Raw genomic sequence first — 57,671 nt, 5'->3', positions numbered from 1 at the left:
GCCCGCATGGGCAGCCGCCTCCCCTCGGTTGCGAGCGACCGGCGGGGCGGCCGTCCGCTCGAGGAAGTCCCTCAGGAGGAGGTTGAAGCGGACCGGGTCGCGCACCTGCGGGGCGTGGCCGCTGCCCTCGAACACGACGAGCTCGGCCTGAGGGAGGTCAGCGGCGAGCTCGAGGGTGTTCGCGAGCGGGATGATGCGGTCGTCGTCGCCGTGCACGAAGAGGACGGGCACGGCGACGAGCTCCCAGAGCTCACGCAGCTCCGGCATGCCGCCCTCTACGACGGTGCGGACGAGGACCTCCGGGGTGGTGCCACGGGACCAAGCCAGCGTGTCGTCCTGAGGCTTCGTGGAGTGGGGCTCGAGGTGGACCTGCGCCGCGAACCAGCGGACGAAGTCCTCGATGTCCTCGCGCCAGTGCACCGCGTTGTACTTGTTCCAGCCCTCGCGGTCGGGTGGCTCGGCGAGGAACGGCTCGATCTGGCGCTTGCCCGCGGCGCGCGGGGCCATGGACGGGGCGATGTACACGACCGTCGCCACCCGCTCGGGGTGCAGGCCCGCGAGGTAGGTGGCGGTGCGGGCGCCGGCGGAGAAGCCGACGACGTCGGCCCGCTCGACGCCGCAAGCGTCGATGACCGCCAGGGCATCGTTCGTGTAGTCGCGCGGCCCGTACCCGGTCGCAGGCAGGTCGGAGAGGCCGTTGCCGCGTCCGTCGAAGGTCACGACCCGGTAGCCGCTGCGCGCGAGGAAGGGGACCTGCATCTTCCAGATGCGGCTGTGGACCAGCGACCAGGTGGGGAGGAGCAGCACCGTGCGCTCCGCGCGCTCCGGACCGAAGACCTCGTAGTGGGAGCGCACGCCGTCCACGGGGTTCGTCGCGTACCCGCTCAGCCTGGGTGCGAGGGCCCTCACCGACGCCTCCCGCGCCCGACGCCCGCGTCCTCGTCCTCGTCAGGCTCGGCGCGGGCGCCCTCTCCGGCGCCGGGACGCGTCCCCTCGCCCAGCCTCGCGGCGGCCTCCCGCTCCTCCAGCCAGGCGCCGATGCGCTCCAGTAGGTCGAAGTAGGGCAGGTCGCCTTCCGGCACCCCGATGAGGTGGTGCTGCTCCATCCCGTACCAGAAGGCGCCGAGGGCGATGACGACATCGCGGGGCGGGACCTCCACGCCCAGCGGCGGCAGGTACCGCTCCGCCGCCTCGGCGAGGAGCTCGAACCACGAGGTCGCGCGTCGCCGCGCCGGCTCGGCCAGCCGGTCGTCGCTGTAGCCCTGCGCCTGGAGCTCGTGGTGCACGCGCACGAAGCCGTCGGCGAGGTCCTTCCTGTAGTACTCGACCGCCTGGCGCCACTTGGCAGAGAGCGGGCGGCCGTCGTCGGCGTAGAGCGCGAGCTGCCGCTCCCGCCGCTCCCGCTCGAGCTTCTCGTAGAGCGCGAGCAGCAGGCCCTTCTTGCCGCCGAAGTAGTAGTTGACGAGCGCCAGGTTCGTGCCGGCCTCCTGCGCGACGCTGCGGGCGGTGAGGGCCCCGTAGCCGTCCCGCGCGAGGATCGCGAACGCGGCATCGAGGATCGCCTCGCGCGTCGAGCGCTTCGACTGCTCGCTGGCCGTGCGGACCGGTTCCGCCATCAGGGCTCCTCCGGCGGCGCCCGATCGCCGCCTTCAAACGGGCGTATGAAACGTGCGTATAAGGTAGGCGCCGAGCGCGCGCTTGTCAAGCGGGGGCAGGCACCGCGAGTCGCGAACTTCACCGAGCCAAGGGGACGACCGTACGAGCCTGGGTCAGCCCAAGATCGGAGGAGAGATGCTCTCACCGACCCGGAGACCGCTGCGGCTCGCCGTCCTGGCGCCGCTCCTCGCCGCCTGCGCCGCGCCGACCACGCCGCCCGGCCCGACGCACGACATCACGGTCACTTACTACGCGCCGCCCATCGCGGACGCGCCCGCCGCCTTCGGGGCCGCGGTCACGCTGATCGACCCCAACGCCGTCCTCATCGCGTCCGAGGACGCGTCGCCGAGCGCAGCCCTGATCGAGGGCCGCCCCGGCCTGTTGATCGGGCCCGTCGCCCTCATCGGCGAGGACGGGACGCTGGAGCTCGACCTGCCGCAGGCCGACGAAGAGCTGGAGGCCGTGCTCGTGCCCGCGGCAGAGCTGCTCGAGTTCGTCGTCGCCGACGAGCTCGCCTGCCCGGTGACGGCGTCGGACGAGAGCGTGAAGGTCACGCCGCTGGGGTTCGACGCGATCACCGTCCCCGGCATCTCCCCCCTCACCGGTCACGGCGCCACCTACGGCCTGATCACGACAGAGGAGGTGGAGGACCTCGACGACTCGGCGGCACTCGATCGCCTGTCGTTCTACGGCCTCGTCTACGCCGACGGTCCCGTCGAGGTGACCGCGACCGACGACGGCTGCGTCACCGAGGAGAGCCTTCACGCCGAGCTGAACCTCGAGGCGGGCTGGAACTGGGTGGAGTGGAGACCCGTGTTCGACGAGACCGACACCTTCAGCCACAGGTCCTTGGAGGTCGTCGACGAGCCGCAGGAGCTGAAGCTGACCTACGTGCCCGCCATCTGACGGCTGCCCGCCCGGGCACCGCCCGCGCCCCGCCGGTCACCGGCGCTCCCCCCGCCCTGGCCGCATCGATGCTCGTCTACGCCCCGCCGCTGGTCGTGCCGCTCGCGGCCCAGCCTCATCCGGTAGGGCCGGAGGCCCTCGTCGAGGTGGAGGAGAACGTGTTCGTGGGCCCGCCCGTCGCCATCGACGAGGACGGCGGCCTCCACATCGACTTCGTCGAGGCAGACGAGGTCCTCGAGAGCATCCTCGTCCCCGCGGACCAGCTGCTGCTCGGCACCGACCCGACGCAGTGCCCCGTGGACGTCTCCGACGAGACGGTCGAGGTCACGCCGGTGACCTTCGACTTCATCACGTCCCCCGGCATCGCCGTGCTCACCGCCGACGGCATCTTCCCGGGGCTACTCACCGACCAGGCGCTCCCCGACTTCGACGTGACGACGTTCGCGGAGCACACCGTCTACTGGTTCCTCTACGCCTCCGCGCCGGTCGAGATCAGCGCCACGGACGGGGGCTGCGTCGACGAGGGCGCGACCATCGAAGCCAGCTTCGACGCCGGCTGGAACTGGGTGGCCTGGACCGTGGTCCTCGACGAGACGGACGACGTCTCGCACGTACACGCGACCGACGTCGAGGCCCCCGACCTGGTGAGCCTCACGATGATCCTGCCGAACTGAGGCGCCGGGCGGGCGATCGGACGGCGCCGCTCGACGTGCCTAGCGGCGTGGCCGCCGTCAGGTCGAGTTGCGTCCCGCGCCTCTGACGAGCGCCCTCAGCAGCACGGCGCCGCCGAGCAGGCCCACGCCCACGAGCCACACGCGCGCCTCCACGAAGAACGCCAGGCCGAGGCAGCCGACGAGACCCAGCCACGCCGCGGCGCGCGGGAACGTCCGCGCGGCTGGGGGCAGCGCCAGGGCCGCGAGGTTCGTGACCGCGTAGTAGACGAGCACCGTGAACGCGCTGAACGACCAGGTCGTGCGCACGTCGCCCAGGAGGGCCAGCAGCGCCACCGCCGCGCCCACCGCGACCACCGCCGCAGTGGGCGTCGTCCCGCCGGCGTCGAGGCGGCCGAACGCTCGCGGGGCGTCGCCGCGGCGGCCCATCGCCAGCAGCACGCGCGAGAGGCCGAGGACCAGGTTGAGCGCCACGCCGAGCATCGCCGTCACGGCGCCGACGGCCACGACCCGCGCGACCAAGGGGGAGCCGAAGGAGCGCGCGGCCAGCTCCAGGGGCGCCGCTCGTCCCTCGACCCGCGCCAGGCCGTCGGCCCCGACAGACCCCACGCCCACGAGGCCGACGAGCCCGTAGAGGACCATCACGACGACGAGGGCCGTGACGATGGCCCGCGGGATCGTCCGGCGCGGCTCCACGACCTCCTCGCCGAGCGTCGCGATGCGTCCGTAGCCGGTGAACGCCACGAACATCAGCGCCGAGGCCCTGAGCAGGGCGACGAGCGGCGAGGTGCCTGGCTCCGGGTCGAGGAACGGCACGAGGTTGACGGCGCCGTTCGCCGCGGCCGCGGGCGCGCCCGCCACCACGAAGGCGAGGAGGCTCAGCAGCGTGGCCGAGACGATGGCCACGTTCACGGCGTTCGAGCGCCGGATGCCCGCCAGCACCACGGCCGTGAGCGCTGCCACCGCCGCCACGGCCAGCGGCACGCTCCAGCCCGCCGGCGCGCCCAGCAGGCCGAGCAGGTAGCCGGCGAACCCCAGCGCCGCCGTCGCGGCCGACGCGCTCTTCGCCAGCAGGAACGTCACGCCCGCCAGGAAGCCGAGCCACGGGCGTAGGTACCTGTAGCCGTACTCGTAGGTGCCGCCGGAGACGGGGTGGTCGGCGGCGAGCTGGGCGCTCGAGAGGCCGTTGCACGAGGCCAGCGCCGCGCCGATGACGATGGCCAGCAGCACCGCGGGCCCGGCCACGCCGGCGGCGACGCCGAGCGAGACGAACACGCCCGTCCCGACGATCGAGCCGAGGCCCAGCAGGACGGCGCCGAAGACGCCCAGCTCGCGGCGCAGGCGCCTCGGCTCGGTACGGGTCTCCTGGGCCACAGCCGAGGGTACGACGTGGCGAGGCGCCGGGCGCGTGGAGCGGCCCGGGCCGCCCACACGCTCCCTATGGCGAGCGGTCCGGCTCGTCCCAGCGCTCCGGACGGTTGCGGACTTTGTTACATCAATATAACATCACAGCGAACAGCAAGCTCGCGACACTGGAGGTGCGCCGATGACGAAGCTCGTCCCAAGGCCCGTCCGCTGGCTGCTGGCGGCACTGGTCTCCGCCGGCGTGGGCGGGGCGTTCGCGCAGGAGCTGACGTACCTGACGCACTGGCCGCCCGAGACGGTGGCGCTGCTCGAGGAGGCGATAGGCCGCTACGAGGCCGAGAACCCCGGCGTGACCATCGAGGTGCGCGCCGTGCCGTTCGGCAACCTCCTGTCGACGCTGCGCTCGCAGGCGGCCAGCCCCAGCGGCCCGACGATCGCCGGCATCTACGAGCTGTGGCTCCCCGAGCTCGTCGCGAACGGCGTGGCCGCGCCCATACCCGAGGAGCTGGCGGCCGACGTCACCGACAACTGGCCAGCCGGGCTGGTCGGCAGCGTCAGCGTCGACGGCACCGTCTACGGCTACCCCAACGAGGTGAACCTCTACGCCCTGAACTACAACACGCGACTCTTCGCGGAGGCCGGGCTGGAGGGACCGCCCACCACCTGGGAGGAGCTCGAGGAGTACGCCGCCGCGCTGACCAAGAAGGACGGGAACGTCACGGTCCAGCAGGGCTTCGGCATCATCAACTCCTGGGACTCGGGCGTCGTGCATCCCTGGCTGTCCCTCGTCTACTCGAACGGCGGGGCGCTCATCCGCGACGGCGAGGCCGTGCTCGACGAGCCCGCCGCCCTGGAGGCCGCGCAGCTCTACGAGCGGCTCATCGCGGCGGGGTACACCGACCCCTCGATGGCCACGGCCAACGCCAGCACCACCGGCCCGTACCTCCAGCACTTCGCCAACGGCCAGACCGCGATGATCATCATGGCCAACTGGTGGCAGAGCGCCCTGCGGGACTCGATGGGAGAGGCGTTCGACGACATCGCCACGGCGCCCATCCCCGTCGGCCCCAACGGCGACGGACCGCATCCCGTCTCCTACGCCTGGCTCACGATCGTGAACGCCAACGCCTCGGAGGAGCAGCGCGCCGCCGCCTGGGACTTCCTCGCCTGGCTGAACGGCCCCGACAGCGGCCAGGACGGCTCGAGCGCGATGGGCGACATACTCATGTCGATGGGCATCCTGCCGAGCCGCACCAGCGACGTCGAGGCTCACCAGGACGCGCTGGCCACGCCCTTCCTCGAGGGCTACGTCTCCCAGCTCGGGAACGCGGTCCCCTTCCCCACCCTGATCGGCGGCGCCGAGGCCACGGTCGCGGTGCAGCAGGCCCTCGAGGCCATGGAGGTCGGACAGCTCACCGCCGAGGAGGCGATGCAGCAGGCCGACAGGGACGTCCAGGCGATCCTCGACCGCTGAGGTGAACTACGCGCCGGCCGGGCACGACCCGCGAGGACCGCGCCCGGCCGGTTGCCGTGTGATGGGGCCGTCATGCTGACGCGAGCGTCGACCGCGACGTGGGCGCTGCTGGCGCCGGGGCTGGGGCTGCTGCTGGCCTTCGTCGTGGCGCCGGTCTTCCTCACGGCGTGGATCAGCCTCAACGAGTGGTCGATGTACACGCCGCTCTCGGGCATGACGTTCGTGGGCCTCGAGAACTTCGCGAGCCTCTTCGGCGACCGCGTCTTCAACGCCGCCCTGCGCAACACGCTCGCCTACGCGGGCCTGTGCCTCGTCCTGATACTGCCGCTGTCGTTCCTGCTCGGCCAGTTCCTCTACCGCGGCCTCACGCGCGGGCGGGCGGCGCTGCGGTCGGTCCTGTTCGTCCCTTACATGATCCCCACGATCGCGGTGGCGATCATCTGGGGCTACCTCTACTCCCCGCTCTACGGTCCCCTCAACCAGGTCCTCGGTGCGTTCGGCGTGCCGCGTCAGGCGTGGCTCGGCTCCGTCGACACCGCGCTCCCCTCGCTGGTCATCTTCAACGTCTGGCAGACGCTTGGCTACTACACGGTCCTCGTCATCGCCGGGCTGACGCAGATCCCCGACGTCTACTACGAGGCGGCCGTGATCGACGGGGCCAACGCACTGCAGCGCACGCTCCACGTCACGCTGCCGCTGTTGAGGCGCACCCTGCTCTTCGTCGTCGTCATCGCGCTCATCAACACGGTGCAGGTGTTCGAGCCCGTCTACGTGCTCACCCAGGGCGGGCCGGCGAACGCCACGAACGTGCTGTCGTTCCAGGTCTACCGCTCGGCGTTCGAGTTCGGGCAGGCGGGCAGGGCCAGCGCGATGGCCTTCGTGCTGTTCCTGGTCCTGGTGGCGGCCGTCGGGGCCGTGATGCGCCTGTTGCGCGGCTCCCCGGAGGAAGGACCGTGACCGCGTCGGCCGCAGGAGGGCGGGTGGCCGGGCGCCGCGTCGCGGCCGCGCTCAGCGTGGCCCTGGCCGTGCTCATCGCCGTCGTCATGCTGTTCCCGCTGTTCTGGATGCTCGCCTCCAGCCTCAAGACGCCGCAGGAGCTCCAGGCGTCCCCGCCGGTCTGGCTGCCGGCGGCGCCGAGCCTCGAGGCCTACGAGGAGGCGTTCAGGGTGGTGGACTACGCGCGGGCCTTCCTGAACAGCCTGCTCATCGCCGGCGGCACGACGCTCGGCATCCTCCTGACCAGCCTGATGGCGGGCTACGTGTTCGCCAAGCACCGCTTCCGCGGGCGGGACTTCCTCTTCAACCTCGTCCTCGCCACGATGTTCCTGCCGCCGATCGTGACGCTCGTGCCCCTGTTCAGGATCGTCGAGTCTCTCGGGCTCGTCGACACCTACCTCGGCGCGATGCTCCCCTACCTCGCTAACGCCTTCGGGATCTTCCTGATGCGCCAGTTCATCGCGGGCATCCCCAACGAGCTGCTGGAGTCGGCCCGCATCGACGGGGCGTCGGAGTGGACGATCCTCTGGCGCGTCGTGGCGCCGCTGCTGGGCCCGGCGATCGCCAGCCTCCTGGTGTTCGCCTTCGTGTTCCACTGGAACTCGTTCCTGTGGCCGCTCACGGTGCTGCAGAGCGAGCGCATGCACACCGTCGTGCTCGCGCTCAACCGGCTCGTGTCGTACACCAGCGCCGTGCGCTTCCAGAACGTGGTCATGGCGGGCGCGGCCGTCGCGATCGTCCCGAGCGTGGTGCTCTTCCTGCTGCTGCAGCGCTTCTTCATCGCCGGCGTGGCGACCACGGGGGTGAAGGGGTGACGCGGCGCCGCCCGCACGCGCACGCGGGGCCGGCGAGCGAGCCGCCGCGGCCGCCGCTCCGGCCACGCTACGTCGGCGTCGACGTGGGCGGGACGAACGTGCGCGTCGCCGTCTGGTCGGGCGCTGACGCCAGCCCCGCGCTCGCGTCCGCCGCCGCGCTGCCCGGCGGCCTCGGCTCCCTCGTCGAGCTCGTCGCCGCGGCGGCAGCGCCCCCGGTGGCGGCCGTCGCGGTCGGGGTGCCCGGCCGGGTCGCCGGCGGCGTCGCCGCCTGGGTCCCGAACGTGCCCTACCTGGAGGGGCGCGACGTCGCCGGCGAGCTGAGCGCGCGGCTTCGCGCCCCGGTGGCGCTCGCGAACGACGGCCACATGGCCCTGCTGGGCGAGGCGCGCTTCGGGGCGGCGCGAGGGGTGAGGGACGCGCTGCTCGTGACCGTCGGGACCGGCATAGGCGGGGCGATCATGCGCTCGGGGCGGCTCGTGCGCGGCGCGAACGGCACGGCGGGCTCGTTCGGTTGGCTCTCCTGCGGGGCGCCGCCCCGGAGCGCGGCGGACGACGCGTCGTCCGCCCGACGGGCCGAAGACGCGGCGACCGCGAGCGCGCCAGCGAAGGCGCCACGCCGCGCCGCCGACGATGCCTCACCCCCGGCCGCCGAGCCGCCGCAGGTCGGCCCGTGGGAGGCGACGGCCTCCGGCCTCGCGCTGGAGAGGCGCGCCTCCCGGCTGAGGCGGCCCGTCGGCGCCCACGAGCTCGAGGCGGCCGCCGCGGCGGGGGACGGCGAGGCCGCGGCGGTCATCGACGGGTTCGTCGCCGAGTTCGGCGCCGGCCTCGCCTCGCTGGCGTCGCTCTTCGACCCTCAGGTCATCGTGGTCAGCGGCGGCGTGGCCGACCTGGTGGCCGAGCTGCTGCCGCGACTCCGCGCGGTCTACGCCGTCACGGCGTCGCCCTCGGTGCGGGACACGCCGGTCCGCGTGGCCGAGCTGGGCCGGGCGGCGGGGGCGTTCGGGGCCGCCGTCTACGCGAAGGAGGGAGACGAGGTGTACCTGCCGTGACGCGTGAGCCCACGGTCGACAGGGCCAGGCCGGAGCCGCTCTACCACCAGCTCGAGACGCTCCTCCGCCGGCAGATCCTCGCCGGCAGGTGGGCGGCCGGCGAGCGCATCCCCACCGAGGAGCAGCTGGTGGAGGCGTACGGCGTGAGCCGGGTGACGGTGAGGCAGGCGCTCCGCAACCTCGTGCTCGACGGCTACCTGGAGCGCGGGCCGGGGCGCGGCACCTTCGTGCGCAAGCCGACCCTCACGGCCGGCGAGCGCGGCCTGACGTCGTTCACGCAGGACATGGGCGCGCTGGGGCTGCGCGCGGGGGCGCGCCTCGTGCAGGGCGGCGTGGTGCCCGCGCCCAGGCCCGTCGCGAGCCGCCTGGGCGTCCCGAACGGCCAGCCGCTCTACCTGCTCAAGCGCCTGCGCACCGGCGACGGCCAGCCCATAGGCGTGCAGACGACCTACCTCGTCGAGGAGCGCTTCCCCGACCTGCTCGCCGTGCTGCCGGAGGACGCCTCGCTCTACGAGACCCTGCGGAGCAGGTACGGCCTGGAGATCGAGGAGGCGCACGAGACGTTCTCGGTCACGGCCATAGGGAGGGCCGACGCGGCCCTGCTCGGCGTCGCGCCCAACGACTGCGGCTTCTACGTCGAGCGCGTGGCCATCGCGGCGGGCGAGGCCTTCGAGTTCACGGCGTCGATCATGCGCGGCGACCGCTACCGCATCCGCTGGGTCCTCAAGGGCGAGGCGGCGGGACCCAAGAGCGCCGAGGCGCGACCGGCTCGCGGGGCGCGGCGCCAGCGCGGCTAAGGAGAGCTATGAGCCAGTTCCTGGAGAGACTCACCGCCATACTGCAGGAGACGGCGCGGTCGCAGGACGCCGCCCTGGACGAGGCCGCGACGCGCATGGCCGAGGCGCTGGCGTCCCGCCACCTCGTCCACCTGTTCGGCAGCGGGCACTCGGTGCTGCCCACGCAGGACGCCTTCCCCCGCTACGGCGGCTACGTCGGGCTCCATCCCCTCACCGACCCGCGCGTGATGTGGCACGACGTCCTCGGCTCCGGCGGCGTCCGCGAGCTGCTGTGGCTCGAGCGGACCGAGGGCTACATCGAGCGCTTCCTCTCCCACGAGCCCATACGCCGCGGCGACGTTCTCGTGGCGATCTCCCACGGCGGACGCAACTCGGCCGCGATCGAGGCGTCGATGTACTGCCGCGAGCGCGGGGTGACGGTCGTGGCGATCACCGCGAAGGCGAACCTCTCGCGGCCGCCTGAGCACAGCTCGGGCAAGCGGCTGGCCGAGGTGGCCGACGTCGTCATCGACACCGGCGTCCCCGTGGAGGACGCCCTCGTGGCGGTGGAGGGCTGGCGCCGCCCCGTGGGCGGGGCGTCGACGATCGTTGCCATGGCCCTCGTCCAGGAGCTCAACGTCAGGGCGGCCCTGAAGCTGGCGGAGAGGGGCATCGAGCTGCCCACGTTCGTGTCGCCGACGGTGCCCGGCGCGTCCCTCGCCTCGAACGACGAGGTGTTCGACGCGCACGAGGACCTCATGCTCGAGGCGCGCCGCGAGGCGCTGGCGGAGCGCCGGCGCGGGAGCTAGCGGTCCCGGGTCGTCCGCAGGGCGCTCGTCGCGCGGGGGGTCCGTCAGGCCAGCCACTCCGCCAGGTGCGCCCTCACGAAGGCGTCGTCGGTGAGGTCGGGGTGCTCGCGGTAGACGCGCTCGATCTCCTGGGCCTGGCCGGGCGAGAGGCCCTCGTCCGGGTCGAGGCACCAGGTGCCCTCGAGCAGTCCCTGGCGCCTCAGCACCTCGTGTACGCCGGCGATCACCCCGGCGAAGCGGTTCGCGGCGTCGAAGACGGCGGCGTTGGCGTCGGTCCAGCGCGCGGCGCGCGCGAGCAGCTCGGCGGGCACGCTGTCCCCCTCGCGCACGCGCTTCACCTCCTCGAGCAGCTCCACGGCCACGCGCGTCCACACGGCCCACTGACCGAGGAGGCCGCCCACGATGCGCTTCTCCACGACGCGTCCGTCGACGACGACGCGGTACGGCGTGAGCAGGTCGACGACGATGTTGTCGTCGTTCCCGGTGTAGAGCGCCACCTCGTGCGCCCGCGACGAGGCCGCCACGGCGCGCACGACGTCCAGCGTCGCGTACCTGTCGAACGGCGCCACCTTGATCGCCACCAGGCCGGGCAGCTCGGCGAGGTCGCGCCAGAACGCGTGCGAGAGGCGCCTACCGCCCACGGCCGTCTGCAGGTAGAAGCCCATGACGGGCAGGACCCGCGACACCTCCTCGGCGTGCCTCACCAGGTCGGCCTCGCTCGAGTGGTCGAGGCCCTTGAGGCTCAGCAGGGCGACGTCGTAGCCGAGGGACGCCGCGAGCTCGGCCTCCCGCAGGGCCTGCTCCCGGGCGCCGAGGACGCCGGCGACCTTCACGAACGGCCTGCCACGCACCGCCTCGTCCGCGGTCGCGGCGGCGAGGCGCAGCACCGGCTCGAGGAGCCCCGCGTCCCGTATCGCGAACTGGGTCGTGTGCACCCCCACGGCCACGCCGCCCGCGCCCGCCGCGGCGTAGTAGCGCGTCAGCGCCCGCTGCCTCCTCTCGTCGAGCCGCCTCGCGGCGTCCAGCGCCAGCGGGTGGGCCGGGATGACCGTGCCCTCCCTCAGCAGCGCGGCCTTGCCGTCGCTCAACGCCATCAGAACTCGCCCGTCCGCACCTGGAACTTCGTGGGCTTGCCGAGGGTCTCGCCGTCCCCGGCGACCCAGTCGGCCACCCAGTCGACCATCGTGTTCAGCGCGACGCGCGGGTAGCCGAACAGCGCGTGGGCCCGCGAGGCGTCGTTGAGGAGCGCGCTGCCCTGCTCCTCGCCGGCGAACACGGGCTCCCTGCCCAGGCGCTCGCCCAGGCGCAGGGCGAGCCGGCGCACCGAGGCGGTCTCGGGCCCGGTGACGTTGATGACCCGCGGCGGCGAGTCGCAGTGCAGCAGCGCGCGCAGGGCGACCTCGTTGGCGTCGCCCTGCCAGATCACGTTCACGTGGCCCATCGAGACGTCCACCGGCCGACCGTCGCGCACGGCCAGCGCGATGTCCACGAGCACGCCGTAGCGCATCTCGACGGCGTAGTTCAGCCTCAGCAGCGCGACCTGGGTGCCGTGCTGCAGCGAGAAGTGGTGGAACAGGCGCTCGCGCCCGAGGACCGACCAGGCGTACTCGCCCACCGGTCCTACGGGGTCGTCCTCGGTGGGCGCGCCGGAGGTCAGCGGGGTCAGCGGGTAGACGTTGCCGCTCGAGAACGCCACGATGCGCGCGTCCCTGAAGCGCTCGGCCACGCGGCCGGGCAGGTAGGTGTTCATCGCCCAGGTGCGGTGCTCCTGGCCGGTCGTGCCGAACTTCATGGCCGCCATGTAGACGACGTTCGGCGCGTCCGGCAGGGCGGCGAGCTGCGCCTCGTCCAACAGGTCGGCCCTCACGACCCTCACGCCGGCGCCCTCCAGGCGGCGGGCCACGGCCTCGTCGGAGAACCGCGAGACGGCGGTGACCGCGGCGCGCCTGCCGGCGGCGTCGAGCGCGTTCCGCGCCAGCATCGCCAGGCTGGGACCCATCTTGCCGCCGGCGCCGAGGACGAGCAGGTCGCCCTCGACCCTTCGCATGTCCTCCACGAGCCGCGGCGAGGGCTCCGCCAGCTTCGCCTCTAGCTCCGCGACGGAAGCGAACGACATCTCTCTCCTCCTAGCAGCCCGGCCGAGGGGCTCGACGGTGCCGGCCTCCTTAAGCCCGGCACCGTATCACCGGCGGGGGAGTGCTCGTCGAGCGGTCAGGTGGTCTCCTAGTGGTATCTTCCTGGCACGCAACTCATCGGCGCTTGGGCCTGGTCTCCGGGGTGGCACATGCGCCAGCGGCTCGGCGGGGGCGGGCCGGCGAAGGGAAGGTCGGGCATGGCAAGAGCAAGACGTCTAGCCACCTCACTCCTGTTGGCGGTCGCGCTGCTGGGCGGCGCCGCCGGCGCTCAGGGCGTCCTCGAGATCGCCACGGACACGGCGCCCGTGGGCCTCGACCCCCACAAGGTGACGGCCTTCTCCTCGTTCGTCGTCATCGGGCAGATCTACGACGGCCTCGTCGAGCTGAACGCCGACCTCGCCGTGGAGCCGGCGCTCGCCGAGTCCTGGACCGTGTCGGACGACGGCCTCACCTACGTCGTGAAGCTCCGCGAGGGCGTGCGCTTCCACAACGGCCGCACGATGACCGCCGACGACGTCGTCTACTCGTACGAGCGCATCGTCGACCCCGACACCGCCTCGCCCCAGGCGAGCCGCTTCAGCGCGGTCGCGTCCGCCGTCGCCACCGGCCAGTACGAGGTCACGTTCACGCTCTCGCAGCCTTTCGCGCCGTTCGTCAGCAACCTCGCGAACCTCTACGTGGTGCCGCACGAGGTCGTCGAGGAGTTCGGCGACCTGCAGCAGCACGCCGTGGGCACCGGTCCGTTCATGCTCGACGAGATCGTGCCAGACACGTACGTCAGCCTGGTCAAGAACCCGGACTACTACCGCGAGGGCCAGCCGGTCCTCGACGGCCTGCGCTACAACATCGTCCCCGAGGCCTCGACGCGCGCCGCCGGCATGAGGACCGGCGCCTACCAGCTCATCCCCGACGTCGACCCCGCGACCGCCGAGACGCTCCGCGGCGTGCCGGGCGTCGAGCTGCTGGGCGTGCAGGACCTCGCCTACACGCTGCTGGGCCTCAACGTCTCGCGCGAGCCGTTCGACGACCCGCGCGTGCGCATGGCCATCAACTACGCGATCGACCGCGCCGAGATCGTCGACGCCGTGTACTTCGGCAACGCCGTCCCCGGCGGCCCCTTGAGCCCCGGCCTCACGGAGTGGGCGCTCGACACCGGCGAGTTCCCCTGTTACGCGACGGACCTCGACATGGCCCGCCAGCTCCTGGCAGAGGCCGGCTACCCCGACGGCTTCGAGACCGAGATCCTCACCTTCGGGACGATCCAGGTGGTGACCGACACCGCCCAGGTGCTGCAGGCCCAGCTCGCCGAGATCGGCATCGACGCGAACGTGAACGTGGCCGAGTTCGGCCAGTTCGTGCAGGACTGGACGAACTCGAACTTCGACATGTTCGTCTCGCTCAACGGCGGCAGCTCCGACCCCGACGGCTACCTGCACCGCACCTTCATCACCGGCGGCTCGACCAACGTCTTCGAGTACTCCGATCCCGAGGTGGACGAGTGGCTCGAGGCCGGCCGCACGACCACGGACCAGGCCGCCCGCTACGAGATCTACGCCGACCTCCAGCGCAAGCTGGCCTGCGAGGGCCCGATCGTGCACATCGCGTACGGCACGCTGTTCACGGCGATCGCCGACGAGGTCGAGGGCTTCCAGCAGATGCCGACCCGCGGCCTGCGGTACCTGCGCGAGGCCTCGCTCGAGTAGGGCGCTAGCGCCGCACTCTCCGACCCCTCTCGGCCGCTAGCGTGTCGGGAGGGGTCGGAACGTCTGGCCCGGAGATGATGGACGCGACATGACCCAGTACGTCCTGAGGCGCCTCGGCGACCTCCTGTTCGTCCTGTTCGGGGTGTCGGTCCTGATCTTCCTGATGATCAGGTTCATCCCCGGCGACGCGGTCGCCATCATGCTGGGCGCCAACACCGACATCACGCCCGACCGCGTCCAGAACCTGCGCGAGCAGCTCGGCCTGCACCTGCCCATGCACGTGCAGTACTGGAACTGGCTCGAGGGGGTCCTGCGCGGCGACCTCGGCCGGAGCATCTGGACCGGCACGCCCGTCAGCCGCGAGATCGCCTCGCGCCTGCCCGTGACCCTGGAGATCACGGGGCTCGCGCTCCTGCTCGCGATCGTGCTGGCGTTCCCGCTCGGCGTGATCGCGGCCCGGGCGCGCGGGACGATGGGCGACGTGGCCGTGAGGGTGCTGGCGATCGTGGGCCTCACGGTGCCGTCGTTCTGGGTCGGGGTCATGCTCCTCTACCTCTTCTCCGTGCGGTTCCCGTCGTGGCCGTCCATCGGCTACGTGCCGTTCGCTCAGGACCCGTGGGGCAACCTGTCGCGCATGCTCCTGCCGGTGCTGGCGGTGAGCCTGCCGATGGTCGCCGGCCTCACGCGCATCCTGAGGTCGAGCCTGCTCGAGGTGCTGGGCAGCGACTTCGTGCGCACCGCGCGGTCGAAGGGCGCCACCGAGCGCACCGTGCTCTACAAGCACGCCATGCGCAACGCGCTCATACCCGTCGTCACCGTCATCGGGGTCCAGGTGGGCTACCTCCTCTCCGGCGTCGTGGTCATCGAGCAGGTGTTCGCCATACCCGGCGTGGGACGCCTTGTCATCGGCGCCATCAACGAGCGCAACTACCCGCTCATCCAGGGCATCATCCTCGTGGTCACCGCCGTCTTCGTGTTCGTGAACCTCCTCGTCGACCTGGCCTACGCCTGGATCGACCCCAGGGTGGAGTACGCGTGAGCGCCAGCACGGCCGGCCTGAGCGCGCGCGCCGCCCCCGCCGGCAGGCGCGGCTTCCTCGCCCGCCTGGCCCGCAACCCGGTGGGCTTCATCGGGTTCGTCCTGGCCTCGATCGTGGTGCTCGCCGCCCTCTTCGGCCCCCTCCTCTCGCCGTACGACCCGGTGGCCCAGAGCATCCGCGACCGCTTCCAGGGCCCCAGCGCCGCGCACCTCCTGGGCACCGACAACTTCGGCAGGGACACGCTATCGAGGATCCTCCACGGCTACAGGACCTCGATAGGCGTGAGCCTAGGGGCCGTGGGCTTGGCTACCGTCATGGGCGGGCTCATCGGCCTGCTGGCGGCGTACTTCGGCGGCTGGGTGGACCGCCTGCTGATGCGCCTCATGGACATCCTGCTGGCGTTCCCCATCATCCTCCTGGCCATCGCGATCCTGGCGGTGCTGGGCCCGGGCAGCTTCAACACGGGCCTGGCCATCGGCATCGTCTACACGCCGATCTTCGCGCGCCTCGCCCGCGGGCCCGCCCTGACCGTCCTGAACTGGGACTACGTCTCCGCCGCGCGCGCCCTCGGCTCCTCGCCCGCGCGCATCCTCGCCAGGCACGTCACGCCCAACATCCTGGCGCCGCTCATGGTGCAGGTGACGCTGTCGCTGTCGACCGCCGTCCTCGTGGAGGCCAGCCTGAGCTTCCTCGGACTGGGCACGCAGCCACCCACGCCGTCGCTGGGGCTGATGCTCTCCGAGAGCCGCAACACCATGCTCCTCTCGCCGTGGGTGTCGGTCTTCTCCGGCCTCGCCATCCTGCTGGCATCACTGGGCTTCAACCTCTTCGGCGACGGCCTGCGCGACCTCCTCGACCCGACGCTGCGGGACGCGTAAAGGAGACGTGGAGCGCGAGGCACGCCCTCGTGCTTGCCGCTTCGCGGCGACTGGCCGCACCGAACTAACGACCGGCGACTCGGCACTAGTTCAGTTCTCGGCGAGGAACTTCACGAACCGGTCCAGCGAGTCCTTCCTGACCTCGAACCGTAGCTCGAGGGCGCGGGTACTGCCCAAGGCCACATGCTCCATGACCTCTTGGACGCCCAGCGTGTGAACACATACGTCCACGCCCGTCAACGCGGCCGAGATCGCAGCAGGGTCCAGGTCGCGGACGATCTCAATGCGATCAGTCGGGATGTACTGCGCCAGCGTCGCGAACACGCTCGGACGGTAGAACTCCTCCGCCACGAAAGCCACGCGCACCCCTTCCCTCTCTGAGAGGGACTCGAGCTCGTGCAGGGTGTCAAGGGATAGCTGCGTGAGGATCAGCGAGATCGGGATACCGAACGGAGCCATGATCTCGCGCACTAACTGGTGCAGGCTCAGAAGCGTGACGCACCTGTCAGCCCTTTCGATGGCGGCCAGTGCATCGGGGGTCCCGGCCTGGATGTCACGAACGAGCAGCGCCTGGATCTCATACCGGTCATCGAGCGCGCCCCGCAAGACGCCCACGTACTTCTGGGCCACGGGCCGAGCCGCCGCCACGACGATCAGGTTCCTCGTCGTCGGCTCTTCAAGCCGGCGCCGGACTGCCTCGAGGATGTCGCGGGGCTCGAAGCGCATGTTCAAAAGCGGCGTGATGGCCTCATCGACGGCGCGAGCGATGGCCTCTTTCGTACGCACCCTGGCCTCGTTCTCGATGTCGCGAGTGTCCGCGACGACGGTGCCGTGCCCCGACACCGTCTCGAGCAGGCCCTCTGCCTTGAGGAGCTGATAGGCGCGTGCGATGGTCGCCGGCGTGACCTCGGCCAACTTCGCCATCTCGCGCACGCTGGGGACCCTGCTCATGGAAGGCACCTCGTTCGTGGCGATGCGGTGCCGGATTGCGTTCGCGATCTGTTGGTAGAGGGGCGTAGACGCCCTGCGATCGATCCTGAACGGGCTCCAGTTCGGGGTCCCGTTCCCCTCCCGTACCGTCATGGCGCCCCCTCGCCTCGTCGGTGCGCCCCAGGCTCGGCCACGCGACCCAGCCGGCCGGGAGCCTCCAACCGCAGACCGTCCGGGCTCACCGATATGGCAAGTCCGTCGACTGCCATTCTGAAGGTCCCGGCGAAGGAGCGTGCTACGAGCTCGGGGTAACGGTCCAAGACTTCAGGGCGGTCCCTGGCCGGAGTGACGTGCGTGCCGACGACCGCCTTCACGCCCGCCGCTGCGGCGACTCGGCCCAGGCCCTCCGGATCTGTGTGGATCCCGCCTCGCTCGTAGGTACCGTCGCGACTCGGGATCGTGCAGTCGTGGACGAGTAGGTCTGCTCCGCGCGCGAACCTGGCGATGGCCTCGCTGGGCCCCGTATCGCCAGTCACCACGACACTGCCGGCCGGCGTGGTCACGCGGTAGGCGACGGAGATCAGATGCGGTTGAACGTGGTCGGGCGCGAACGACGCCTCGAGGCGCCATCCCGGCTCGTCGACCACGAACCCATCGCTCGGGATCTCGATGATGTCGGCGTCCGGCGGAACGAGTGGCATACCAAGGCGCTGAAAGAACAGCTGTCTGCTGTGGGCCCCTTGCACGCGCGCATCGATATCGGGCCTGAAGGCCCCGGTCTCGCCGAACAGGCCATGCCAGAGGTGTCGAGCCCCTGGCGGCCCGAATATCCGCCACCTGGACCTTCCTGTCGCAACCCAGGTCGAGAGTACAAGGTCGGGTAGCCCGACGGTATGGTCGCTGTGGTAGTGCGTGAACACCAAGTGGGTGATGGAAGCGGGCTCGATCCCGACGCGGAACAGACCGTCGAGCACGTTGCGACCCGTGTCGAAGAGGATCGTCGCCCCGTCCGTAGTCACCACCACGGCAGGTCCGTTGCGCCTTGGAGCATCGGCCGACTTAGCGATCCCTCCACCGGTTCCGACCAGAAGTGCCGTCAGGGGGGCGCCCCGGACCTCCGATGGTTGAGCATGGCCATCGGTCACGCCGCTCACCTGGGGCCGGGACCGGCGCCGCCCGCTCCGACTTCGAGGGTTGGCGACGCCAGCGGCGCCTGGTGCACGGAGGGCTCGAGTCTTCCGGAAGACGCCTCGACAGCGAGCCGTAGGACTTCGCGGAACTGATACAGATCGCTGATGAGGGGTTCGCGGTCTTCGGGCAGGAGCGGTATCTCCAGTCGACGCAACCCGTTCTCCAGGTCTCGTACGAGCACTTCTCTGTCGCGGGAAGGTATCGGACCCACCGGAGTCTCGAAGAGACGCTGTTCGCCCTTGACCTTGGGTGCCTCGGCCGCGACGGCCGGGAGTCGCTTGTGGAAACCTGTTGTGGCCTCGAAGGCAGCTGCCACACGGATGACGGTCGCCTCATCGAAGGGACGGCCGTTCACTTGCAGCGCCAGTGGCAGGCCGTCGGGAGAGAAGCCGCAGGGTAGTGACAGGGATGGAGTTCCAGTGAGGTTCGTCAGCCTCGTTTGCAAGCCAACCGGCACCTGGGTCTCATCGACTGTCAGGGCTGGCCGCGCGCTCGTGGGCCACACGAGCACGTCTACTCTCTCGAGCGCGACGGCGAGTCCATGCCGCACTAGCTGTCTCAATCTCTGTGCCTCGAGGTACTCGGGTCCGCTGATCGCGGCGCCGAGAAGCAGCCTCCGGCGGGTCGACGCCGAGTAGTCGTAGGGACGAGATCGAAGCCATCCCGCATGTACCAAGGTGGCCTCGGGCAGCATCACGCCTTTCTGCGCCGCGGCCGTGAGCGAGGCTTCCGGCAGGTCGATGGCGGTGACCGAGGCGCCCAGGTCCCGGAGCACTTCCAGCGCTTCATCGAACGCCGACCGAACCGCCGCATCTATCGCGGCGCCGAACAGGTCGCGGGGCACGCCGATGCGCACGCCTCGCAGACCTGCGGTGGACGGATCGCCGCCGCGGGCCGAACCGCCGACGGTGCCTGCGACGGACGGCATGGCAGAGCCCGGGTCGGCCGCGTCGTGGCCGGCGATCGCCGCCAGCAAGAGACCGACGTCGCGCACGCGCCTGCCCATGGGGCCAACGTGGTCGAGCGACCACGACAGCGGTAGCACTCCAGCGCGACTGACGAGACCGTAGGTGGGCTTGAGGCCCACGACACCGCAGAAGGAGGCCGGTGACCGGATCGAGCCTCCCGTGTCGGTGCCCGTGGCGCCGAAGGCCAGACCGGCCGCCAGAGCCGACCCGGAGCCCGCGCTCGAACCCGCGGTGATACGGCCCGTGTCCCACGGGTTCACCGGGACACCGAAGACTTCGGTAGCGCCACAAGCGAACTCGTAGGTGTTCAGCTTCCCCAGCAGTATCGTTCCGGCTTCTGCCAGACGCCGCACGACCGTGGCGTCGTCATCGGGCACGTGGTCCAGCAGGACTCGGGAGTGAGCCGTGGTCCGCACGCCTTTCGTGGCGACCACGTCCTTGTGCGCGATGGGGATCCCATGTAGGGGCCCGCGGTGACGACCGGCCAGGATCTCCCGTTCTGCCTGACGTGCCTCGTCCATCGCACGCTCTGGCAGGACGGTGATGTACGAGTGCAGTATCGGGTCGAGACGCTCGATCCGCTCCAGGACCGCGGCGGTGACCTCCACTGGGGAGACCTGGCGCCGCTCGATTAGCGGCGCGAGCTCGCTTATGGATAGGTCTGGCAGCTCCGTGCCCGTCAAGAGTCGCCTCGCACCTTCCAACAGCGCACGGCGTGATCGGAGTGCGACCTCAGTGAGCGAAGCTCCTGCTCCTCCACCTTGCACCTGTCCTCAGCCAGAGGGCAGCGAGGAGCGAGGCTGCAACCGCGAGCGGGCCGCTCCAAGGTAGCGGCCGACAGCGTCAGTCGGTCTGCCCCTCCAAGGAGCGTGTCGCCGAGCGTGGGGACGGCGGCCAGCAGCGCCTTCAGGTACGGGTGGCTGGGCGAGCTCATCAGGACCTCAGCCGGACCGGCCTCGACGATCTTGCCGAAGTACATGACTCCTAGCCTGTCCGCGACCGCGGACAGCGTGCTTATGTCATGAGAGATCATCAGTATCGCCATGTTCTGGGTGCGCTTGAGGTCATCGAGCAGCCTCAACACTCCCGCCCTTACGGACAAGTCGAGCATGGACACGGGCTCGTCGGCGATGAGAATCGCTGGGTCGACCGTCAACGCGCGCGCTATGCACACGCGCTGAAGCTGCCCGCCCGAGAGCTCATGAGGGAACCTGGAGGCGAAGTCGCTGGCTGAAGGCAGGCCCACGCGCTCGAGAGCCCAAGTCACACGCCTCCGCCGCTCGGGACCGCCCACCCCGGCCACCGCCAACGGCTCCTCCACGATCTCGGACACCTTGAAGCGCGGGTTGACGCTCTCGAAGGGGTTCTGGAACACGACCTGCACTTGCCTGCGTAGCTCTCGCCACTGTTTGCGCGGCATGCCAGGCTCCAGAGCGACGTCGCCCACATGGATGCTCCCGGATGTGGGCCACTGGAGCCCGGCCATGATCTCCGCCAGCGTGCTCTTGCCGGACCCGCTCTCGCCGAGGAGCCCGTACAGCTCGCCGCGTCGCAACGCAATGCTCACGTCGTCCACGGCTCGCAGCACCGACCCGCGGACGCCGCGCCTCCTGAACTGCTTCTGGACGGAGCTGACGCGCATCACCACGTCCGCCTGACCTTGGTTCATTATGGGTTCCCCGCTTCGCGGGCCCGGGCGGACCGGAGGCGGTCCGCTACGCGGCCCCAGGTCTCGGCGCGAGAGGCGTCCTCGCGGAAGGCCGGCGACCGCTCCACGTAGTGGCAGGCGGCTTCCTGGCCGTCTCCAACGGAGCGCAAGGCGGGCATCTCCTCCAAGCACAGCTCGGTCGCGAACGGACACCGTTCGGCGAAGGGACATCCCCGCGGCGGATGTCGGAGGTCGGGAGTGGCACCGGGGATGGAGACCAGCTGGGCTGCGCCGCGGGACTCGGGGACGGCGTAGAGGAGTCCCATCGTGAACGGGTGCGCCGGCCCGGAGAAGACGCGATCGGCCGGGCCGCGCTCCACGAGCTTGCCCGCGTACATCACCAGGACGTCGTCGCACACCTCTTTCACGACCCCGAGGTCGTGGCTCACGTATAGGAAGCTCGTGGAGGACTGCTCCCGCACGCGCTTGAACTCCTTCAAGACCTCGAGCTGTGTCAGCACGTCGAGCGCCGTCGTGGGCTCGTCCACGACGACCAACACCGGCTCCAACACCAGTGCCATGGCGATGAGCACGCGCTGCCTCATCCCTCCCGACAACTGGTGCGGGTACGCCGAGGCGACGGTGCCGTCCAATCCGACCTTCGCCAGCGCGTTCGCGACGGTCCGCGCAGCCTCCTTCTTCGACACGCCACGATGCACCCTCATCGGCTCGGCCATCTGGTCACCGACCCTGAAGACGGGGTTCAGCGCGCTGAGGGCGTTCTGCGGGATGTAGGAGAGGCGAGTCCAGCGCAGGCGCCTGAACTCCTGCGGGTCAAGGGCCAACAGGTCACGGCCCTCGAGGAGCATGTCGCCCGCCACGACGTCCGCGTTCGGCGGCAATAGCCTCAGCAACGTCTTCGCCACGGTGGTCTTCCCGCAGCCTGACTCGCCCACGAGACCGACGGTGCGGTCACGAGGGACGTCGAAGCTGACGTCGTCCACGGCGCGTGCCACAGCACCGTCTCCGACCCGATAGCGCACGGAGAGACCACGCACCCTCAGGAGCGTTCCCGGGAGACCGGCCGGCTCCGACGAGGTCGAGATCGCGGGTGCCCCGCTCATGCACGGCTCCTGAGTCGGGGGTTCACCACGTCCTCGTAGCCTCGCCTAACCAGATAGACGGACAGCACCAACAGAGTGATCATCAGCCCGGGGGGCACGACCCACCACCACGCGCCCCTGGTGGCGCCAGAGGCGAACGCGTACTGCAGCATCCGGCCCCAACTGAGGACGCTGGGGTCACCGAAGCCGAGGAAGCTCAGGCTGGCCTCGGTGGTGACGGCCGCCTGCACGCCTACGGCGCCGTATAGGGTGGCCAACGGCAGGACATTGGGGAGCAGGTGTCGAACGATGATCCTCACGTCAGAGCTGCCAGCCGCACGGGCCGCCTTGATATACGGCCGTTCGCGCAGGGCCATGGTCTGGGCCCGGATGACCCGCGCCGAGGACCTCCAGAACAGGAGGGCTATGGCGAGCACCACGCTGGTGAGCGACGGTCGACTGACCGCTACCACGACGACCACGAACGGGATCGTGGGGACGACGAACGCGGCATCGGTCAACCGCATCAGGACCACGTCGATCCAGCCCCCGAAGTAACCGGCACAGAGGCCGATGAGGGTGCCGATGACCACCACCAGCAGCGCTGCGACGAAACCGACCAGCACGGCGACGCGGGCGCCCACGAGGAGCTGGCTGAGCACGTCGCGGCCGGTAGCCTCGGTGCCGAGCCAGTGCTGAGCCGACGGTGGTTCCAGTCGCTTCGCGATCCCTACCTCGTTGACCTGCACCTCCCGCGGGTCGTATGGCGCCAGCGCTGGCCCGAAGATTGCCAGCAGCAGGAAGCCAAGTAGCAGCACCGCGCCGATCGGTGCCAAGCGATCCTGCTTCAAGCGGGAGACTTCACGACCTATGGGCCGCCAGGCGGTACTCAAGTAGCGACGCATAAGCACTTCAGTTGGTCCTGATCCGTGGGTCCAGGTAGCCGTAGAGGAGGTCGGCGATCATGTTGAAGCCGATCACGGTGATGGAGAGCAGGAAGAAGCTGCTTTGGGCCATGACGAAGTCCTGTCGCGCTACTGAAGCCACGATCTCGCGGCCCAGCCCGGGCCAGGAGAAGACGGTCTCCACCAGCACCTGTCCGCCTATGGCGGTCCCCAAGTAGACCGCCGCGGAGGTGGCGACCGGGATCAGAGCGTTGCGGGTCGCATGCCACAACTCGCGCCACCTCGGCAGCCCCTTGGCCCGGACGACCTCCATGAACGGCTCGCCGGTCATCTCGAGGATGCCGTCACGCACCAACAGCATCGGCACGACCATGTGGCTAACGCCGAGGACCATCGCCGGCAGCGCCAGGTGGCGCAGAGCATCGGGGTCGAAGTACTTCGAGAAGAACCCGGCCGCCTCGTAGCCTGGAGTGCGAAAGCCGGACGTCGGGAACCATCCCAAACCGATCCCGAATATCGAGACGGCGAGGATCGCGAACCAGAAGGTCGGCATGCTGCGAACGAAGAGGACCCCGAGGTTGGTGATGGCCTCGAAGCGGCTTCCTCTCGTGGCGGCCCAGATCACGCCCCCGACGATTCCGACGCCGTAGGAGATGATGAAGGATGCGAGCGCGAGGATCAGCGTCGCTGCGAGCTTCTCCCCGATGATCAGGCTCACGGACGCCCGGTACCACAGGGACCTACCTAGGTCTCCAGTGGCCAGGTCCGACATGTACTGCAGGTACTGGAGAGCCACGGGCCTGTCGAGCCCGAGGCTCTCCCGCACCAGTTGCCGCGCTTCTTCAGGCAGGTTGGGATCGACGAGAAAGGATGCCGGGTCTCCCGGCATGAGCCGGAAGACCACGAACAGGACCGTGAGGATGATCCAGACGGTGATGAGCGCCTGGACCAAACGTTCGCCGACGAACCTGAGCAAGCTAGATCTCTCTCAGTTCCCCATGTCCGCTGGGAAGTGCAAGTTGCCCTCGGCGTCCCAGGTGTAGCCGGCCTCTTCGAGGATGGCGCGCGCCTTCTCGGGGTCGAACGTGAACTGCTCGAGCTCCGTGTTCGCCCACGCGCTGTTGCCGGGGGTGATGAGGCCGGTGTTCCAGTTCGAACCGTCGCCGGCGAGGAGCGTGTCGACGATGTAGTCGTACCGGATCATGTATGCGACCGCGCGCCTGAAGGCCACGTCGCTGGTGGGAGGCCTGCGGAAGTTGAAGGCCATGTACCGCGCGCTGATGTCCACGGGCCGACTGATCGCCAGGAACGGGAAGTTCTCGGCCTCCTTGGCCTGGTCAGGCAGGACCGGCCGCGAGGTGATGTCGGCGTTCTGCGTTCGCATCGCCACGAAGGCGGCGTCGTTGTCGGCGTAGGCGATGTGCCTGATGCCGTCGATCTTCGGCGGCGCGAAGTAGTCCTTCACGGCCGAGACGTAGATCTCTTCTCCAAGGCGCCAGTGCTCGTACTTGAACGGACCGCTGCCGATCATCAGCTCGGGATGTTCGATCACGCTCAGGGTGTGGGGCTCAGCGACGTTCTCCCAGATGTGCTTGGGAAGGATGAACGCCTGGCCGAGCACTACGGTGAGGAACGAAGCTGATGGAGCGTTCAGGGTGAACTTCACGCTGCGCTCGTCGAGGGCCTCTACCGACGCGATCTGGCGCAGCGGACCGTCGAGGCGGGGCTGCCCCTTCTCCTTGTAGTAGTCGAAGGTGAACACGACGTCTTCCGCCGTCAGGGGGACGCCGTCGTGCCACTTGAGGTCGTCTCTCAGGGTCATCACGAACGTCTGGGGATCGGGGCTCTGGATATCGGTGACCATCCAGGGCACCGTCTCGCCCTGAGGGTTGATGCGGACCAAGGTATCGAAGATCTGCTGGAGGATCTCGAGCTCACCCAGGCTCGACTGGACCACGTTCAGCGAGCCCGGCTCACCGACGTTCGCGACCCGCAGGACGCGCTGATCTGTGAGGGGTTCGAGCTCGATGGCGTTCCAGAAGTTGAACGCGCCCGTGCCGTACATGGGCACGAAGTTCGTGAAGAGGTCCTTGTTGTACAAGCCGACGATCTGGATCGCGTACAGGTTCAGGGCGCCGACGTCCTCGTACATGACGCGTTGCGCGTCGTAGACGAGCTGCCGGCGTCTCTCGACATCGAGCTCGGTCTTCTGAGCATCGATCAGCGCATCGAACTCTGGGCTGTTGTATCCCCACTGGTTCGTCCCGCCGTCGTAGATGTTGCGCGAGTGGAACCGGCCGAGCGTCTCGTCGGGATCCACGGTCCAAGGTCTCGCCGCAAGACCCGTGATGGAGAAGGAGAAGGCGTAGTCGGTCTCGGACCTGTAGTACGGCTCCTTGGCCTCCGACTCGAGGGTGAGGTGCCGGACATCGACGCCGAGGTAACGCTTCATGTCGTTCACGAACATCTCGCCGATCTCGTACCGGACGGGGTCCGCGGAGAGGGTCCAGCCTATGAGCAGGAGCTCGGGGACCTTCTCGCCCGCCGCCGGAGCCTGCGCCTGCGCTTGGCCCATCGCCACGGTCGCGAGAAGACCCCATGCGATCGCGAGGGTGCGCAAGGGCCTACGCTGTTGTCTTGCTGCCATTCGCCTACCTCCTAGGTCGTTCCGTCGAGAACTCGGGAGCTTGGTGTTCAGCGACACCAAGGGAGTGGTCCGGGTCTCTGAGCTCACAGCGGTGCCGGCGCCCGCCATGTGTGACGGGCCTTGACGATGCGGACGATGCGTTCGGGGTCACATAGGACGTCGATGTCAGCGCTCGGATCGCCATCCACGAGGAGAAGGTCGGTTGCCAGACCGGGGCGCACCGCCCCCAGCAGATGGCCGAGCCCCATCGCCTCTGCCGCTCGCGAGGTGCCGGCCGCGATCGCCTCTACCGTGCTCAGTCCGGCCTCGTGTAGGGCCTTGATCTCTTCCGCATTGCGACCGACCAGCGGCAGTGTCGAATAGTCCGTGCCAGCCGCGATACGCACGCCCTTGGCTATCGCTGCCCCCACGAAGTCCAGCTTGCCCATGTACCGGCGAGCTGCGCGTTCCTTCATCTCGGGCGTGAACGTCGGGCGGTGTTGCACCTTGCTCGCGAAGGCGAGGGTCGGCACGAAGAGCGTTCCCTTCTCGACCATGAGGTCGAGCAGCTCTTCTCCGTCCTCGTCCAGGCAGTCGGGGCCGTGCTCGATCGTGTCGATGCCGGCCCTGACAGCGTTGATCGCTCCCTCCGTGCCGGTCGCATGCGCGGACGCCAGTGTCCGGTGCCTGTGAGCCTCGTCCGCCATCACCTTCAGCTCCTCGAAGGTGTAGTTGGGGATGTTCATCCTGTCCTGCGGGCTCGTGTTCAGGCCTTGCGTCGCATAGAGCTTCACGAAGTCGGCACCCTCGCCGAAGTTGCGCCGCACCGCCACGCGGCAGCCGTCGATCCCGTCGGCGAAAGCGCTGCGGGGGAGTCGCTGTTCCACGAGGTCCAACGGCCAGCCCGGGTTGATGCCGTGTCCGCCGCTCTGCGAGAACGCCCACCCGCAGTGGCGGATGGTCGGCCCGACGAGGAACCCCTCCCCCATGGCCTGCTTGAGCGCGTCCACGACTGCAGGCCGCCCATGCCCCATGCTCTTGACAGCGGTGAACCCGGCGTTGAGGAGGATCAGGCCATCGCGGGCAGCGCGCAGGACCCTGATGTCATCGTTCGCTTCGAGCTCCCGCTTGGCCGGGTCCTTGGGTCTGCCCGTGAAGTGGAAGTGGGCATCGATCATGCCCGGCATGAGCGTTAGGCCCCTGCCGTCCAGCACCGTCGCACCTGGCTCGGCGTCGCCGGAGAGGCTCGAGTCTGGCCCAACGCGCTCGATGACCCCGCCCTTGGCCAGTAGGGACATCCCGTCCCTCGGCTCCGAACCGAGCCCGTCGATCAACCGCACACCGTGGACGATGAGAACCTCACCCGGCTCGCAGATCGTCAGCCTGGGCCTCAAGGACTCGTGCAGCGCTAACAGATCGTCGATGACACCGACCTCCACTCCGACGCGGGCACGGCCGCTCGCCGTGCCGCCCGTGGGCTCCTGCGTTGGCCGCATGGGCCGGACCTATAACCGTGCGATCGGCTGACGCCTCGCACGTGCCGCGCGCACAGAGACGGGGTTCGCGCCTCTTTGACCTGCGGTTCGTATGAGTGTAGCATAACGCTCAGACAGCTACAACCGGCCCGGCACCGGCAGCGACCGGAACAGGCGCCGGCGCCCTCCCCAGAGGGCAGCATTGGAGGAGCCGTGCCGACGCAAGAGCTGCGAGAGAACAAGGGCTTTCACCCGATCCTCGAACGCGACCATCCGTATGTGTTCATCGACGGGTGTATGCAGGCCTGGCCCGATGCCGACTTCGCGAACGCTCACCGCCACGGGGCGACGTGTTATTCCGTCACGGCCTGGCGCGTGCACGACGACTTCGAGGACGCGGTCGAAGGCCTCATGTTCTGGCACTTGGTGGTGCGCCAGAACCCGAACCTCCGGCTAGCGTTGTCGGCTCAGGACATAGTCACCGCGAAGGAGACCGGTGGGGCCGCACTGCTCATGCACGCCCAGGGCGGTGAGTGGATCGGCGCCAAGCTGCACCGCATCGAGGCCATGGTGAGGCTCGGCCTGCGCATGATGCTGCCCGCCTACAACCGCATGAACCACATCTGCGACGGCTGCCTCGAACGCAGTGATAACGGGCTGACCGCGTTCGGCAAGCAGGTCGTCGCTGAGGCCAATCGGCTGGGCCTGCTGCTCGACGGCTCGCACGTCGGCCGCCGGTCGACCCTGGAGATGATCGACCTCAGCTCACAGCCGATCGTCTTCAGCCACTCGAACGTCCGAGCGCTCGTGGACTCGCCCAGGAACATCACGGACGAGCAGATCCTCGCCTGCACCGCCCGAGGCGGGGTCATCGGGCTAGCTCCGTTCGGACCGTTCTGTTTGAAGCAGGGCCAGACGACATGGCCCACGCTCTCCGACTTCATCGACCACGTGGACTACGTTGTGCAACTGACGGGGTCCACCGACACCGTGGGGATAGGCACCGATATGAGCCTAGGCACCTATCCGTATCACACGACGGATCCCTGGGGCGAACCGGACTACGTGCAGGTCGGGAAGGACTATGCGAGACACGTCTGCGGAGACGTCCGTTCGCCTATGCGCGCGCTGGCGGACTTCAACACCTATAGCCAGGTCTGGAACCTCATTGACGCCCTCGCCGCACGCGGCTACGACGACCAACAGATCGGCGGTTTCCTAGGCGGCAATTTCTTGAGAGTCTTCGGACAGGTGTGGCCCAGTTGACTAGTCCCATCCCGGTCCCGTCGTCACGTGCCGCCAGGTGAAGCGCCGGCGGCTCAGTCTGAACACCGCCAAACTCTTCGACGCGGGCTACACTCCAACTCCACGACCGACAAGGACCGTGACCCAGTCTGCCCGACCCGGGGGACCTGTGAGGTCACAAGCGAGTGCGGCGGGGTCGATGCCCCGCCACACTAATGCACTTTGTGCCACCCTCACGGCACCATGTCCGCGCCGACCGCGCAGCACGGGTCGAAGGTGAACTCCCGGTCCCCCGCCTCCACCACCTGGCCGTCCGCGGTGGGGGCACCGCCCACGAAGTTCATGAGCGAGGCGACCGCCGACCAGAGCTCCAGCATCCCCGCGAGCGCGTCGTCGACGCTGCCGTCTTGCGTGCTCACGACTCCCCAGCGGTAGGCGCCCCAGGGCTTGGGCAGACCGAGCCCGAGCTCGCTCGGGTCGGGCAGCGTGACGACGTCCTCCGTCGTAGTCACCGCGAAGACCGGTCCGCCGAAGGTCGTGGGGGCCCAGTAGAAGGTCTTGGCCTGCCCGGTGAGCCCCGCCACCTCGAACTCCGTCTCGAGCGTGACGTCGAAGGCCCCGTGCTCGGGCCTGACCAGTCCGGGCGCGTCGGGCAGCACCACCTCGCCGGCGTCGAGCCCGGCGGCCGTGAGCCAGACCCTGCTGCTGGTGAAGGGCGTGTACTCGTACCCGGCCACTGCCAGGTCGTACTCCCAGTCCTCCCCGGGCAGGGCGGGCACGGGCATGGCCAACGGCCCCGTCGACCCGGCGGCCGAGATCGTGATCGACAGCTTGTCGCTGAAGCGCACGGCGGCGACGGCTTCTACGACGGCAGGCGGGGTGGGGCCGCTCCACGGCGAGATCCTCCCCGTCAGCGACCTCGTCTCGACCGCGTCGAAGCCCAGCGCCTTGGACAAGTCGTCACCGTCGGCTACGTCGACCTCGAACGTGTCGTAGCCGCGGAAGTCGATGACGGTATCGCCCACCACGTGAGCCAGGAACGCATGGACCCGCACCTTCTGCGGCGCCGGCGAGAGCCACGTCGCTTCGATCTCGTAGGCGGTCTCGCCCGAGCGGACGTAGCTGCACCCGAAGACGACGATCGCGGTGCCCTCGACGCACGCGTACACCTCCTCGTCCGCGGCCAACGCGCCCCCGCCCGCCACGTCCCCGGAGATCCTCGCGCTGCTCGCGAGGTCGGGGGCCTCGAAGTCCTGGAAGATCACGAGCTCCGGTGTAGGGGTGCTGAGGCCCTGGTACTCCTGCAGGACCTCCACGTCGCGTCTAGCGGCCATCAGGTCGTAGGGGACCGCCAGGTCGGCCAGGGTGAAGGTACCGTCGGCCCTCGTCACGTCGGTCGCGCCCTGGCTGCCGACAAGGACGTCCCGCAACGGCACGCCGTAGAGGTCGACGACGCGTCCCTCGACCGTGAGGCCGTCCACGTCGACGACGAGCTGGGCTGTGGCCTCGGCGGCGCCGTTCCCCGCGTCCGCGGACGCGGCCACGACCTGGACGTCGAACGTGCCGGCGCTGGCCTCGGCGGTGGTCGCGACGGTGAGGACGCTCTCCGTCTCGCCGGAGCCGAGCGTGTCCGGCGCGAACGTCGCGCTCACGCCGGGCGGCAGCGCGCCGGCCACGGAGAGGGTCACGTCGCCGGACGGCTGACCGGCGCGCGTGACCGTGACCTCGACGTCCGCCGCGGCCCCTCTCAGCAGGTTCACGGCGGCGCTCGCGAGCGTGACCGTCAGCGACGGCGGCTCGCCCTCCGGCGGGCCCTCCGGCGGACCTGCCGGCGGCTCCGGGACGGTCCCGCACGCCGCGAGGGCGAGCGTCAGCGCGGCGGCGAGCGCGCGCAGGGCGAGGGACCTCGGGCCCAGGGCGGTGACGGTTCTGGTGGCGTCGATCATGGGATGCCTCCCTTTCGACGCCGATGGTCGCTTCCGACCGTGTCAGCAGCGTTTCAATGCCGGTCGCTCCACAGGGGGCAGGCCCGTCCGAGAGGTCGCCTGGCCCGGCTCCGCTCAGCCGCTCAGGAGCGCGTCCTCGACCCAGAGGACGACCCGCGCCAGGTCCGCGGCGTCGATCCACTCGGCCACCGAGTGGATGTCGTGCATGCCCAGGCCGACGTTCACCGTCGGCACGCCCTTCTGGTTGAACACGTTCGTGTCCGAGCCGCCTATCGACCTCACCAACCGCGGCGAGAGGCGGTGCCGGGCGGCGACGGAGACCAGGCGACGGACGGGCTCGGCGGACTCGTCCAGCTCGTAGCCGTCGTAGAGCCGCCTGCGCTCCACGCTCACGCCGGCGCCGAGGGGCGCCGCGGCAGCTTCGGCACCGGCGACGATGCGCTCCACCAGCTCGTCGAGCCGCGCGCCGGTGAACGCCCTGGCCTCGGCGCGCAGCGTCACCTCGTCGGGGACGACGTTCGTGGCGCCTCCGCCCTCGATCCGACCCACGTTCGCCACCTGGTCCTCCGCCACGCGGCCCAGCGGGAAGGACCTCACGACCTCGGCCGCGGCCAGCACGGCGTGGACGCCTCGTTCCGGCTCGAGGGCGGCGTGGGCGCGACGGCCCCGCACGGCGATGGTCAGGTCCTCCTTGGCGACGGCGGCGGCGACCAGCTCGCCCACCGGCACCTCGCCGTCGAACGAGTAGCCGAAGTCGACGCCGAGGGAGCCGACGTCGAGGTGGTGCGCGCCCTCGAGGCCCAGCTCCTCGCACACGGTGATCGCGGCGACGAGCGTCGGCCTGCGCTCGGCGGGCAGGGCCGCCAGGCGGCGGAACAGCGTGAGCACGACGCTCACGCCGGCCTTGTCGTCGGCGCCGAGGACCTGCCGTCCCGTCGAGCGCACGACGCTGCCCTCGACCACGGCGCGCAGCGGCTCTCCCGGCACCAGGGGCACGGTGTCCATGTGCGCGGCCAGCAGCACGCGACACGGTCGGCCACCCGGCAGCTCGGCGACGAGGTTCCCGGCGTTGCCGCCCGTGGACGCGCCCGCGTCGTCCTCCGTGACGGCGGCGCCCAGGTCCCGGAAGCGTGCCGAGAGGAGGTCGGCCATGACCCGCTCGTCGCGGCTGGGGCTCGGGACCTCGCATAGGCTGGCCAGCAAGGAGGCGACCTCGGCGGTCAGCCGCTCCAGCTCGGCGGTGCCGGGGCCGTTGGCGCCCCGGGCAGCGGCGGGGCTCACGCCTCCGCCAGCGGCGGCAGCACCGCGCGCGCCTGCACGTCAACGACGCCCTTGTCGGTGAGCTTGAAGTCGGGGCTCACCGAGAGCGGCAGCAGGGTCAGCAGGAGGAGGGGGTTCGCGTGGCGCATGCCCGCCTCCACCAGGGCCCGCTCGATGGCGTCGAAGCGCCGGGCGACCTCGGGCACGGGGTCGTCGGAGAGGAGGCCGGCCAGGGGTAGGGGCAACGAGACGGGATCGGCGTCGCCCGCCGCGGCGAAGGCCATGCCGCCGCCGGCACCCAGCACCGCTCGCGTGGCCGCGAGCATCGCGTCGGGGTCGCGGCCGACGACGAAGAGGTTGTGGCTGTCGTGGGCGAACGTCGTGGCGAAGGCGCCGCGGCGCAGGCCCAGTCCGGCGACGAGCCCCACGACCGGCTGGCGCGCCGCCGCGCCCGGACGCAGCCGCGCGCGCGGCACCACCGTGGCGAGGGCGAGCTCCTCGTCGGTCGGCACGCCGTCCGCGACGTCGACGAGGCGCTCCTCGAGGGTCGTGAACGAGTTGCGCTCGTTCGCCACGATCACGCGCGCCCGGACGCGCCCGTGGACACGCAGCAGGAACCAGTCGCGGCGCGGGGCGTCGGCGTCGAAGGCCTGCGCGAGCCCGTCCGGCGTGGACGGCTCCGGCGACGGCGACGAGGGCACGACCGTCGCGCCCTCCTGAGCCACGAGCCTGCCGCCCACGTAGACGAGGCGCGGCGGGTAGGAGGCCGGGCCGTCGGTGACGACGAAGTCGGCGAGGGCGCCGGGCGCCACCAGGCCGAGGTCGGCGAGGCCGAGGTAGGTGGCCGGCCTGAGCGTGGCCGCGGCGATGGCGTCGAGCGGGTCCCAGCCGCGCTGCACGGCCAGGGAGACGATGCGGTCGAGGTGGCCCGACGTCAGGCGGTTCGGCATGACGTCGTCGGTGACGAGCAGGACGCGGCTGCGGTCGGGCAGGCTCATCACCGCGCGCACGACCTCCTCGGTCACCGACTTCTCCTGCACCATCACCCACTGGCCCTTCCGGAGCTGCTCGAGGAGCTTGGGCGCGGTCATCAGCGTGTGGTCGGAGCGGACGCCGAACGCCGCGTAGCGCGACAGCGCCGTGCCCGTCAGGGACGGGACGTGTCCCTCGACCGAGAGGCCGGCCGCGTGGGCCGCCGCGACCATCGCCTCCAGGTGGTCGTCGCCGGCGACGAGGCCCTGGAAGTCCATGACCTCGCCGAGCGCGAGCACGTCGGGCTCGTCGGCCAGCTCGGTGACCTCGGCGGGCGAGATCGAGGCGTTGGGCGTCTCGATGTCGGGCGACGTGGCGGGCACGCAGCTCGACACCGCCGAGAAGACGCGCAGCGGCAGGCCGCGCGAGGCCTCGACCATCCACCTGATGCCCGGCGCGCCGAGCACGTTCGCCACCTCGTGCGGGTCCTGCATTACGGCCGTCGTGCCGCGGGGCAGGGCGCCCTCGGCGAAGCGCCGCGGGGTGACGAGGCTGCTCTCGATGTGCATGTGGACGTCGATCATCCCCGGCTGCACGTGCGCCCCGCCCAGGTCGAGCTTCTCCGCCGCCTCCACCTCTCCGGGCGCGGGGCCGTCGCCCTCCTCGACCTCCACGAAGCGGCCGTCCAGGACCGTGAACCAGCCGCGGTAGACGGCCTGAGTGACGACGTCGACGACGTTGGCGCCGGTGACGAGCAGGTCGCGAGCCGGTCCGTGCGCATGCCGCCTGGAGAAGGTGCCAGCGTCGTGCCCGAAGCCCGGTCCGCGTGGAGCGTAGGTCCCGCGCGCGGCCGTGTACCCCTCCTCAGCCCCCGTCCCGCCCCGCGCCTCACCGACGCGAGCGGACCCGGTCCCTCCCGGCGCCACCCAGCCGCGCCTCATCGCGCCCCGTGCAGGCGGTCGACGGCGTCGATCGCGATGGCGATGGTCTGGCGCTCCACCTGCTGGTAGAGGCGCTCCTTCTCCTCGCGCGTCGGCTGGGGGTCGAGGAAGATGTTCGAGTCGGTGCCGAGGACCGCCCCCACCTTCACGCGGCGCAGCGCGCCCACCACGAACACGGTGGCGCACTCCTGCTCGGCGGCCACGACCCCGGCCTCCGTCAACAGCCGGTTGAGGCCGTCGTCGCGGCGGTAGAAGGCGTCGCGCGTGTAGGCGACGCCCTCGTACGCCCGCCTGCCGAGGACCTCCTCGGCGGACGCGCGCAGGGCCAGCGTCACGTCGAGGTCGGCGACGGCGGGGTACGGGAGCGGCATGTAGTCGAGCGACGTGCCGTCGCCGCGGTAGGCGGCCGTCACGACCACGACCGAGCCGATGGGGATGTCGGGCTGCCTGCCGCCCGCGGAGCCGACGCGGATGAAGTGCGTGGCGCCGATGCGCGCCAGCTCCTCGACGGCGATGGAGGCCGAGGGCCCGCCGATGCCCGTGGAGCAGACGCTTATCGGCGTTCCCCTCTCCGTCTCGCCGGTGAACAGGACGAACTCGCGGTTGCGCGCCACCTCGCGCGCGCCGGCGAACCGCTGCGCGATGCGCTCGGCCCGCCCCGGGTCGCCCGGGATCAGCACGTACGGCGCGACGTCGCCCGTCCTCGCCCGCACGTGCCTCTGGATGTCGTTCGTTGCAGCCACCGTGACGCTCACCTCACTCGCATCCTCGGGTCGTAGGCCTCGGTGAGCCCGTCGCCCAGGAGGTTGAAGCCCAGGACGGCCAGGGAGATGCCCAGGCCGGGGAACACGCTCATCCACCATGCCCGTCTGATGTAGTCCTGCGCGGCGTTGAGCAGCGCGCCCCACGACGGCTGGTTGGGGTCGCCGAGGCCGAAGAAGCCCAGGCTGGCCTCGAGCAGGATCGCCTGGGCGACGTCCAGCGACGTGACGACGAGGACGGGCGCCATCACGTTGGGCAGGATCTCGGAGAAGATCAGCTTGAGGTCGCGCATGCCGAGGGCCCGGCCGGCGTCGACGTACTGCATCGTCTTGTGGCTCAGGTACTGGCTGCGCACGAGCCGCGCCGTCTGCGGCCACGAGAGCACCCCGATCACGAGCACGAGGTTGAGGAGGCCCGACCCGAACAGCGCGACGACGATCAGCGCGAGGACGAAGCGCGGGATCACCTGGAAGAACTCGGTGAGGCGCATCAGCAGCTCGTCGACGCGGCCTCCCGCGTAGCCGGCGAACGCCCCGACGACCACCCCGATCACCGTGGCGGTGAGGGCGGCGGCGACGCCGACGATCAGGGACACGCGCGCGCCCCACAGCAGGTTCGAGAGCAGGTCGCGTCCCAGGTGGTCGGTGCCGAGCGGGTGGCTGCCGTCGACAAGCGGCAGCAGGAACGCGTCGCGCGAGGTCGTGAACGGGTCGTGCGGCGCCAGCAGCGGCGCCAGGACGGCCACGGCGACGAGCAGCGCCACGACGGTGAGCCCGAACAGGCCGCCGCGGTGGCGACGGAAGCGCCGCCAAGCCGCCCGCGCGCTGCCGGAGCCGCCGGCGGGTCGCGGCAGGCGTACGGCGGCCCCTCGCGCCGACATCAGTACCTCACCCGCGGGTCGAGGACCGAGTAGAGGACGTCGGTGACGAGGTTGACGACGATGACCGTGACGGAGACGAGCAGCAGGATCCCCAGCAGCACGGGGTAGTCGCGCGCGAAGATCGAGTCGTACATGAGGCGGCCGATGCCCGGCCAGCCGAACACGGTCTCCACCAGCGCAGAGCCGGCCACGATGAACCCGAAGTTGTAGCCGATCACGGTTACGACGGGCAGCGCCGCGGCCCGCAGCGCGTGCCGCCACAGGATCGTCCGCTCGGAGATGCCGCGGGCGCGCGCCGCGACGATGTACTGCGTGTTCATGACCTCGAGCAGGCTCGCTCGCGTCAGCCGAGTGGTGATGGCCATGTACCGGAACGACAGCGCCGCCATGGGCAGGAGCATGTGGCGGGCGTGGTCGAGCAGGGCGGCGAACCCCTCGTAGCTCTCCCTGACGCTGCGGAAGCCGCCGGCCGGCAGCCACTGCAGCCAGACGGCGAACACGAGGATCAGGATCTGCCCCAGCCAGAACTCCGGCACGGCGTAGCCGGCGAGCGCGAAGCCGGTGGCGGCCGCGTCGGTCACGGAGTGGGGACGCCTGGCCGCGAGCACGCCGAGGGCCAGGCCCACGGCGGAGGCGACGACGACAGTCGTGAGCATGAGGACGAGGGTGCGTCCCAGGCGCTCGAGCAGCAGCGTCGCCACCGGCTGGCGGTTCGCGAACGAGTAGCCGAGGTCGCCGCGCAGCACGCTGGCCACGTACCTCACGAGCTGCTCGGGCAGGGGCCTGTCGAGGCCGTACTGCTGTCTCACGCGCTCGACGTAGTCGGGGGGCGCCGGGTAGTCGCCCACCAGGGCCGTGACCGGGTCGCCGGGCGCCAGCGTCAGCAGCAGGAAGTTCACGACGACCACGCCAAGCACCAGCGGCACGGCGTTGAGCACGCGCCCCAGCACGTAGGACCAGACGCTCCTGCCTGCCTCGCTCGCGCCGCTCACGCTCCGCCTACCTCAACGAGCCGCGCCGGGGCCGAACCCCGGCGCGGCAGCTCTGCCAGCCTCGCCGCCTCAGCGGGCGAACCAGAGGAACTCGAGGCCGTCGCGCTGGTCGAGCAGCGTGCGCATGCCGCGCAGGTCGGCGGAGGCGGCCTCGGTGTTCAGCTCGTCGAACATCACGAGCACGGGCAGGTCCCTGGCGAGGACCTCCAACACCTGGTCGTAGACCTGGGCGCGGGCGTCCTGGTCGGCCAGGGCGCCGGCCTCGGCCAGCAGCTCGTCGACCTCGGGGTTCGAGTAGCCGGTGGCGTTCACGAACGGCGTGCCGGGCTCGGCCGAGAGGTAGATGCGGTGGTACCCGATCGCCGGGTCGCCGCCCGAGGTGAACGACTGCATGCTGAGGTCGTAGTCGCGGTTGTAGACGCGGTCGACCATCACGGCGCGCTCCGCCGGCTCCAGCAAGAGCGTGATGCCCACCTGCCTGAGCTGGTCGCGCATGATCTCGCCGGCGGACGCGAACGCGCTGCGCGCCGAGTCGTAGACGAACCGCAGCGTCAGGTCGCTCACGCCGGCCTCGGCGAGCAGCTCGCGCGCCCGCTCGGGGTCGTAGGGGTAGAGCGTGCGGTAGTCGGTCTCCTCGGAGTAGGCGTAGGCGAAGCCCGCCCCGAACGGACCGGACGCGGCCTGCCCCAGGCCGCCCTGCGCCTGCTCGACGATCTGCTCGATGTCGATGGCGTGCATCAGCGCCTGGCGCACGCGCGGGTCGGAGAGGCCCTCGGACTGGGTGTTGACGAACACGAAGTAGAGGGCCGGGATCGTGATGCCCTGCCAGGTCTGGACGTCGGGGTTCGCCTCGAGGCGCGGCAGGTCGGCTGGCGGCAGGTAGAAGCCCCACAGGAGGTCGGCCTCGCCCACCTCTATGGCCGTCGACCGGGCCACGTCCTGCGGCACGATGCGGAAGATGATGCGGTCGAGCAGCGCCCTCTCGTCCTCGCGGAAGTAGTCGTCGTTGCGGACGATCTCCACGCGCTCGCCTCGCACCCACTCCGAGAACCTGAACGGACCCGACCCGACGGGCTCGAAGTTCGCCGGGTTCGTCAGCGGGTCGGTGCCCTCGTAGACGTGGCGCGGGAGCACGGGAGCGTCGAAGACGGTGAGGAGGCTGATGAGCGGGGCGTACGGCTCGGAGAGCCTGATGACGACGGTCCGCTCGTCGGGCGTCTCGATCGCCGCGATGCGCTGGTAGGCGTTGAGGAAGCGCCCGTGGTTCGGTCCCTCGACCTCGTTCATGCTGTAGGCCACGTCGGCGCTCGTCACGGGCGTGCCGTCGTGGAACGTCGCCTCCCGCAGCGTGAACGTGTACACGAGGCCGTCGTCCGAGACCGTCCACGACTCGGCGAGGTCGCCCTCGGGACGCCCCTCGGCGTTCAGGCGCACGAGGCCGCTGTAGATGTTGGCGCCCACGGCACCGACCGGGTAGCTGGTGCTGATGCCGGGGTTCAGGTGCTCGGGGTCGGCCCCCAGCACGACGATCGCCGTCCCGCCCGCGACCGGCTCCTCCTGAGCCAGCGCCGCCGCGAGCGGCAGCAGCAGCGCGCAGGCCGCCAGGACCCGCCTCAACCTCCCGAAGTCCATCGTGGGCACCGTCCTTCCCTCCCCCGTCGCAACGACGAGCGATTCTAGCCCGACGCCGGGAGAGGCAAAGCCCGTACCGGGATGGGGCCGCGACGCCGAGAGCGCCCCAGGGTCGCGACGACGCGCCGCGCTCCAACGCTCCGTTGACACGCCCCAGCCCCCGCGCTTAACCTCCTCGGAACACCGAGAGGAGGTCGCCCGAGTGGGGGCAAGCGGCGCCGCCAGCGTTCTCGAGGTCGACCGTTGTCCGACAACCGGGCAACCGGTCGGCCCGACGCCCATGGGCGCCGGCCCGCTCCACCAGGACGCATGCTGACGCTCGAGAAGATCAGGAAGCAGACCGTCACCGACACGATCATCGAGCAGGTCGCCGAGCGGATACGCGCCGGCGAGCTCCGCCCGGGCGACCCCGTCCCCAACGAGCTGCAGCTCGCCGAGCAGCTCGGCGTGAGCCGCAACTCGGTGCGCGAGGCGCTGAAGGCGATGCAGGTGGTCGGGATACTCGAGCGCAGCCACGACGGCACCGTCGTCGGGCCCCGGGCGCTCGTGGCCGTGCTGCACCAGGACCTGCGCGTCGATCTCGCCGCGAAGCGGCTCGACATCGTGCACCTCTACGAGGCCCGTCGCTACGTCGAGGGCGACATCGCGGCGCTGGCCGCGGCGCGGCGCACCGACGGCGACCTGGCCGAGCTGCGGCGCCAGGTGCAGGCCATGGAGGCCAGCGCGGAGGTCGACGACTTCGACGCCTACTTCGCGCTCGACATGCGGTTCCACGCGACTGTCTGCCGCGTCGCCGGCAACGTCGTCTTCACCCAGATCTGGACCCTCATCCACGAGCTGATCCTCGGCGCGCGCGGCGACTGGGAGCCGCTGCCCGGCCTGGTCGAGCTGTCGAACGAGAACCACCGCGCGCTCGTCGAGGCGCTGGCGGCGGCCGACCCGGAGCGGGCGCGCGCCACCGTCCACGAGACGCTTCTGCGCGTGGAGACGCTGATCCTCGAGGGCCTCGAGGCGGGGGGCGGAAGGAGCAGCAATGGGAGAAGTCCGTAGGTCCACGGCAGCCGGGCGTCGCCTCCGGCACCTCGTCGCCCTCCTCGCGGCGGCGTTCCTCGGCCTCGCCGCCGCGAAGGGGACCATCACGGTCGGGGCGCCGACCGAGCCACCCACCCTAGACCCGCAGCTCGACGCCGGCGGGCCCTCCTCCGTCGTCCAGGAGAGCATCTTCGAGACCCTGGTCGCCTTCGACCAGAACATGGTCCTCCAGCCCCACCTGGCCACCGGCTGGGAGGTCTCGGACGACGGCCTCGAGTACACGTTCACCCTGCGCGAGGGCGTGACGTTCCACGACGGCACGCCTCTGAACGCCGAGGCCGTGAAGTTCACGTTCGACCGCGCCCTGGGCGAGGTCGACGGCCGGCAGAGCCGCTACGTGACGCTGCTGAGCCAGCTCGACCGCGTCGAGGTCGTCGACGACCTCACCGTGAGGTTCGTCCTCAAGCAGCCGTTCGCGCCGTTCATCAACAACCTCGCGCAGCTCGGCAACGCGATCATCAGCCCCACCGCCTACCAGGAGCTGGGCGACGGCTTCGGCCGCCAGCCGGTGGGCACGGGCCCGTTCCGCATCGTCGAGTGGGTCACGGGTCAGTCGATCACCCTCGAGCGCAACCCGGACTACTGGCAGGACGGCCTGCCGCTCCTCGACGGCGTCGTGTTCCGCTACATCCCCGACGGCAGCTCGCGCGTCATCGCGCTGGAGTCGGGCGAGGTCGACCTCATCCTCCAGGTGCCCGAGCCCGACTTCCTGCGGCTCGAGGCCGAGGGGCAGTTCCAGACGTACAAGGCCGAGACGCTGCGCACGGTGTTCCTGTGGTTCAACCCCAACCAGCCGCCCTTCGACGACGTCGCCGTGCGCGAGGCGATCACCATGGCGGTCGACCGCGAGGGCATCGGCGCGGCGATCCTCGAGGGCCTGCATAGGCCGGCCACCCAGGCCTCCTTCTCGCCGAACGTCTTCGGTGTCAGCGAGATGGAGCACCAGCTCGTCTACGACCCCGAGGCGGCCGCCGCCGCGCTCGACGCCGCCGGCTGGCAGGTCGGGCCGGACGGCATCAGGGTCAAGGACGGCCAGCGCCTGAGCTTCACGCTCTACACGACTACGAACCGGTACCCGAAGGACGCCGAGATCGGCGCGTACCTGCGGGCCAGCCTGGCCCGCGACCTGGGGGCCGAGGTGGAGCTCGGCACGTACGAGTGGGAGACGTACCGCGACCACATCTTCGCCAAGGACCTGGGGCTCTTCCTGTTCGGCGCGGGCGTGAGCACCGGCGACATCGACTACGTGATGACGATCATCTTCCACAGCAGCAGCACGAACTACAACCAGTACGTCACGTCGGTCGACGACGACATCCTCACCGCCCAGACGATCACCGACCCCGAGGAGCGTGTCGCGGCCTACCGCGAGATCCTCGACGCCATCGCGGAGGAGTACCTGTGGGTGCCCCTCTACTGGCAGAGCGACCTGCACGCGGCCAGGCCGGGCGTGGAGGGCTTCGCGGCCCACCCGCTCGAGAAGGTCAGCTTCCTGAACGTCAGCGTGGGAGAGTGATCGCGAGTCGCTAGCGCGGTACCCAGCCTGAGGAGCGAAGCGGGGCGGCGCCCCGTGCGCCGTCCCCTGAAGCTCAACTCCGGCCTCGTCGTCGGCGGGCTGCTGAGCCTGCTGTTCGTGGTGGGCGCGGTGGGCGTCGACTGGTTCGCGCCGGTGGGGCCGGACGACGGCGACCTGCTCGACCGCCTCCAGCCGCCCTCGGCTGAGCACCTCCTCGGGACCGACACCCTCGGGCGCGACCTCTTCTGGCGCCTCGTCTACGGCGCGCGCATCTCCCTGCTGGTGGGCGTGTCCAGCGTGGCCGCCGCGATCGTGATCGGCGCGCCGCTCGGCCTCACCGCGGGCGTCCTCGGCGGGCGCTGGGACGCGCTGATCATGCGGGCGATGGACGTGCTCCTCAGCGTCCCGAAGATCCTCGTCGCGATCCTGATCATGGCGGTCACCGGCGCCGGCCTGGGGAACCTGGTGTTCGCGATCGCGCTGTGGAACGTGCCAGTCTTCGCCCGCATCGCGCGCTCGAACACGCTGTCGCTGCGCGAGCGCGACTTCGTGACGGCCGCCTACGCCGTGGGCGCGTCGCGTCCGCGCGTGATCCTGCGCCACGTCCTGCCCAACACGTTCGGCGAGCTGATCGTGATCACGAGCCTCTCGATCGCCACGGCCATCATGGCCGAGTCCGGCCTCAGCTTCCTGGGCCTGGGCGCGCCGGCCCACCTGCCCTCGTGGGGCCAGACCATCGCCGAGGGACGCCCGTACCTCCGCAACGCACCGCACGTGACGGCCTTCGGCGGGCTGTTCGTGATGCTCGCCGTGCTCGGCTTCAACCTGCTCGGCGACGGCCTGCGGGACAGGCTCGACCCGCGCTCGAGGGGGGCGACGCTGGGTGAGGGGTAGCGCCCTGCGATGAGCCCGCTGCCGTACATCCTCAGGCGGCTACTCCAGGCCGTCCCGACCGTGGTCATCGTGGTCACGGCCGTGTTCCTCGCGATCAGGCTGGCGCCGGGCGACCCCGCCGCGCAGATCCTCGGCCTGAACGCCTCCGAGGAGGCGATCGCGCGGGTCCACGCCGAGCTGGGCCTCGACGATCCCGTGTGGCAGCAGTACCTGCGCTACTGGTCCGACGCGCTCCGCGGCGACATGGGCGTCTCCTACCGCACCCGCGAGCCGGTGTTCGACGCCCTGGTCGCGGCGTTCGGGCACACCCTGCTCCTGGCCGTGTCCGCGCTCGCGCTGGCGACCGTCGTCAGCCTCCCGCTGGGCGTGTGGGCCGCCACGACGCGTTCGCCGTGGGTCGACAGGGCGCTCACGACCGTGGCCAGCCTCGCGCTGGCGACGCCCGTCTACTGGCTGGGCCTGCTGATGATGCTCGTCTTCTCCCTGCGCCTGGGCGTCCTGCCGTCGACCGGCTCCGGCACGTGGCGGCACCTCGTGATGCCCGCCGTCGCCGTCTCGATCGCGAGCATGGCGCACATCATGCGGCTCACCCGCGCCAGCATGCTCGAGGCGCTCGCCCAGCCGTTCGTCACGGTCGCGCGCTCGAAGGGCGTGCGGCGCGTCCGTCTCGTCGCCAAGCACGCGCTGCGCAACGCGCTCCTGCCCGTCACCACCCAGGTCGGCCTCCAGTTCGGGAACCTGCTGGGCGGCTCCGTGCTCACCGAGACCGTGTTCGCCTGGCCCGGGCTCGGCCGGCTCGTCGTGAACGCCGTCTACGCCCGCGACTTCCCCCTCATCCAGGGCGCGATCGTCGCGCTATCGCTCATCTACATCGTCGTGAACCTGCTCGTGGACGTCGTCTACTCGTTCCTCGACCCCCGCGTGCAGCTCGCCTGAGGTGGCGCAGGAGGCGAAGTTGTCCGAAACAGATCGCAAGGAGCCGTCAGGACCCGGCCGCAGCGACCTCGCACGGGGCGGCTCCCCGACCGCCAGCTCCCCCACCGCCAACGCCGCGGCCGGCGCCCACAGCTTCTCTTCCGGCGGACGACCCACGGTGCTGGCGCCGCGCGCGATGGTCTCTACCGGCCACTACCTCGCCAGCGCCGCCGCGCTCGACGTGCTGCAGCGCGGCGGGAACGCCGTCGACGCCGGCGTGGCCGCGGGCCTCACCCTCAACGTCGTCCACACCGACATGAACACGCTCTCCGGCGTGGCGCCGATCGCGCTGGCGGTGGACGGGCGCGTCGCCACGATCGCGGGCATCGGGACCTGGCCGGCCGCGGTCACAGCGAAGGAGCTCCGCGAGCGCTTCGGCGGGATCCCGAACGGCGTCGAGCGCTGCGTGGTGCCCGGCGCCGCGGCCGCGTGGCTGACGGCCCTGCGCGACTACGGCACGATGTCGTTCGCCGAGGTGTCGGCCGCCGCGCGCCGCTACGCCGCCGAGGGCTTCCCGGTGCACACGTTCATGCGCCACGCCATCGGCTCGTTCCTGCACGTCTACCGCCGCTACCCGGAGAACGCCAGGCTCTACCTGGTGGACGGCGAGCCGCCCGCAGTGGGGACCCTACTGCGTCAGCCCGAGCTGGCCGCCACGCTCGAGGAGCTGGTGGCGGCCGAGGCGCGCGCCGCGGGCCGCGAGGCCGGCATCGACGCGGCGCTCGACCACTTCTACCGGGGGCCGATCGCCCACCGCATGGCCGCGTACATGCGGGAGCACGGCGGCTACCTCCGCTACGAGGACCTGGCCCTGTACCAGGTCGAGGTGGCGCCGCCCGTGAGCGCCCGCTTCGGCGAGCTCGAGGTCCTGACCTGCGGCCCCTGGAGCCAGGGGCCCAGCCTGGCGCTGGCCCTGGGCATCCTCCGCGAGTTCGACCTGGCGGCGCTGGGCCACAACAGCGCCGGGTACGTGAACGTCGTCGCCTCGGCGCTGGACCTGGCGTTCGCCGACCGCAACGCCCACCTCGGCGACCCCAGGCACCGCGACGTGCCCCTGGCCGAGCTCACGTCGGACGACTACCTGCGGTCGCGCGCCGCCCTGGTGCCGTCCGCCGGCAGCGCCTTCGCCTCGCCCCCGCCTCCTGGCGACCCGCGGGGCGGACGCGCCGAGGCGCCCGAGCTGGCGCGCCACACCGAGGGCTTCGGCGTCCCGGCCAGCCGCCCGCCCGCCGACACGAGCTGCGTGACCGTGGTCGACGCCGACGGGAACCTGTTCGCCGCCACGCCCAGCGACGGCTACAGCGGCGGACCCGTGATCCCCGGCCTGGGGCTGCACGTCTCCGAGCGCGGCGCGCAGTCGTTCCTGGAGGACGACGACCCGAACGTGGTCGCTCCGGGCAAGCGGCCGCGCCTCACGCCGAACCCGGTGCTAGTGCTCAGGGACGGCCGCCCGCTGATGGCGATGGCCAGCCCGGGCAACGACAGGCAGGTGCAGGCCATGCTGCAGGTGCTCCTCAACCTGTTCGTGTTCGGCATGACGCCGCAGGAGGCGGTCGAGGCGCCTCGCTTCGCGAGCTACAACTTCCGCGCCAGCAGCTGGCCCGGCAACCTGGAGCCGGGGCTCCTCGCCCTCGAGGAGGGGATACCCGACGCCACCGTGGACGCGCTGCGCTCCTGGGGCCGCGACGTCCGCCGCTGGCCGCACTGGTGCTGGTCGGCAGGGGGCGTCTGCCTGTCGCTGGTGCTCGACAACGGCGTGCGGGCGGGCGCGGCCGACCCGCGGCGGGAGAGCTACGCGGTGGGGACGTGACGGGCGAGGTGAGGGCCATGGGCTTCGAGGCTAGGCGGTGCCCGTCCGCTGCGCGGCGCGTGCCGGGGCGCGGGACGACCGTCTCTCGGCTGCTGCACGGGGAGGCTCGGCCGATACCTAGGGAGGCGACGTGAGCGACCTGATCGTGATCGGGGGTGGGCTGGCCGGGCTGTCGTGCGCGTACCGCGCCAGCCGCATGGGGGCGCGGGTGACCGTGATCGACCGCGAGGACGCCGGCCAGGCCACCGCGGCCGGCGCCGGCATCCTCACGCCCGGCACCACGCGCAACGCCGGCGACGCCTGGTGGCAGGCGTTCGCGTTCCCCGCCGTGCGCTACTACGACGAGCTGCTCGGCGAGCTCGCCGAGGACGGCGAGACCGACACGGGCCACACGCGCACCGGCCTGCTCCACGTCGCCACCACCGACGAGGAGCTGGCGCGTCTGCCCGAGGTGGAGGCGACCGCCCTGCGGAGCCGCTCGCTGGGGGCGCCGCTGGTCGACGACGTGCGGCTGATCGACGGGGCCGAGGCCCGGCGCCTCTTCCCCGCGCTCGGCGACGTCCCCGGCGCGGTCCACGTGAGCGGCGCCTGTCGCGTCGACGGTCGGCTGCTGATGGGCGCGCTGCGCCGCGCCGCCGTCAAGCGCGGCGCGCGCTTCCTGAACGAGGGCGCCGCCGCGATCAAGGTGTCGGGGGGTCGCGTCGCCGGCGTCGAGCTGCTGGGCGGCCGGGTCGAGACCGCCGCGGCGGTCGTGGTCGCCGCCGGCGCCTGGTCGGGCGGCCTGCTGGGCCAGCTCGGCGTCTCGGCGCCGGTCTCCCCGCAGCGCGGGCAGATCGCGCACCTGCGGTTCCACGACCTCGAGACCGGCCACTGGCCCACGGTCATGGGCTTCCACTCGCACTACATGCTCACGTTCCCGGGCGGCCGGGTCGTGGCCGGCGCCACCAGGGAGGGGGACTCTGGCTTCGAGGTCCGCGTGACCGCGGGCGGCGCGCACGAGGTGCTGAGCGAGGCCCTGCGGATCGCCCCCGGCCTGGCGCGGGCGCGCGTCGACGAGTTCAGGGTCGGTCTCCGTCCCGCCACGCCGGACGGCAAGCCGGTCCTCGGCCGCACGCCCGTCGAGGGCGCGTACGCGCTCACCGGCCACGGGCCCTCCGGGCTGCAGCTCGCCCCCTACTCGGGCGCCAGGGTGGCGGAGCTGGCCCTGGGCGCCGCCGACGGCGCGGAGCTGGAGCCCTTCGCCGTCGACAGGTTCAGGGTCGAGGCCTGAGCGTGGCGGACGACGGCACGAGGAAGGCCCACCGATGACGAGGCGGGTCCTCGAGGGGTCCGTCATCTACCACTTCACGCCAGACGCCGCGCCGGTGTGGCGCGTGGACCCGGGCGAGCCGCTGACCGTGCGCTGCCCCGACGGCATGCGCGGACGCATCCGCACCGAGGAGGACCACTACGTCCGCGTGGACCCCGACAGGGTCAACGACGCCGTGGGGCCGATCCACGTGAACGACGCGCAGCCGGGCGACGCGCTGGCCGTGCGGCTCGAGGAGGTGCGCGTGCCCGCCGACCAGGGCTACGTCCTGCTCATCCCCGGGTTCGGCCTGCTGCGGGACAGGGTGGCGGCCCCCAAGACGAAGATCTGCCGCATCGACGAGCGGGGCGTCCACTTCGGCGACCTCGTGCTGCCCTTGCGTCCCTGCATCGGCACGATCGGCGTCGCGCCGGCCGCCGGGCGCGTCAGCACCCTCTACCCCGGCGACCACGGCGGCAACATGGACACCACAGAAGTGACGACAGGCGCCACCCTCTACCTCCCCGTGTCGGCCCCGGGCGGGCTCCTCGCGCTGGGCGACGGCAAGGCCGTGATGGGCGACGGCGAGGTGTGCGGCACCGGCGTGGGCGTGCCGCTCGAGGTAGACCTGACGTGCGACGTCGTCCGCCGGGCGGGCCTGCGGCGGCCCGTGCTCGAGACACCCACGCACTGGCAGACGATCGGCAGCGCGCCCGACCTGGAGGGCGCCGTGAGGCTGGCCACCGAGGACATGGTCGAGCTGCTGATGCGCTCGCAGGGACTCTCGTTCGAGGACGCCTACATGCTGTGCAGCCTGGTGGGTGACCTGAGGATCAGCCAGGTCGTGGACCCCTGGATGACCGTGCGGATGTGCGTGCCGCGCGAGCACGTGCGCGGCGCGCTGGTGGTGGCGCGGGCGAGCTAGGGACGCGGCCGGCGGCGCCGGCGCCCCCGCACGCCCTCCCGACGCCCGACCGGATACCATCTCCCGGTGGTCAGGCGGTTCTTCGAGTACTACCGGCCCTACAGGGGTCTCTTCCTGCTCGACTTCTCGTCGGCGGTGGTGCTCGGCATACTCGAGCTCGCCTTCCCCATAGCCGTCCAGGGCTTCATCGACGGCCTGCTGCCCAGCGGCCGCTGGCGCATCATCGCGCTGGCCGCGCTCGGCCTGGCGCTCGTCTACCTGCTGAACACGGCCCTCACCTTCGTCGTCACCTACTGGGGCCACATGCTCGGCATCAACATCGAGACCGACATGCGCCGCCGGGCCTTCGACCACCTGCAGCGGCTCTCGTTCCGCTTCTACGACGAGCAGAAGACCGGCCACCTCGTGGGGCGCATCGCCAAGGACCTCGAGGACATCGGCGAGCTGGCGCACCACGGCCCCGAGGACGTGTTCATCGCGATCATGACGCTCATCGCCTCGTTCGTCCTCATGCTCTTCGTGAACGTGCCCCTGGCGCTGATCACGATGGCGATCGTGCCGTTCACGGGCTGGTTCACGACCCGCTACGGGGGGAGGATGACGCGCACCTGGCGCGAGATCTACGCGCGCGTGGGCGCCTTCAACGCGCGGCTCGAGGAGACGATCGGCGGCATCCGCGTCGTCAAGGCGTTCACGAACGAGGAGCACGAGCGCAGGCTGTTCGCGAAGGACAACCAGGCGTACCGGTCCACGAAGCTCGAGGCCTACCGCATCATGGCCCTCACCCACTCGTCGAGCTACCTCAGCATGCGGCTCACCCAGCTCGTCGTCATGGTCGCGGGCAGCTACTTCGTGATCACCGGCGGCCTCTCCTCGGGCGGCTTCGTCGCGTTCCTCCTGCTCGTGAACGTCTTCTTCAGGCCGATCCAGCAGATCAACCAGGTCATCGAGCTCTACCCGCGCGGCATCGCCGGCTTCAAGCGCTACCTCGAGCTGCTCGGCACCGAGCCGGACATCGTCGACAGGCCGGGGGCCGTCGAGGTCGAACACCTGCGCGGCGACATCGCCTTCGAGGGCGTCTCGTTCTCCTACTCGAGCCACCTGCCCGTCCTCGAGGACGTGAGCCTGAGCGTCGCCGCCGGCGAGACCGTGGCGTTCGTGGGGCCGTCCGGCGCGGGCAAGACGACGATCGCCTCGCTGCTGCCGCGGTTCTACGACGTCGACGCCGGCCGCATCACGATCGACGGCATCGACGTGCGCGACATGACGATGGCGTCGCTGAGGCGGCAGATCGGCATCGTGCAGCAGGACGTGTTCCTCTTCGCGGGGACGCTGCGCGAGAACATCGCCTACGGGAGGCTGGGGGCGAGCGACGAGGAGATCCTCGACGCCGCCCGTCGGGCGCAGCTGGGCGACCTGCTGGCGAGCCTCCCGCACGGCCTCGACACGCTCATCGGCGAGCGCGGCGTCAAGCTCTCGGGCGGCCAGAAGCAGCGCCTCTCGATCGCGCGCATCTTCCTGAAGAACCCGCCGATCCTCATCCTCGACGAGGCGACCTCGGCCCTCGACACCGAGACCGAGCGGGCCATCCAGCAGGCGCTCGAGGAGCTCTCGAAGGGGCGCACCACGCTCGTCATCGCGCACCGGCTGGCGACGATCAAGCACGCCGACCGCATCGTCGTCGTGGACGGCGGGCGCGTCGTCGAGCAGGGCCGCCACGACGAGCTGCTGCGCGAGGGCGGCGTCTACAGCCGCCTGCACGAGGCGCAGTTCGGCGACGCGGCGCGCGCGATCAGCGCCTGAGACGCGACGCCACGTCCGGAAGACCCAGGAGAGGACGGCACGAACGCCGCGCCCCTCCCAGGGAACCCCGCTCCCACCGGCCCTGACCCGCCGGCCGGCCGCGTCACGCCGGCATCACGAACGCATCACGGCCCACCACGCATCCTCCGCGCCAGGGGGTGACCCAGCCGGGCGCAGAACGGACCGCAGGGGTCCCGAGGTCCCGGCGCAGCGCGGAAGCGCGGAGGAGGTAGACGGAAGATGCGGAAGCTCATCCTGTTCTTGTCGGTGGTCGTGGCGGCGAGCATGGTCCTCGCCAAGGACATCGAGTTCGAGCCCGGGTACGGCCCGGCCACATCCGGATCCGGGACCGCGCGCTACAGGGACGTGGAGTTCGAGCCGATCCTGGCCGACGCCATGGCCCTCCAGGAAGCGCGCCGGGCCGCCGGCGAGGCGAGCCTGGCCGCGGGCGCGGCGGAGCTCACGCCCGGCGAAGGGTACGTGATCGTCGCGCGGTCGATCAGGACGAGCGACGGGCGCCTCGTGCGCATCTTCGAGGAGGCCTCCGACCCCTTCGTCTCCAACGAGTTCGGCGACGCCTTCTACGGCGTCGAGTCGGTAGAGCGGCTCCTCTGCCGGGCGACCGCGTACTGACGCGGGCCCGGTTCGGGGCGCGGGGGGAGAGCGCCGACCGGCGAGAACCGGTCGGCGCCTTCTTCTGTCTCGTCGAGCCGTGGGTCAGTTGCAGTCGTCGATCGCGTCCACCAAGCGCACGTCCAGGTCGGTCCCCGCGGAGAGCCTCGGCTCGGCAGGCGGCGCGTGTTGACAGACCGGCTGCTGGCTGGCCATGTCCAGCGCGGCGTACAGCGACACGATGGGAGCGGCGAACGAGGTCCCGGCGTAGGAGAGTAGGGTCCCCGCGCCCAGCGCGCCTTCAGGAGTGAGCGGCTCGAACTGGGTCCACTCCCCTGGCAGCGTGACTTCACCGACGTTCGAGTACCTACCCGGGAAGGCGCGCGGTTCGGCCTGCACCGCGACACCGACCACCTGGTCCCAGCCGGCCGGCAGCATCTGCCAGGGCAGCGAGAAGTTCCCCGCAGCCGCCACGAGGGCCCTGCCGGGGACGCCGAAGTCCGGGACCCTGCCCTCGCCGTCGAGGACGGCCTCGAGCCCGGGGTGGACGACCGACGCCAGCTGGGCTACCACGTCGGTGAGGCTCTGGTTGGTGAGGTCCACGCCGATGGCCTTCAGGTAGTCCTCGAAGGTCCTGTACGCGTTCCTGTTGGCCAGGAAGTCCTCGATGGTCTTGCAGGGCAGGAAGACCCAGCTCATGTTGACGACGACGCCCTCGGGGTGCGAGACCTGCTTCGCCTCGTCCACGACCCCCCTCACGCCGTCGTTCAGCGCCGTGAGCACGTCGTCGGCGGTGATCAGGGGAGAGCCCGTGACCTGGGACAGGTCGAGACCCACCACGACGAGTCGTTGGCCCGTGGCGCCCTGGACCCACACCGTGAGGCCGTCGCCGAGGGCGGAGGCGTCCACGGTGAAGCCGCCGAGGGAAGCGATCGCGACGTTGAGGTGGTGCATGACCAGCGCGCCGTGCGACAGCTCCCCGGCGGCGATGAGGCCGTCGATCTCGGCGAGCGTGGTGGTCGCGGCGACAGGGTCCTCCAGCTGGGACGGCAGCCGGTACCGCCCGCCCGAGAAGTCGTCGGCGACGACGATGACCACGTCGGTGGCCATGACCTGGTCTCGCAGGAACGGCCGTGTGGCCGGCCTCCCCGCCCTCGCGATCGCCTTGTCCACCGTGAGCGGGAGCAGCGTCGTGTTCGGGTGGACCAGGTCGGGGTCCTGGAACGTGATCGACCCGCGCACCATCCCGCCTGTCGACCCCGACAGGTAGAGGGTGGAGCCGGAGAGGTACAGGTCCTGCCCGGGCGTGTTGAGCTCGTGCGCGACACAGCGCTCCGGACCCAGCTCGTCCGGGACGTTCACCTCCACCTGAGGCGGCCTACTGGCGACGGTCACAAAGGAGAGCAGTAGCAGCGACGCGACCGCGGCGGCAACGCGGAACTCCTTCTTACCCATCACATCCCCTCCGATCGTCTCGGTGCTCGGCCGACGCCGACTGCCCTCCCCTGCCCTCCTCCCCCGGCGCCTCGGCGCCCGGCGTCATGCCCTGAGGTCGTAGCCGTGCTGCTCGGCCAGGTTCTCGATCTTGCTCAAGTGGACGGTCACGTGGTTGGCGACGTAGAGGGCGCGGGCGACCCTGAGGTGCTCGGCCGCCTCATCGTGACGGCCGACGCTCGCGAACATCTCACCCAGCTCCACGCGGGCGAACGCCTCCCAGATCTGGTTGCCGACCTGGCGCGCCAGGCTCAAGGCCGCGTGGCGCGCCGCCACCGCGTCGTCGAGCCTGCCGAGCTTGTGGTCCAGCTCGCCCAGGTTGAGGGTCGCGAAGTACCGCCGCCTCGTCAGCTCGAAGGGGTGGACCGCCTCGGGGTCCGGGACGTTCTCGACCGTCTCCCGGGAGCGGAGGTAGAGCTCCCTGGCCGCTTCCAGGTCGCCCTCGCGCCCCTGCACGAACGCGCGGTGCTCGTAGACGATGGAGAGCGCGACAGGGTCACCGCTCTCGTGCGCGAGGGCGAGCGCGCGGTCCAGCTCCGCCTGCCCGACGCCCGGCTCGATGATCCTCCGCATCACGCCGCTGAGGCTCACGAACACGGCCTCGCGACCGACGTTCTCTGTCCTCCGGGCGAGCTCGGCGGCGGCCCGGTACTCGGACAGCGCGCGCCGCGGGTCGCCGCGGTGCAGACCGTAGGCATCTCCTACTCTGCCGCGCAGGTCACGCGCGGCCTCCAGCGCCCCCGACGCCCCCGCGGCCTCTGCCGCCCGGTCGAGCAGAGCGAGCGTCTCGTCGTCGTGGCCGTGCGCCTGGAAGTAGCCCAGCTCCAGCTCGAGGAGCTGCATGAACGCGACGAGCTCGGCGTTGAGGCGCCTCTCGGCCGCCCTGCGCATCGCGGCCCTGAGGTCCCGCATCTCCGCCCGGACCTCCTGCTGCACCTGCGCCGGTCGAGGACCCTTGGCCCGGTCCGTGCGCTCCCTCAGGAAACGGAGGTAGTAGGCGGAGTGCCTGAGCTCCACGGCGCGCTGCTCGCCCGCGTCCTCCGCCAGGCGCTCCCTGGCGAACGACAGCAGGAGCGGGTGGCGGTCGTACCGGCCGTCCTGGTCCAGCCGCAGCAGCGACTTGTCGACCAGCGCCGCCAGGACGGTGCGGCTCGCCCCGGCGACGAAGGCCGCCGCCTCTGGCGTCACCGGGCCGACGAACACCGCCAGGCGCCGCATGACCTGCCTCTCGGCGTCTGTGAGCCGCGACCACGACTGCTCGAAGACGGCCCTCACGCTCTCGTGACGCGCCGGGACGTCGGCCGACGCGGCCCTGAGGCCGCCGGGGTCGAGCTCGAGCTCCTCGACGAGAGCGCCCAGCGGCACGGCCCTGAGCCAGGCGGCGACGAGCTCGATCGCCAGCGGCATCCCCTGCGTCGCGGCGAAGAGCCGGCGGAGGTGCGGCAGGTCCTCCTCCGTGAGGCGGAAGCCCGGCCGCACGCGACGGGCGCGCTCGAGCAGCAGCTCGACCGCGGCGTACCCCTCGAGGTCGGCGAAGGGGACGTCCCCACCGGGGTAGTCGAGCCCGCCGACGAGGTACGTCCACTCGGCCTCGAGGCCCAGGCGCTCCCTGGTCGTGACCAGCAGCTTCACCCCGTCGCCCGCCGCCAGCAGGCGCGGCAGGAGCACGGCAGCGCCGAGGACGTGCTCGAAGTTGTCGACCACGATGAGCAGGCTCCCGCCGGCCACGCGCCGCTCCACCGCCTCCCAAGGGTCGCCCCCGGCGGACCGGGGGATCCCCAGCGCGGCGGCGATCGCCGGCAGCACCTCCTCGGCAGAGGAGGCCGTCTCCAGCGGCACGTAGACGACCGCGCCCGGCCCCTCGCCGGCGAGCCTCTGCGCGGCGGCCAACGCCAGCCGCGTCTTGCCCACCCCACCGGGTCCCGTGAGGCTGAGCAGACGGCAGTCGGGGGTCTGCAGGAGCGCGGCCACCTCCTCGAGCTCCGCCTCGCGCCCCACGAAGCTGGTGGCGGGCACGGGCAGGCGCTGGTAAGCGTCGGCGGTCTCGACCGTGGGGCCGCCGGCCGGCGCCACCCCCTCGGTGGCGCCACCCTCCTCACGCGCTCCGGCAGGGGCCGCCGTGCCCGCGGGCGCCGGCTGGGACGGCGCGGCGGCCGCCGCCAACGCCTCCTCGTAGGCCAGCACGGTGTCGGAGGTGGGCTCCATGCCCAGCTCGCGCTCGAGCCTCGCGGCGAGCTCGCGGTAGGCGCGCGCGGCCGCCGTCGGCCGGCCCCACCGCGTCAGCGCCCGCATGTGGTCGCGCACCGCCTCCTCGTCGAGGGGGTCGGCCTCGAGCAGCCGCCTCGCCAGCTCGGACGCCTCGTCCTCGTCCTCGGGACCGAGGTCGCCGAGCCGGCGCAGCGCGAGCGAGCGCCAGCGCGAGTAGAGCTGCTCGCGCTCCATGTCCAGCCAGCCGTCGAACTCGTCGCCGGCGTCGCCGCCGACGTCGCGCAGGAGCGGGCCCTGGTAGGCCGCGAGCGCTGCCTTCACGTCGCCGCGCGCCAGCGCCTCGTTGAAGGTCGCCACGTCGGTGGGCACCTCCCACCGGAGCTGGTGCTTCGTGGCTTCCACGCCCGGCGCGAACGGCAGCGAGTCGAGTCGCTGCAGCAGAGCCCTGAGGTTCTGCCGCGAGGTGGAGGTGTCGGAGTCGGGCCAGAACAGGAACGCCACGCGTTCGCGGCCCACCCAGCCGCCGGCGTAGGCGAGGTAACCGAGGAGCTGATAGCGCTTGTCGGGCGCGAACGGCACCTCGCCGACCCCCGCCACCGCCGCAGGACGACCCGTGAGCCTCACGAACCCCACCTGCGTGCCCGTGGGCATGTCAACGAATCATAGGGACCCGCGGCGGAGGCGGCGCCGACAACGGTACAGGCCCGGCCTGCCCGGGCTTCTGCCAACCCCCTTGACTCTACCTTAGTTATTTAGGTATCCTGGCCCTCCGTCGACCAGAGGAGGAGGAGATGACAGAGCAAGCGGTCGTTGCCACCGGCGCACTTTCCACCGACGAACTGCTCGCCCACTGGCAGGGCCATCGCGGCCTCACGCGCCGCGTGATCGAGGCCTTCCCCGACGACCAGCTCTTCGTCTACCGGGTCGCTCCCATGCGCACCTTCGGGGAGCTCGTGCACGAGATGCTGCACATGACGGTCCCCATAGCCGTCGGTGCCGCCACGGGGGAGTGGCGCGGGTACGGCGCCGGCGAGCTGCCGCGCGACAAGGCGGGCCTCCTCGAGCTCTGGGACCGGGACACCGCGAAGCTCAACGAGCTGTGGGCACGGGTGACGCCCGAGCGCCTCCACGAGGACGAGGTCGCCTTCGGCCAGTACCCCGGCAAGATCATCAGCCACGTCCTCTACGCCATCGACAACGAGATCCACCATCGAGCCCAGGGCTACGTCTACCTGCGCGCGCTCGGGGTGGAACCGCCCCCTTTCTGGGAGCGCTGACGCCGGCAGCAGGTCGTGTAGCGGAACCGCCCGCCCCTTGGATCCCGCACAGACCGCCGCTTCGGCGCTACCGGGTCGCCCTCCTCGCCTAGCGAGGCGGGCGGCTCGCGTTTCGTGGGTCGTTACGTGAGGCGCGCTCTCCTCGGACCCGCGCGGCGGCGACACGCACGTGGCGGCGCGCCGACCCGCGCCGCGGCCCGCAGCCTAGACGGGCACGCCACATGACACCTGTCACCCGGCGCGGCTGACCGAAGGCACTGCCGTGTACCACGGCCCGGGGGCCATCCTCGGGGCGTGAACGAGACGTACGTAGCCCAACTGGAGAGGGTCACGAAGCGCTACGGCGACGTCCTGGCGCTCGACGAGGTGACCCTGCGCGTCCGGGCCGGCGAGGTGCTGGCCGTGCTCGGGCCGAACGGCGCCGGCAAGACGACGGCGGTCAGCACCCTGCTCGGCCTGCTGCGCCCGGACGAGGGCGCCGTGTCGCTGTTCGGCACCAGCCCCAACGACGTGTCGGCGAAGGTGCGCGTGGGGGCGATGCTGCAGATCAGCGGCGTGCCGCCCACGCTCACGGTCCGCGAGCACGTCACGGCGTTCGCCGCCTACTACCCGGCGCCGCTCGCCGTGGACGACGCCATCGCGCTGGCCGGCCTCGGCGAGGTCGCGAACCGGCAGTACGGCAAGCTCTCGGGCGGCCAGAAGCAGCGCCTCCACTTCGCCCTGGCTATGGTCGGCGACCCGGACCTCCTGTTCCTCGACGAGCCCACGACGGGTCTCGACGTCGAGTCGCGCCGCGACTTCTGGCGCCAGGTGCGCTCGTTCAGCGCCGAGGGGCGCACCGTCGTGCTCACCACGCACTACCTTGAGGAGGCCGACGCCCTCGCCGACAGGATCGTCCTGCTCGACCACGGGCGGGTCATCGCCGAGGGCTCGCCGGCCGAGATCAAGGCGCGCACCGGTGGCAAGGTCGTGAAGGCCGTGACCAGGCTGGCGCCCGAGCGGCTCGCGGACCTGCCCGGCGTGAGCCGCGTCGAGCGCGTCGGCACCGCGACCGAGCTGTACACGGGCAGCGCCGAGGCCACGGTGCGGGCGCTGCTCGCCGCCGACGACGGCCTCCACGGGCTCGAGGTGAAGGGCGCGACGCTCGAGGAGGCGTTCCTCAACATCACGGGCGGGCACGGGCCCGCCGACACCGGGCGCGGCGACGGCGCCGGCGGCGTCCAGGCCGGCACGACGCCGGGCGATGGCCGCGCCGGGACAACGCGCGGAGCAAGCCGCGCCGACAGGGAAGGGGTGTACGCATGACGACCGCGACGTTGGCCGCCGAGGCCGCGGACGCGCGCCCGCGGCGCAACCTGCTCGGGCTCGTCCTGAGCGAGACCAAGTTCGAGTTCCTCAAGCTGCTCAGGATCCCCATGTACAGCGTCGCCACGCTGGCGTTCCCGCTGATGTTCTTCCTGCTGTTCGGGTCGTTCTACGGCGACGCGCAGACGCAGGGCGTGACCGTGGCGCGCTACATGGTCGCTACGTTCGGCGCCGCCGGCGTCCTCTCGGCCGCGCTGTTCGCCTTCGGCGTGGGCGTCGCGTCGGAGAGAGGGCAGGGCTGGATGCGCCTCAAGCGCGTCTCGCCCATGCCGCCGGCCGCCTACTTCCTGGCGAAGATCGGCATGGCGCTGCTGTTCGGGGCGCTGATCGTCGTCGCGATCACGCTGGCCGGCGCCGTGACGCAGGGCGTGCGCGTCGCCTTCCTCGACTGGCTGTCGCTGCTCGGCGTGCTGCTGCTGGGGGCGTTCCCCTTCGCGTCGCTCGGGCTGGCGATCGGCTACATGGTGGGGCCGAACTCGGCGCCGGTGGTGCTGAACCTGCTCTACATGCCCATGGCGTTCGCCTCCGGCCTGTGGATGCCGGTGGAGATCCTGCCGCCCGTGGTGCAGGGCATCGCGCCCTACCTGCCCACGTTCCACTACGCCCAGCTCGCGGTCGGGACCATCGGCGCGACGCCGTTCGGCGACGCCGCGCGCCACGCGCTCTACCTCCTCGCCTTCACGCTCCTCTTCCTCGTCGTCGCCTACGTCGCCTACAGGCGCGACGAGGGCAAGACCTACGGCTGAGATGCACACGGCAGGCGATGGGCGGTGGACGCCCGCGTCGCCAGCTGAGGGGCGAGCGCCGCGTATCCTCGACGGGATGCGCTGGCGCTCGTTCACAGTTCCCAGGCGGGCGCTCCCGTGGCTCTTCTACCTGGGCATCCTCGTCTTCCAGCCGCTGTTCGACGCCGACGCCACGTGGGTGGAGTGGTCCGTCACCGCTCTCATCGCGCTGGTGTTCCTGCCCGTCTACGGCTGGACCGAGCGCCACGCGTGCTCCCGGCCCTACCTGTGGAGCGGCAAGCCGGGCGGCGTCCTCGGCCTCGTCATCATGCTCGCGATGGGCGTGCTCCTGGCGCCCCTGAACGCCGGCACCAGCGTGTTCTTCGTCTACGCCGCGGCGATAGGCGGCCAGCTCCGCCCGCGCCGCCTCGCCGTCCGGGCGCTGGTGGCCACCACCGCCCTGGTGCCGCTGGCCGCGCTGCTCGCCACGGTGCCGTTCCCCTTCGTTCTCTACCCGTACCTGCCGGCGCTGATCTTCGCCCCCGTGGTGGGCGTGACGAACTACCTCGTGCGCGAGCGCGAGGACCAGAACGCCAGGCTCCGCATGGCGCAGGACGAGGTCGAGCGGCTGGCGACGATCGCCGAGCGCGAGCGCATCGCGCGCGACCTGCACGACCTGCTCGGCCACACGCTCTCGACGATCACTCTGAAGTCGGAGCTCGCCGCCAGGCTCGTCGCCCGCGACCCCGAGCGCGCCGCCAGGGAGATCGCCGACGTCGAGCGCATCTCCCGCGACGCGCTCGGCCAGGTGCGGGAGGCCGTGAGGGGCTACCGCTCGTCGGGGCTCGAGGGCGAGCTGGCGAACGCCAAGCTGGCGCTCGAGGCCGCCGGCGTGGAGTATGACTACTACTTCGAGCGCCTCGACCTCTCGCCCGCGGCCGAGAGCACCCTGGCGCTGGCCCTGCGCGAGGGCGTCACGAACGTCGTGCGGCACGCCGGTGCGTCGCGCTGTCAGGTGCGGCTGGAGGCCAGGGGCCACGACGTCGTCCTCACCGTGAGCGACGACGGCAAGCTGCCGCCGGACGCCGACTTCGGCAACGGCCTCACCGGCATGCGCTCGCGCGTGGAGGCGCTGGGCGGCGCGGTGTCGCTGCGGTCGACCGGTAGGTCCACGCTCCTCGAGGTGAAGGTGCCGCTCCGGGCGCGCGGCGGTGAGGAGACGGCGAGCGCGGCCATGGAGGCGCCGGCCACGGCGTGAGGGCGCGAGGTTCGTGATGGTCGAGGAGCAGGCGTGAGGGTCGTCGCCGCCGAGGACCGGGCGTGAGGGTCGTGACCGCTGAGGAGCGGGCGTGAGGGTCGTGACCGCTGAGGAGCAGGCGTGAGGGTCGTCATCGCCGAGGACCAGGCCATGGTGCGCGGCGCGCTGGCCGCGCTCCTCGAGCTGGAGGGCGACATCGAGGTCGTGGCGCAGGCCTCGGACGGCGACGAGGCGCTGGCCCTGGTGAGGGAGCACGCGCCCGACGTGCTCGTCACCGACATCGAGATGCCGGGCACCACGGGCCTCGAGCTCGCCGCCGCGGTGGCGGAGCTCAGGCAGCGCGGCGAGCTGGCCACCAAGGTCGTGATCCTCACGACCTTCGCCCGCGCCGGCTACCTGCGCCGGGCCCTCGACGCCGGCGCGACCGGCTACCTCCTCAAGGACGCCCCGGCCTCGCGGCTCGCCGAGGCCATCAGGCGCGTGCACGCGGGCGGCCGCGCCGTCGACCCGGAGCTGGCCCTCGAGGCCTGGAGCGAGGAGGACCCGCTCACCGACCGCGAGCGGCGCGTGCTGCGCATGGCGGCGGAGGGCCGCACGACGGCGGCGATCGCCGCTACCCTCGGCCTCTCGGAGGGGACGGTGCGCAACTACCTCTCCGAGGCGATAGGCAAGCTCGGCGCC

50 protein-coding genes (2 of these 50 only partly in view) are annotated in these 57,671 nt (G+C 71.2%); 26 read left to right on the top strand and 24 right to left on the bottom strand.

The genetic code is table 11. From position 1 onward, the window contains the following. Positions 1-8, bottom strand: the 5' portion of a protein-coding gene (locus VF202_07885; GenBank protein HEX7040013.1) for an alpha/beta fold hydrolase. The gene continues 2,134 nt to the left of window position 1, outside the view; the window shows 8 of its 2,142 coding nt (coding positions 1-8); it begins with the start codon at positions 6-8; the stop codon falls past the left edge of the window. Next, positions 1-909, bottom strand: the 5' portion of a protein-coding gene (locus VF202_07880; GenBank protein ID HEX7040012.1) for an alpha/beta hydrolase. It extends 6 nt beyond the left edge of the window; the window shows 909 of its 915 coding nt (coding positions 1-909); the start codon lies at positions 907-909; its stop codon lies beyond the left edge, outside the window. Before VF202_07880 ends, VF202_07885 begins: the two co-directional genes overlap by 14 nt. Then, a complete protein-coding gene (locus VF202_07875; protein HEX7040011.1) occupies positions 906-1,616 on the bottom strand; it encodes a TetR/AcrR family transcriptional regulator in 711 nt (236 codons plus the stop codon). Before VF202_07875 ends, VF202_07880 begins: the two co-directional genes overlap by 4 nt. A gap of 175 nt (positions 1,617-1,791) precedes the next feature. Here VF202_07875 and VF202_07870 point away from each other — a divergent pair, with 175 nt between their 5' ends. Together VF202_07870 and VF202_07865 are read left to right on the top strand one after the other, a co-directional pair. Next, positions 1,792-2,562, top strand: coding sequence for a hypothetical protein (locus tag VF202_07870; protein ID HEX7040010.1), 771 nt, complete (start codon positions 1,792-1,794; stop codon positions 2,560-2,562). A gap of 68 nt (positions 2,563-2,630) precedes the next feature. Further along, positions 2,631-3,236 (top strand): hypothetical protein, encoded by a 606-nt coding sequence (locus VF202_07865; protein ID HEX7040009.1) that lies wholly within the window; start codon positions 2,631-2,633, stop codon positions 3,234-3,236. Between the two features lie 57 nt (positions 3,237-3,293). Here VF202_07865 and VF202_07860 read toward each other — a convergent pair whose 3' ends face one another. Next, complete coding sequence (locus tag VF202_07860) at positions 3,294-4,607, bottom strand: APC family permease (GenBank protein HEX7040008.1); 1,314 nt, start codon at positions 4,605-4,607, stop codon at positions 3,294-3,296. 172 nt (positions 4,608-4,779) lie between these two features. Between VF202_07860 and VF202_07855 the strand changes: the two genes are divergently transcribed. The 6 genes from VF202_07855 (at position 4,780) to VF202_07830 (ending at position 10,517) form a co-directional block, all read left to right on the top strand. After that, the gene (locus VF202_07855; protein ID HEX7040007.1) at positions 4,780-6,072 is read left to right on the top strand and encodes an extracellular solute-binding protein; all 1,293 of its coding nucleotides are present in this window, start codon (positions 4,780-4,782) and stop codon (positions 6,070-6,072) included. Between the two features lie 72 nt (positions 6,073-6,144). Next, positions 6,145-7,029, top strand: coding sequence for a sugar ABC transporter permease (locus tag VF202_07850; protein ID HEX7040006.1), 885 nt, complete (start codon positions 6,145-6,147; stop codon positions 7,027-7,029). A gap of 23 nt (positions 7,030-7,052) precedes the next feature. Next, a complete protein-coding gene (locus VF202_07845; GenBank protein HEX7040005.1) occupies positions 7,053-7,883 on the top strand; it encodes a carbohydrate ABC transporter permease in 831 nt (276 codons plus the stop codon). After that, complete coding sequence (locus VF202_07840; protein ID HEX7040004.1) at positions 7,880-8,932, top strand: ROK family protein; 1,053 nt, start codon at positions 7,880-7,882, stop codon at positions 8,930-8,932. The genes VF202_07845 and VF202_07840 overlap by 4 nt, the downstream gene beginning before the upstream one ends. Then, a complete protein-coding gene (locus VF202_07835; GenBank protein HEX7040003.1) occupies positions 8,929-9,729 on the top strand; it encodes a GntR family transcriptional regulator in 801 nt (266 codons plus the stop codon). The genes VF202_07840 and VF202_07835 overlap by 4 nt, the downstream gene beginning before the upstream one ends. Positions 9,730-9,737: 8 nt before the next feature. Then, entirely contained in the window at positions 9,738-10,517 is a 780-nt protein-coding gene (locus tag VF202_07830) for an SIS domain-containing protein (GenBank protein HEX7040002.1), read from the top strand. 44 nt (positions 10,518-10,561) lie between these two features. On the opposite strand, the gene VF202_07825 is transcribed toward VF202_07830, so the two are convergent. Continuing rightward, positions 10,562-11,611, bottom strand: a complete 1,050-nt coding sequence (locus tag VF202_07825) for a hypothetical protein (protein ID HEX7040001.1) — start codon at positions 11,609-11,611, stop codon at positions 10,562-10,564. Next, positions 11,611-12,633, bottom strand: a complete 1,023-nt coding sequence (locus tag VF202_07820) for an NAD(P)-dependent oxidoreductase (GenBank protein ID HEX7040000.1) — start codon at positions 12,631-12,633, stop codon at positions 11,611-11,613. The genes VF202_07825 and VF202_07820 overlap by 1 nt, the downstream gene beginning before the upstream one ends. 216 nt (positions 12,634-12,849) lie before the next feature. Here VF202_07820 and VF202_07815 point away from each other — a divergent pair, with 216 nt between their 5' ends. The 3 genes from VF202_07815 (at position 12,850) to VF202_07805 (ending at position 16,272) form a co-directional block, all read left to right on the top strand. Further along, positions 12,850-14,355: an ABC transporter substrate-binding protein gene (locus VF202_07815; protein ID HEX7039999.1), complete on the top strand. Its 1,506-nt coding sequence runs from the start codon at positions 12,850-12,852 to the stop codon at positions 14,353-14,355. Positions 14,356-14,443: 88 nt separating this feature from the next. Continuing rightward, positions 14,444-15,394, top strand: a complete 951-nt coding sequence (locus tag VF202_07810) for an ABC transporter permease (protein ID HEX7039998.1) — start codon at positions 14,444-14,446, stop codon at positions 15,392-15,394. Beyond that, the gene (locus VF202_07805; GenBank protein HEX7039997.1) at positions 15,391-16,272 is read left to right on the top strand and encodes an ABC transporter permease; all 882 of its coding nucleotides are present in this window, start codon (positions 15,391-15,393) and stop codon (positions 16,270-16,272) included. The genes VF202_07810 and VF202_07805 overlap by 4 nt, the downstream gene beginning before the upstream one ends. Positions 16,273-16,362: 90 nt before the next feature. Here the strand turns inward: VF202_07805 and VF202_07800 are convergent, their stop codons facing one another. The 9 genes from VF202_07800 to VF202_07760 all read right to left on the bottom strand — a co-directional run bounded on the left by VF202_07800 (position 16,363) and on the right by VF202_07760 (position 27,139). Further along, complete coding sequence (locus VF202_07800; protein ID HEX7039996.1) at positions 16,363-17,355, bottom strand: GntR family transcriptional regulator; 993 nt, start codon at positions 17,353-17,355, stop codon at positions 16,363-16,365. After that, the gene (locus tag VF202_07795; GenBank protein HEX7039995.1) at positions 17,352-18,347 is read right to left on the bottom strand and encodes an MBL fold metallo-hydrolase; all 996 of its coding nucleotides are present in this window, start codon (positions 18,345-18,347) and stop codon (positions 17,352-17,354) included. The genes VF202_07800 and VF202_07795 overlap by 4 nt, the downstream gene beginning before the upstream one ends. A gap of 5 nt (positions 18,348-18,352) precedes the next feature. After that, positions 18,353-20,044, bottom strand: coding sequence for an amidase (locus VF202_07790; GenBank protein ID HEX7039994.1), 1,692 nt, complete (start codon positions 20,042-20,044; stop codon positions 18,353-18,355). Next, the gene (locus tag VF202_07785; protein HEX7039993.1) at positions 20,041-21,030 is read right to left on the bottom strand and encodes an oligopeptide/dipeptide ABC transporter ATP-binding protein; all 990 of its coding nucleotides are present in this window, start codon (positions 21,028-21,030) and stop codon (positions 20,041-20,043) included. Before VF202_07785 ends, VF202_07790 begins: the two co-directional genes overlap by 4 nt. Continuing rightward, positions 21,030-22,013, bottom strand: a complete 984-nt coding sequence (locus VF202_07780; protein HEX7039992.1) for an ABC transporter ATP-binding protein — start codon at positions 22,011-22,013, stop codon at positions 21,030-21,032. The genes VF202_07785 and VF202_07780 overlap by 1 nt, the downstream gene beginning before the upstream one ends. A 116-nt stretch (positions 22,014-22,129) precedes the next feature. Continuing rightward, positions 22,130-22,963, bottom strand: coding sequence for an ABC transporter permease (locus VF202_07775; protein ID HEX7039991.1), 834 nt, complete (start codon positions 22,961-22,963; stop codon positions 22,130-22,132). Between the two features lie 61 nt (positions 22,964-23,024). Then, positions 23,025-23,993: an ABC transporter permease gene (locus VF202_07770; GenBank protein ID HEX7039990.1), complete on the bottom strand. Its 969-nt coding sequence runs from the start codon at positions 23,991-23,993 to the stop codon at positions 23,025-23,027. A gap of 12 nt (positions 23,994-24,005) precedes the next feature. After that, positions 24,006-25,592 (bottom strand): ABC transporter substrate-binding protein, encoded by a 1,587-nt coding sequence (locus tag VF202_07765; protein HEX7039989.1) that lies wholly within the window; start codon positions 25,590-25,592, stop codon positions 24,006-24,008. A gap of 155 nt (positions 25,593-25,747) precedes the next feature. After that, positions 25,748-27,139 (bottom strand): amidohydrolase family protein, encoded by a 1,392-nt coding sequence (locus VF202_07760; protein HEX7039988.1) that lies wholly within the window; start codon positions 27,137-27,139, stop codon positions 25,748-25,750. Positions 27,140-27,331: 192 nt separating this feature from the next. Here VF202_07760 and VF202_07755 point away from each other — a divergent pair, with 192 nt between their 5' ends. Further along, a complete protein-coding gene (locus VF202_07755; protein HEX7039987.1) occupies positions 27,332-28,384 on the top strand; it encodes a membrane dipeptidase in 1,053 nt (350 codons plus the stop codon). 212 nt (positions 28,385-28,596) lie between these two features. Here the strand turns inward: VF202_07755 and VF202_07750 are convergent, their stop codons facing one another. From VF202_07750 to VF202_07720, 7 genes are all read right to left on the bottom strand, one after another. Beyond that, positions 28,597-30,309 (bottom strand): hypothetical protein, encoded by a 1,713-nt coding sequence (locus VF202_07750; GenBank protein ID HEX7039986.1) that lies wholly within the window; start codon positions 30,307-30,309, stop codon positions 28,597-28,599. 114 nt (positions 30,310-30,423) lie between these two features. Further along, a complete protein-coding gene (locus VF202_07745; GenBank protein HEX7039985.1) occupies positions 30,424-31,590 on the bottom strand; it encodes a M20/M25/M40 family metallo-hydrolase in 1,167 nt (388 codons plus the stop codon). Then, entirely contained in the window at positions 31,587-33,467 is a 1,881-nt protein-coding gene (locus tag VF202_07740) for an adenine deaminase C-terminal domain-containing protein (protein HEX7039984.1), read from the bottom strand. Before VF202_07740 ends, VF202_07745 begins: the two co-directional genes overlap by 4 nt. Positions 33,468-33,478: 11 nt before the next feature. Continuing rightward, on the bottom strand, positions 33,479-34,237 hold the full coding sequence (locus VF202_07735; protein HEX7039983.1) for a nucleoside phosphorylase: 759 nt from the start codon (positions 34,235-34,237) through the stop codon (positions 33,479-33,481). Continuing rightward, positions 34,234-35,124, bottom strand: coding sequence for an ABC transporter permease (locus VF202_07730; GenBank protein ID HEX7039982.1), 891 nt, complete (start codon positions 35,122-35,124; stop codon positions 34,234-34,236). The genes VF202_07735 and VF202_07730 overlap by 4 nt, the downstream gene beginning before the upstream one ends. After that, the gene (locus VF202_07725) at positions 35,124-36,116 is read right to left on the bottom strand and encodes an ABC transporter permease (protein ID HEX7039981.1); all 993 of its coding nucleotides are present in this window, start codon (positions 36,114-36,116) and stop codon (positions 35,124-35,126) included. Before VF202_07725 ends, VF202_07730 begins: the two co-directional genes overlap by 1 nt. Positions 36,117-36,185: 69 nt before the next feature. Further along, the gene (locus VF202_07720; GenBank protein ID HEX7039980.1) at positions 36,186-37,748 is read right to left on the bottom strand and encodes an ABC transporter substrate-binding protein; all 1,563 of its coding nucleotides are present in this window, start codon (positions 37,746-37,748) and stop codon (positions 36,186-36,188) included. Between the two features lie 309 nt (positions 37,749-38,057). On the opposite strand from VF202_07720, the gene VF202_07715 reads away from it, so the two are divergent. The 9 genes from VF202_07715 to VF202_07675 all read left to right on the top strand — a co-directional run bounded on the left by VF202_07715 (position 38,058) and on the right by VF202_07675 (position 48,684). Continuing rightward, positions 38,058-38,798 carry a FadR/GntR family transcriptional regulator gene (locus VF202_07715; GenBank protein HEX7039979.1) on the top strand — a complete coding sequence of 247 codons (741 nt, stop codon included), beginning with the start codon at positions 38,058-38,060 and terminating at the stop codon, positions 38,796-38,798. Continuing rightward, positions 38,782-40,356, top strand: a complete 1,575-nt coding sequence (locus tag VF202_07710; GenBank protein ID HEX7039978.1) for an ABC transporter substrate-binding protein — start codon at positions 38,782-38,784, stop codon at positions 40,354-40,356. Before VF202_07715 ends, VF202_07710 begins: the two co-directional genes overlap by 17 nt. 54 nt (positions 40,357-40,410) lie before the next feature. Next, a complete protein-coding gene (locus tag VF202_07705; protein HEX7039977.1) occupies positions 40,411-41,250 on the top strand; it encodes an ABC transporter permease in 840 nt (279 codons plus the stop codon). 9 nt (positions 41,251-41,259) lie between these two features. Then, a complete protein-coding gene (locus VF202_07700) occupies positions 41,260-42,186 on the top strand; it encodes an ABC transporter permease (protein ID HEX7039976.1) in 927 nt (308 codons plus the stop codon). A gap of 19 nt (positions 42,187-42,205) precedes the next feature. Continuing rightward, positions 42,206-44,035 (top strand): gamma-glutamyltransferase, encoded by a 1,830-nt coding sequence (locus tag VF202_07695; protein ID HEX7039975.1) that lies wholly within the window; start codon positions 42,206-42,208, stop codon positions 44,033-44,035. 130 nt (positions 44,036-44,165) lie between these two features. Then, complete coding sequence (locus VF202_07690; GenBank protein ID HEX7039974.1) at positions 44,166-45,305, top strand: FAD-dependent oxidoreductase; 1,140 nt, start codon at positions 44,166-44,168, stop codon at positions 45,303-45,305. Positions 45,306-45,339: 34 nt separating this feature from the next. Next, positions 45,340-46,248 carry an acetamidase/formamidase family protein gene (locus tag VF202_07685; protein HEX7039973.1) on the top strand — a complete coding sequence of 303 codons (909 nt, stop codon included), beginning with the start codon at positions 45,340-45,342 and terminating at the stop codon, positions 46,246-46,248. Between the two features lie 66 nt (positions 46,249-46,314). After that, complete coding sequence (locus VF202_07680) at positions 46,315-48,051, top strand: ABC transporter ATP-binding protein (GenBank protein ID HEX7039972.1); 1,737 nt, start codon at positions 46,315-46,317, stop codon at positions 48,049-48,051. 240 nt (positions 48,052-48,291) lie between these two features. Further along, positions 48,292-48,684 carry a hypothetical protein gene (locus VF202_07675; GenBank protein HEX7039971.1) on the top strand — a complete coding sequence of 131 codons (393 nt, stop codon included), beginning with the start codon at positions 48,292-48,294 and terminating at the stop codon, positions 48,682-48,684. Between the two features lie 84 nt (positions 48,685-48,768). On the opposite strand, the gene VF202_07670 is transcribed toward VF202_07675, so the two are convergent. Beyond that, positions 48,769-50,118, bottom strand: a complete 1,350-nt coding sequence (locus tag VF202_07670) for a hypothetical protein (GenBank protein HEX7039970.1) — start codon at positions 50,116-50,118, stop codon at positions 48,769-48,771. Between the two features lie 84 nt (positions 50,119-50,202). Continuing rightward, the gene (locus VF202_07665) at positions 50,203-53,016 is read right to left on the bottom strand and encodes a BTAD domain-containing putative transcriptional regulator (GenBank protein HEX7039969.1); all 2,814 of its coding nucleotides are present in this window, start codon (positions 53,014-53,016) and stop codon (positions 50,203-50,205) included. Between the two features lie 140 nt (positions 53,017-53,156). Here VF202_07665 and VF202_07660 point away from each other — a divergent pair, with 140 nt between their 5' ends. The 5 genes from VF202_07660 to VF202_07640 all read left to right on the top strand — a co-directional run. Continuing rightward, positions 53,157-53,642 (top strand): DinB family protein, encoded by a 486-nt coding sequence (locus VF202_07660; GenBank protein ID HEX7039968.1) that lies wholly within the window; start codon positions 53,157-53,159, stop codon positions 53,640-53,642. 294 nt (positions 53,643-53,936) lie between these two features. Continuing rightward, positions 53,937-54,947 (top strand): ABC transporter ATP-binding protein, encoded by a 1,011-nt coding sequence (locus VF202_07655; GenBank protein ID HEX7039967.1) that lies wholly within the window; start codon positions 53,937-53,939, stop codon positions 54,945-54,947. Further along, positions 54,944-55,753 carry an ABC transporter permease gene (locus VF202_07650; protein HEX7039966.1) on the top strand — a complete coding sequence of 270 codons (810 nt, stop codon included), beginning with the start codon at positions 54,944-54,946 and terminating at the stop codon, positions 55,751-55,753. Before VF202_07655 ends, VF202_07650 begins: the two co-directional genes overlap by 4 nt. A 76-nt stretch (positions 55,754-55,829) precedes the next feature. Beyond that, positions 55,830-56,990, top strand: a complete 1,161-nt coding sequence (locus VF202_07645) for a sensor histidine kinase (GenBank protein ID HEX7039965.1) — start codon at positions 55,830-55,832, stop codon at positions 56,988-56,990. 120 nt (positions 56,991-57,110) lie between these two features. Then, on the top strand, positions 57,111-57,671 hold a 561-nt coding region (locus tag VF202_07640), incomplete at its 3' end, for a response regulator transcription factor (GenBank protein HEX7039964.1).

The organism is Trueperaceae bacterium (genome assembly GCA_036381035.1).
In the GTDB taxonomy this organism is placed as follows: domain Bacteria; phylum Deinococcota; class Deinococci; order Deinococcales; family Trueperaceae; genus DASRWD01.
The sequence above is the reverse complement of the archived record's forward strand: the minus strand, read 5'-3'. Positions and strand labels throughout refer to the sequence as shown.

Coding starts and splice junctions, on each gene's coding strand:
- VF202_07875 (HEX7040011.1), bottom strand. CDS start 1,616: ATGGCGGAACCGGTCCGCACGGCCAGCGAGCAGTCGAAGCGCTCGACG.
- VF202_07870 (HEX7040010.1), top strand. CDS start 1,792: ATGCTCTCACCGACCCGGAGACCGCTGCGGCTCGCCGTCCTGGCGCCG.
- VF202_07865 (HEX7040009.1), top strand. CDS start 2,631: ATGCTCGTCTACGCCCCGCCGCTGGTCGTGCCGCTCGCGGCCCAGCCT.
- VF202_07855 (HEX7040007.1), top strand. CDS start 4,780: ATGACGAAGCTCGTCCCAAGGCCCGTCCGCTGGCTGCTGGCGGCACTG.
- VF202_07850 (HEX7040006.1), top strand. CDS start 6,145: ATGCTGACGCGAGCGTCGACCGCGACGTGGGCGCTGCTGGCGCCGGGG.
- VF202_07830 (HEX7040002.1), top strand. CDS start 9,738: ATGAGCCAGTTCCTGGAGAGACTCACCGCCATACTGCAGGAGACGGCG.
- VF202_07825 (HEX7040001.1), bottom strand. CDS start 11,611: ATGGCGTTGAGCGACGGCAAGGCCGCGCTGCTGAGGGAGGGCACGGTC.
- VF202_07820 (HEX7040000.1), bottom strand. CDS start 12,633: ATGTCGTTCGCTTCCGTCGCGGAGCTAGAGGCGAAGCTGGCGGAGCCC.
- VF202_07815 (HEX7039999.1), top strand. CDS start 12,850: ATGGCAAGAGCAAGACGTCTAGCCACCTCACTCCTGTTGGCGGTCGCG.
- VF202_07810 (HEX7039998.1), top strand. CDS start 14,444: ATGACCCAGTACGTCCTGAGGCGCCTCGGCGACCTCCTGTTCGTCCTG.
- VF202_07800 (HEX7039996.1), bottom strand. CDS start 17,355: ATGACGGTACGGGAGGGGAACGGGACCCCGAACTGGAGCCCGTTCAGG.
- VF202_07785 (HEX7039993.1), bottom strand. CDS start 21,030: ATGAACCAAGGTCAGGCGGACGTGGTGATGCGCGTCAGCTCCGTCCAG.
- VF202_07765 (HEX7039989.1), bottom strand. CDS start 25,592: ATGGGCCAAGCGCAGGCGCAGGCTCCGGCGGCGGGCGAGAAGGTCCCC.
- VF202_07760 (HEX7039988.1), bottom strand. CDS start 27,139: ATGCGGCCAACGCAGGAGCCCACGGGCGGCACGGCGAGCGGCCGTGCC.
- VF202_07750 (HEX7039986.1), bottom strand. CDS start 30,309: ATGATCGACGCCACCAGAACCGTCACCGCCCTGGGCCCGAGGTCCCTC.
- VF202_07730 (HEX7039982.1), bottom strand. CDS start 35,124: ATGTCGGCGCGAGGGGCCGCCGTACGCCTGCCGCGACCCGCCGGCGGC.
- VF202_07720 (HEX7039980.1), bottom strand. CDS start 37,748: ATGGACTTCGGGAGGTTGAGGCGGGTCCTGGCGGCCTGCGCGCTGCTG.
- VF202_07715 (HEX7039979.1), top strand. CDS start 38,058: ATGCTGACGCTCGAGAAGATCAGGAAGCAGACCGTCACCGACACGATC.
- VF202_07710 (HEX7039978.1), top strand. CDS start 38,782: ATGGGAGAAGTCCGTAGGTCCACGGCAGCCGGGCGTCGCCTCCGGCAC.
- VF202_07700 (HEX7039976.1), top strand. CDS start 41,260: ATGAGCCCGCTGCCGTACATCCTCAGGCGGCTACTCCAGGCCGTCCCG.
- VF202_07685 (HEX7039973.1), top strand. CDS start 45,340: ATGACGAGGCGGGTCCTCGAGGGGTCCGTCATCTACCACTTCACGCCA.
- VF202_07675 (HEX7039971.1), top strand. CDS start 48,292: ATGCGGAAGCTCATCCTGTTCTTGTCGGTGGTCGTGGCGGCGAGCATG.
- VF202_07670 (HEX7039970.1), bottom strand. CDS start 50,118: ATGGGTAAGAAGGAGTTCCGCGTTGCCGCCGCGGTCGCGTCGCTGCTA.
- VF202_07665 (HEX7039969.1), bottom strand. CDS start 53,016: ATGCCCACGGGCACGCAGGTGGGGTTCGTGAGGCTCACGGGTCGTCCT.
- VF202_07660 (HEX7039968.1), top strand. CDS start 53,157: ATGACAGAGCAAGCGGTCGTTGCCACCGGCGCACTTTCCACCGACGAA.
- VF202_07650 (HEX7039966.1), top strand. CDS start 54,944: ATGACGACCGCGACGTTGGCCGCCGAGGCCGCGGACGCGCGCCCGCGG.
- VF202_07645 (HEX7039965.1), top strand. CDS start 55,830: ATGCGCTGGCGCTCGTTCACAGTTCCCAGGCGGGCGCTCCCGTGGCTC.